Origin of the sequence: Lacticaseibacillus mingshuiensis, from assembly GCF_016861785.1 — a bacterium.
GTDB classification, from domain to species: Bacteria; Bacillota; Bacilli; order Lactobacillales; family Lactobacillaceae; genus Lacticaseibacillus; species Lacticaseibacillus mingshuiensis.
The window spans coordinates 1-57,113 of the sequence record NZ_BOLS01000008.1; the positions used below are offsets into that span (position 1 = coordinate 1).

At 53.6% G+C, this 57,113-nt stretch carries 55 protein-coding genes and 1 pseudogene (1 of these 56 running past the window's edge); 17 read left to right on the plus strand and 39 right to left on the minus strand.

The window, feature by feature from the left end; translation table 11 throughout:
* Positions 1 to 78: 78 nt before the first annotated feature.
* Positions 79 to 1,083: pseudogene (locus JUE67_RS06205) on the plus strand (IS30 family transposase); the annotation flags it as partial.
* A gap of 65 nt (positions 1,084 to 1,148) precedes the next feature.
* Here the strand turns inward: JUE67_RS06205 and JUE67_RS06210 are convergent.
* Both JUE67_RS06210 and JUE67_RS06215 read right to left on the minus strand, forming a co-directional pair.
* Positions 1,149 to 1,865: an ABC transporter ATP-binding protein gene (locus tag JUE67_RS06210; RefSeq protein WP_048603271.1), complete on the minus strand. Its 717-nt coding sequence runs from the start codon at positions 1,863 to 1,865 to the stop codon at positions 1,149 to 1,151.
* Positions 1,866 to 1,875: 10 nt separating this feature from the next.
* Positions 1,876 to 2,946, minus strand: a complete 1,071-nt coding sequence (locus JUE67_RS06215; protein WP_048603272.1) for an ABC transporter permease — start codon at positions 2,944 to 2,946, stop codon at positions 1,876 to 1,878.
* Between the two features lie 146 nt (positions 2,947 to 3,092).
* Between JUE67_RS06215 and JUE67_RS06220 the strand changes: the two genes are divergently transcribed.
* On the plus strand, positions 3,093 to 4,154 hold the full coding sequence (locus JUE67_RS06220; RefSeq protein ID WP_203628571.1) for an IS30 family transposase: 1,062 nt from the start codon (positions 3,093 to 3,095) through the stop codon (positions 4,152 to 4,154).
* 489 nt (positions 4,155 to 4,643) lie between these two features.
* Here JUE67_RS06220 and JUE67_RS06225 read toward each other — a convergent pair whose 3' ends face one another.
* From JUE67_RS06225 to JUE67_RS06250, 6 genes are all read right to left on the minus strand, one after another.
* A complete protein-coding gene (locus JUE67_RS06225; protein WP_203637064.1) occupies positions 4,644 to 5,879 on the minus strand; it encodes a tyrosine-type recombinase/integrase in 1,236 nt (411 codons plus the stop codon).
* 69 nt (positions 5,880 to 5,948) lie between these two features.
* Positions 5,949 to 6,182: a DUF3173 domain-containing protein gene (locus tag JUE67_RS06230; RefSeq protein WP_373301792.1), complete on the minus strand. Its 234-nt coding sequence runs from the start codon at positions 6,180 to 6,182 to the stop codon at positions 5,949 to 5,951.
* 32 nt (positions 6,183 to 6,214) lie between these two features.
* On the minus strand, positions 6,215 to 7,435 hold the full coding sequence (locus JUE67_RS06235; RefSeq protein ID WP_203637065.1) for a replication initiation factor domain-containing protein: 1,221 nt from the start codon (positions 7,433 to 7,435) through the stop codon (positions 6,215 to 6,217).
* 2 nt (positions 7,436 to 7,437) lie between these two features.
* A complete protein-coding gene (locus JUE67_RS06240) occupies positions 7,438 to 8,781 on the minus strand; it encodes an FtsK/SpoIIIE domain-containing protein (protein WP_203637066.1) in 1,344 nt (447 codons plus the stop codon).
* Positions 8,771 to 9,154 (minus strand): hypothetical protein, encoded by a 384-nt coding sequence (locus JUE67_RS06245; protein ID WP_203637067.1) that lies wholly within the window; start codon positions 9,152 to 9,154, stop codon positions 8,771 to 8,773. The genes JUE67_RS06240 and JUE67_RS06245 overlap by 11 nt, the downstream gene beginning before the upstream one ends.
* Positions 9,155 to 9,253: 99 nt before the next feature.
* The gene (locus JUE67_RS06250; protein ID WP_203637068.1) at positions 9,254 to 9,544 is read right to left on the minus strand and encodes a hypothetical protein; all 291 of its coding nucleotides are present in this window, start codon (positions 9,542 to 9,544) and stop codon (positions 9,254 to 9,256) included.
* A 121-nt stretch (positions 9,545 to 9,665) separates the two neighbouring features.
* Here JUE67_RS06250 and JUE67_RS06255 point away from each other — a divergent pair, with 121 nt between their 5' ends.
* Positions 9,666 to 10,478, plus strand: a complete 813-nt coding sequence (locus JUE67_RS06255) for a hypothetical protein (RefSeq protein WP_203637069.1) — start codon at positions 9,666 to 9,668, stop codon at positions 10,476 to 10,478.
* A 173-nt stretch (positions 10,479 to 10,651) separates the two neighbouring features.
* Here the strand turns inward: JUE67_RS06255 and JUE67_RS06260 are convergent, their stop codons facing one another.
* The 3 genes from JUE67_RS06260 to guaA form a co-directional block, all read right to left on the minus strand.
* Positions 10,652 to 11,941 carry a type II restriction enzyme gene (locus tag JUE67_RS06260; RefSeq protein WP_203637070.1) on the minus strand — a complete coding sequence of 430 codons (1,290 nt, stop codon included), beginning with the start codon at positions 11,939 to 11,941 and terminating at the stop codon, positions 10,652 to 10,654.
* Positions 11,942 to 11,960: 19 nt separating this feature from the next.
* The gene (locus JUE67_RS06265; protein ID WP_203637071.1) at positions 11,961 to 12,821 is read right to left on the minus strand and encodes a DNA adenine methylase; all 861 of its coding nucleotides are present in this window, start codon (positions 12,819 to 12,821) and stop codon (positions 11,961 to 11,963) included.
* A gap of 270 nt (positions 12,822 to 13,091) precedes the next feature.
* Positions 13,092 to 14,642 (minus strand): glutamine-hydrolyzing GMP synthase, encoded by a 1,551-nt coding sequence (gene guaA / locus JUE67_RS06270; protein WP_203637072.1) that lies wholly within the window; start codon positions 14,640 to 14,642, stop codon positions 13,092 to 13,094.
* A 165-nt stretch (positions 14,643 to 14,807) separates the two neighbouring features.
* Between guaA and JUE67_RS06275 the strand changes: the two genes are divergently transcribed.
* Entirely contained in the window at positions 14,808 to 14,966 is a 159-nt protein-coding gene (locus JUE67_RS06275; RefSeq protein WP_203626412.1) for a hypothetical protein, read from the plus strand.
* A 22-nt stretch (positions 14,967 to 14,988) separates the two neighbouring features.
* Here the strand turns inward: JUE67_RS06275 and coaA are convergent, their stop codons facing one another.
* The 8 genes from coaA to JUE67_RS06315 form a co-directional block, all read right to left on the minus strand.
* Positions 14,989 to 15,915, minus strand: coding sequence for a type I pantothenate kinase (coaA, locus tag JUE67_RS06280; RefSeq protein ID WP_203637073.1), 927 nt, complete (start codon positions 15,913 to 15,915; stop codon positions 14,989 to 14,991).
* A gap of 210 nt (positions 15,916 to 16,125) precedes the next feature.
* Positions 16,126 to 16,299, minus strand: coding sequence for a FeoB-associated Cys-rich membrane protein (locus JUE67_RS06285; protein WP_125695787.1), 174 nt, complete (start codon positions 16,297 to 16,299; stop codon positions 16,126 to 16,128).
* Positions 16,300 to 16,314: 15 nt separating this feature from the next.
* Complete coding sequence (gene feoB / locus JUE67_RS06290) at positions 16,315 to 18,420, minus strand: ferrous iron transport protein B (RefSeq protein WP_373301793.1); 2,106 nt, start codon at positions 18,418 to 18,420, stop codon at positions 16,315 to 16,317.
* Positions 18,413 to 18,898 carry a FeoA family protein gene (locus tag JUE67_RS06295; protein ID WP_203626410.1) on the minus strand — a complete coding sequence of 162 codons (486 nt, stop codon included), beginning with the start codon at positions 18,896 to 18,898 and terminating at the stop codon, positions 18,413 to 18,415. Before JUE67_RS06295 ends, feoB begins: the two co-directional genes overlap by 8 nt.
* A gap of 274 nt (positions 18,899 to 19,172) precedes the next feature.
* A complete protein-coding gene (locus tag JUE67_RS06300; RefSeq protein ID WP_203626409.1) occupies positions 19,173 to 21,809 on the minus strand; it encodes an Ig-like domain-containing protein in 2,637 nt (878 codons plus the stop codon).
* Positions 21,810 to 22,080: 271 nt separating this feature from the next.
* Positions 22,081 to 22,560, minus strand: coding sequence for an acyl-CoA thioesterase (locus JUE67_RS06305; RefSeq protein ID WP_225877882.1), 480 nt, complete (start codon positions 22,558 to 22,560; stop codon positions 22,081 to 22,083).
* A 5-nt stretch (positions 22,561 to 22,565) separates the two neighbouring features.
* A complete protein-coding gene (helD, locus tag JUE67_RS06310; RefSeq protein WP_203626407.1) occupies positions 22,566 to 24,881 on the minus strand; it encodes an RNA polymerase recycling motor HelD in 2,316 nt (771 codons plus the stop codon).
* A gap of 72 nt (positions 24,882 to 24,953) precedes the next feature.
* Positions 24,954 to 25,121, minus strand: coding sequence for a Tat pathway signal protein (locus JUE67_RS06315; RefSeq protein ID WP_203626406.1), 168 nt, complete (start codon positions 25,119 to 25,121; stop codon positions 24,954 to 24,956).
* Positions 25,122 to 25,212: 91 nt separating this feature from the next.
* Here JUE67_RS06315 and JUE67_RS06320 point away from each other — a divergent pair, with 91 nt between their 5' ends.
* Positions 25,213 to 27,039 carry a monovalent cation:proton antiporter family protein gene (locus tag JUE67_RS06320; protein WP_203626405.1) on the plus strand — a complete coding sequence of 609 codons (1,827 nt, stop codon included), beginning with the start codon at positions 25,213 to 25,215 and terminating at the stop codon, positions 27,037 to 27,039.
* Positions 27,040 to 27,407: 368 nt separating this feature from the next.
* Here the strand turns inward: JUE67_RS06320 and JUE67_RS06325 are convergent, their stop codons facing one another.
* From JUE67_RS06325 to JUE67_RS06340, 4 genes are all read right to left on the minus strand, one after another.
* A complete protein-coding gene (locus JUE67_RS06325; RefSeq protein WP_203626404.1) occupies positions 27,408 to 27,908 on the minus strand; it encodes a QueT transporter family protein in 501 nt (166 codons plus the stop codon).
* A gap of 87 nt (positions 27,909 to 27,995) precedes the next feature.
* Positions 27,996 to 28,733 (minus strand): 3-oxoacyl-ACP reductase, encoded by a 738-nt coding sequence (locus tag JUE67_RS06330; RefSeq protein WP_203626434.1) that lies wholly within the window; start codon positions 28,731 to 28,733, stop codon positions 27,996 to 27,998.
* Positions 28,670 to 28,948 (minus strand): DUF2829 domain-containing protein, encoded by a 279-nt coding sequence (locus JUE67_RS06335; RefSeq protein WP_203626403.1) that lies wholly within the window; start codon positions 28,946 to 28,948, stop codon positions 28,670 to 28,672. The genes JUE67_RS06330 and JUE67_RS06335 overlap by 64 nt, the downstream gene beginning before the upstream one ends.
* A 167-nt stretch (positions 28,949 to 29,115) precedes the next feature.
* The gene (locus JUE67_RS06340; RefSeq protein WP_203626402.1) at positions 29,116 to 31,146 is read right to left on the minus strand and encodes a TPM domain-containing protein; all 2,031 of its coding nucleotides are present in this window, start codon (positions 31,144 to 31,146) and stop codon (positions 29,116 to 29,118) included.
* 158 nt (positions 31,147 to 31,304) lie between these two features.
* On the opposite strand from JUE67_RS06340, the gene JUE67_RS06345 reads away from it, so the two are divergent.
* The 3 genes from JUE67_RS06345 (at position 31,305) to JUE67_RS06355 (ending at position 33,896) form a co-directional block, all read left to right on the plus strand.
* Positions 31,305 to 32,210, plus strand: a complete 906-nt coding sequence (locus tag JUE67_RS06345) for a proline-specific peptidase family protein (RefSeq protein ID WP_203626401.1) — start codon at positions 31,305 to 31,307, stop codon at positions 32,208 to 32,210.
* A 130-nt stretch (positions 32,211 to 32,340) separates the two neighbouring features.
* Positions 32,341 to 33,171, plus strand: a complete 831-nt coding sequence (locus JUE67_RS06350) for a hypothetical protein (protein WP_203626400.1) — start codon at positions 32,341 to 32,343, stop codon at positions 33,169 to 33,171.
* Positions 33,172 to 33,218: 47 nt separating this feature from the next.
* Positions 33,219 to 33,896, plus strand: a complete 678-nt coding sequence (locus JUE67_RS06355) for a histidine phosphatase family protein (RefSeq protein ID WP_203626399.1) — start codon at positions 33,219 to 33,221, stop codon at positions 33,894 to 33,896.
* Positions 33,897 to 34,049: 153 nt separating this feature from the next.
* On the opposite strand, the gene JUE67_RS06360 is transcribed toward JUE67_RS06355, so the two are convergent.
* Entirely contained in the window at positions 34,050 to 34,496 is a 447-nt protein-coding gene (locus tag JUE67_RS06360; protein ID WP_203637074.1) for a MarR family winged helix-turn-helix transcriptional regulator, read from the minus strand.
* Between the two features lie 166 nt (positions 34,497 to 34,662).
* On the opposite strand from JUE67_RS06360, the gene JUE67_RS06365 reads away from it, so the two are divergent.
* The 3 genes from JUE67_RS06365 to JUE67_RS06375 are packed head-to-tail and all read left to right on the plus strand — an operon-like array spanning position 34,663 to position 36,542.
* Positions 34,663 to 34,944, plus strand: coding sequence for an OB-fold protein (locus JUE67_RS06365; protein WP_203626397.1), 282 nt, complete (start codon positions 34,663 to 34,665; stop codon positions 34,942 to 34,944).
* A gap of 30 nt (positions 34,945 to 34,974) precedes the next feature.
* Complete coding sequence (locus JUE67_RS06370) at positions 34,975 to 36,399, plus strand: MDR family MFS transporter (protein WP_203626396.1); 1,425 nt, start codon at positions 34,975 to 34,977, stop codon at positions 36,397 to 36,399.
* The gene (locus JUE67_RS06375) at positions 36,396 to 36,542 is read left to right on the plus strand and encodes a hypothetical protein (protein ID WP_203626395.1); all 147 of its coding nucleotides are present in this window, start codon (positions 36,396 to 36,398) and stop codon (positions 36,540 to 36,542) included. Before JUE67_RS06370 ends, JUE67_RS06375 begins: the two co-directional genes overlap by 4 nt.
* Before the next feature lie 167 nt (positions 36,543 to 36,709).
* Here the strand turns inward: JUE67_RS06375 and JUE67_RS06380 are convergent, their stop codons facing one another.
* Both JUE67_RS06380 and JUE67_RS06385 read right to left on the minus strand, forming a co-directional pair.
* On the minus strand, positions 36,710 to 38,527 hold the full coding sequence (locus JUE67_RS06380) for an FtsX-like permease family protein (RefSeq protein WP_203626394.1): 1,818 nt from the start codon (positions 38,525 to 38,527) through the stop codon (positions 36,710 to 36,712).
* A gap of 13 nt (positions 38,528 to 38,540) precedes the next feature.
* A complete protein-coding gene (locus JUE67_RS06385; protein WP_203626433.1) occupies positions 38,541 to 39,299 on the minus strand; it encodes an ABC transporter ATP-binding protein in 759 nt (252 codons plus the stop codon).
* Positions 39,300 to 39,610: 311 nt separating this feature from the next.
* Here JUE67_RS06385 and JUE67_RS06390 point away from each other — a divergent pair, with 311 nt between their 5' ends.
* Both JUE67_RS06390 and JUE67_RS06395 read left to right on the plus strand, forming a co-directional pair.
* Positions 39,611 to 41,212: an APC family permease gene (locus JUE67_RS06390; protein WP_236002629.1), complete on the plus strand. Its 1,602-nt coding sequence runs from the start codon at positions 39,611 to 39,613 to the stop codon at positions 41,210 to 41,212.
* Between the two features lie 79 nt (positions 41,213 to 41,291).
* Positions 41,292 to 42,173, plus strand: a complete 882-nt coding sequence (locus JUE67_RS06395) for a diacylglycerol/lipid kinase family protein (protein WP_203626392.1) — start codon at positions 41,292 to 41,294, stop codon at positions 42,171 to 42,173.
* 39 nt (positions 42,174 to 42,212) lie between these two features.
* Here the strand turns inward: JUE67_RS06395 and JUE67_RS06400 are convergent, their stop codons facing one another.
* A complete protein-coding gene (locus JUE67_RS06400; protein WP_203626391.1) occupies positions 42,213 to 42,365 on the minus strand; it encodes a hypothetical protein in 153 nt (50 codons plus the stop codon).
* Between JUE67_RS06400 and JUE67_RS06405 the strand changes: the two genes are divergently transcribed.
* Positions 42,365 to 43,099 carry a hypothetical protein gene (locus tag JUE67_RS06405; protein ID WP_203626390.1) on the plus strand — a complete coding sequence of 245 codons (735 nt, stop codon included), beginning with the start codon at positions 42,365 to 42,367 and terminating at the stop codon, positions 43,097 to 43,099. The genes JUE67_RS06400 and JUE67_RS06405 overlap by 1 nt on opposite strands.
* A 42-nt stretch (positions 43,100 to 43,141) precedes the next feature.
* On the opposite strand, the gene JUE67_RS06410 is transcribed toward JUE67_RS06405, so the two are convergent.
* On the minus strand, positions 43,142 to 44,080 hold the full coding sequence (locus tag JUE67_RS06410) for a 2-dehydropantoate 2-reductase (protein WP_203626389.1): 939 nt from the start codon (positions 44,078 to 44,080) through the stop codon (positions 43,142 to 43,144).
* 465 nt (positions 44,081 to 44,545) lie between these two features.
* Here JUE67_RS06410 and hflX point away from each other — a divergent pair, with 465 nt between their 5' ends.
* Positions 44,546 to 45,820, plus strand: a complete 1,275-nt coding sequence (gene hflX, locus JUE67_RS06415; RefSeq protein ID WP_203626388.1) for a GTPase HflX — start codon at positions 44,546 to 44,548, stop codon at positions 45,818 to 45,820.
* Positions 45,821 to 45,886: 66 nt separating this feature from the next.
* On the opposite strand, the gene JUE67_RS06420 is transcribed toward hflX, so the two are convergent.
* The gene (locus JUE67_RS06420) at positions 45,887 to 46,423 is read right to left on the minus strand and encodes a TetR/AcrR family transcriptional regulator (RefSeq protein WP_203626387.1); all 537 of its coding nucleotides are present in this window, start codon (positions 46,421 to 46,423) and stop codon (positions 45,887 to 45,889) included.
* 115 nt (positions 46,424 to 46,538) lie between these two features.
* Here JUE67_RS06420 and JUE67_RS06425 point away from each other — a divergent pair, with 115 nt between their 5' ends.
* Complete coding sequence (locus JUE67_RS06425) at positions 46,539 to 47,426, plus strand: SDR family oxidoreductase (RefSeq protein WP_203626386.1); 888 nt, start codon at positions 46,539 to 46,541, stop codon at positions 47,424 to 47,426.
* Between the two features lie 80 nt (positions 47,427 to 47,506).
* Here the strand turns inward: JUE67_RS06425 and JUE67_RS06430 are convergent, their stop codons facing one another.
* Positions 47,507 to 48,025 (minus strand): cysteine hydrolase family protein, encoded by a 519-nt coding sequence (locus JUE67_RS06430; RefSeq protein ID WP_203626385.1) that lies wholly within the window; start codon positions 48,023 to 48,025, stop codon positions 47,507 to 47,509.
* A 181-nt stretch (positions 48,026 to 48,206) separates the two neighbouring features.
* Positions 48,207 to 48,791 carry a TetR/AcrR family transcriptional regulator gene (locus JUE67_RS06435; protein WP_203626384.1) on the minus strand — a complete coding sequence of 195 codons (585 nt, stop codon included), beginning with the start codon at positions 48,789 to 48,791 and terminating at the stop codon, positions 48,207 to 48,209.
* 142 nt (positions 48,792 to 48,933) lie between these two features.
* Here JUE67_RS06435 and JUE67_RS06440 point away from each other — a divergent pair, with 142 nt between their 5' ends.
* A complete protein-coding gene (locus tag JUE67_RS06440; RefSeq protein ID WP_203637076.1) occupies positions 48,934 to 51,360 on the plus strand; it encodes a YhgE/Pip domain-containing protein in 2,427 nt (808 codons plus the stop codon).
* A 169-nt stretch (positions 51,361 to 51,529) separates the two neighbouring features.
* Here the strand turns inward: JUE67_RS06440 and JUE67_RS06445 are convergent, their stop codons facing one another.
* From JUE67_RS06445 to JUE67_RS06480, 8 genes are all read right to left on the minus strand, one after another.
* A complete protein-coding gene (locus JUE67_RS06445; protein ID WP_203626382.1) occupies positions 51,530 to 52,195 on the minus strand; it encodes an amino acid ABC transporter permease in 666 nt (221 codons plus the stop codon).
* 15 nt (positions 52,196 to 52,210) lie between these two features.
* Positions 52,211 to 52,855, minus strand: coding sequence for an amino acid ABC transporter permease (locus JUE67_RS06450; RefSeq protein WP_203626381.1), 645 nt, complete (start codon positions 52,853 to 52,855; stop codon positions 52,211 to 52,213).
* Complete coding sequence (locus JUE67_RS06455) at positions 52,855 to 53,676, minus strand: glutamate ABC transporter substrate-binding protein (RefSeq protein ID WP_203626380.1); 822 nt, start codon at positions 53,674 to 53,676, stop codon at positions 52,855 to 52,857. Before JUE67_RS06455 ends, JUE67_RS06450 begins: the two co-directional genes overlap by 1 nt.
* Before the next feature lie 12 nt (positions 53,677 to 53,688).
* Positions 53,689 to 54,426 (minus strand): amino acid ABC transporter ATP-binding protein, encoded by a 738-nt coding sequence (locus tag JUE67_RS06460; protein WP_125695813.1) that lies wholly within the window; start codon positions 54,424 to 54,426, stop codon positions 53,689 to 53,691.
* A gap of 161 nt (positions 54,427 to 54,587) precedes the next feature.
* Positions 54,588 to 55,403, minus strand: a complete 816-nt coding sequence (locus JUE67_RS06465) for a DUF6681 family protein (RefSeq protein ID WP_203626379.1) — start codon at positions 55,401 to 55,403, stop codon at positions 54,588 to 54,590.
* A gap of 18 nt (positions 55,404 to 55,421) precedes the next feature.
* Positions 55,422 to 55,892: a hypothetical protein gene (locus JUE67_RS06470; RefSeq protein WP_203626378.1), complete on the minus strand. Its 471-nt coding sequence runs from the start codon at positions 55,890 to 55,892 to the stop codon at positions 55,422 to 55,424.
* Positions 55,893 to 55,999: 107 nt separating this feature from the next.
* Positions 56,000 to 56,440, minus strand: coding sequence for a Fur family transcriptional regulator (locus tag JUE67_RS06475; RefSeq protein ID WP_203626377.1), 441 nt, complete (start codon positions 56,438 to 56,440; stop codon positions 56,000 to 56,002).
* A 127-nt stretch (positions 56,441 to 56,567) separates the two neighbouring features.
* Positions 56,568 to 57,113: the 3' portion of a guanylate kinase gene (locus JUE67_RS06480; protein ID WP_225877881.1), read on the minus strand. It continues 36 nt past the right edge of the window; only the last 546 of its 582 coding nucleotides appear in the window; the start codon falls outside the window, past its right edge; it ends in the stop codon at positions 56,568 to 56,570.

Consider the following 57,113-nt stretch of genomic DNA (forward strand, 5'->3'; position numbering starts at 1 on the left):
ACAGGATATCTGTTCTTGATGTTTTTTATTGTCCAAAAAATTTTGAGACAGTGGCTAACTTGATTCTAAAATGCGCGTCAGACTAACACCCACAAGCATTACCAACAACTCAGTTTTAGCGACTGTGCTACAATTCAGGCCCTTCGGGCTGCTGGTGACACCGCGACCGTGATTGCACAGAAGCTTCATCGCAGTAAAGCGACAATCTCACGAGAAATCACGCGTGGATCTGTAACTCAGCTCGACTCGAAGCGTCACTCGCATCAAGTCTATCTTGCGGAAACTGCCCAAGCCATGCACGACCGTAAACGCGATAGAACCGGTCACTACGCCTTTCTTAAGACCGGCCGTGCGTTCTTCAAGGCTCTCGCCAGGGAGCTTACTCGTAAGCCGCGCGTACACAGCGTTGATAGCTTCGTACACTTCTATCGCGACCAGGGCAAGGCTTGCCCTTCAACGACAACTGTGTATCGCTACATCGACGCCGGGCTGCTTGAGCTAGACAACATGACACTTCCCAAGAAGCTCCGACGCCGCATCAAAGGCTATAAGAGCGCCCACAAGCGCAAGAATAAGAAGATATACGGCGACTCAATCGAGTTGCGTCCTGCGGCCGTGAATGACCGCACAGGCGTGGGACATTGGGAAGGCGACTTGGTTAAAGGTATTCGCTTATCTGATGAGCCAGCATTAATGACGCTCACAGAACGGTACAGCCGGACTGAGATCATCGTCAAGATTCCTGACTATCATGCGGGCACCTGCCTTAAAGCCTTGCAGGCCACGATCGACGACTACGGGGCCAAGGAGTTTGAGAGTATCACTTTTGACAATGGTTCCGAGTTTGCCAAGTTATCAGAGATTGTTGGAACCCAGATTTACTTCGCGCATCCGTACTCGCCTTGGGAGCGTGGCACAAACGAGAACACCAATGGACTGCTTAGGGAATTCTTCCCGAAAGGGAAGTCTCTCAGAGCAGTTATCCTGGTTGAAATTCAAGCAGTCCAATCCGCACTGAACCATCGTCCAAGACGTATTCTGAACTATCTTCGCCCATGCGATTACTACCGATGCATGGCGTAACAGACTAGACCACTATCAAGGATTCGTTATCATCGTTGCACTTGACTTTAAAATTGGGGTTTTTTCTAATTTTCATTGTCTTCTTCACGGGCATATTTTTGCTTTATTTTTTCCGCATCTTTTTCAACCATCAGCCCATCTCTAATTTCAATAATCCGGTCACAGTACTGAACCAAGCGAATATCGTGTGTCACCATGATGATCGCTTTGTTTTTTTCCTTTGATTCTTTAGCCAAAATTTCTACAACTTCAAAAGCTCGTTCTGAGTCCAAGCTAGCGGTTGGTTCATCTGCCAAAATAATTGTAGGATCATTATATAACGCACGTGCAATCGCCACACGCTGACGTTCTCCGCCTGACAATTCCTCTGGATATTTTTTTACCAACTTAGAAACTCCTAGTTGATCAAATAATTTATCTTTCGATAAGTGCTGTTCCTTGCTACTAATTTTATCGACCAATTTCAGCTGATTTTCGACACTTAAAAACGGAATCAAATTTGAAGCTTGCAAGATAAAGCCAATTTTTTTAAACCTCAACTTGGCCCGCGTTTTTTCTTTTTCTTCACTAAAGTTTTCACCGTTGATTTTAACTTGACCCTCAGTAGGTGACTGTAGTCCCCCTGCAAGCGTAAGAAAGGTACTTTTTCCTGAACCAGAAGGGCCAATTATTGCGACAAATTCGCCTTTTTCAACTTTGAAATTTGTTGTTTTTAATGCTTCGATTGTTGTGTCGCCGTCTTTGAACTGTTTTTTAACATCAATGAATTCTATTGCGCTCACACTATCACTCCTAACCTATCGCCTTTAGAGGATCGATCTTTACAATCGTCCTAACTGAGAATAACGCACCTGAAACTGCGAACAATAGCATCAAAATACTAACACCTATCAAAAATAAGTAATTATTTTGATACGGAACCGCGGCTGGCAATAGAAAAGATGTCAAAATACTTGTTAAAGCACCTATTACAACACCCACAAAAGCCAATAAGAATGTTTGAACAATGACAGATTTAGCAATGTAGCCGCTCGAAATTCCTTGTGCCTTCATGACGCCAAATATTTTTTGCTTTTGCATGGTCAAGACATACACAAAAATACCAATAACAATTGCCGCAATAACAATAAGAAACCCAATCATAAAGCCAAAAGTAAGTACTTGTGCACTGTACCCTGGTAAATCATTGATGAAATTGCCCACTGAAATTTTTTCTAAATCATCAGGATATGCGGCAAGAGGTCCCCTAATCACAATGCCGTTGATTCGCGCATTCTCACTCGTATCCTCTTTTTCAAAGCGAATTTCTTGAAACGCGTTAATGCTCGTGTATAACACTGGTGAAACGCTAAATTTTGCATTTTCTGTAAAACCAACTACTGTGAGCTTTTTTTCATTCCCCGAAAGCGAAAGCTCATCACCTATTTTAATGCCGTATTGCTCCTTCACACTACTATCAGCAACCACTTCATCATTTGAAGCAAACATCTTTCCCTCAACTATTTTAGGTGCTAAGAAGCTGTCTGCCTCAATCCCAAAAAAACTAACGTCAATTTTTTCATTATCTTCTGAAGAATTGTCAACGATTACGCCAGGTGTTTGTGCAAGTAAGGCTTTATTTTTGGCATCTACATTGTCTAATTCCTTTCTGGCAATCATTGACATATTTAAATTTGAATTGGCTTCTTTACTCAATAAAATCGTATCTGCCTGCCATTTATCAATAGCTGTTCGATTGTCTTGTGCAAGTCCATAAGCAAGTCCTGTCAAGAAAAACACCAAATAGGCGATTAAGAACATTACGCCCATTACCAAGCTATATCTTAATTTAGCATGTTTTATTTCATTCCAAGCTAAAAACATATTGTCACCTCTACTAAAAAATGTTCGCGCATTTTAGAATCAAGTTAGCCACTGTCTCAAAATTTTTTGGACAATAAAAAACATCAAGAACAGATATCCTGTATCATTGAAGTTCCTACACAAACAATGGAAGAGGTATTGTCCTGATGCATGAACAGGATATCACACGTCGTCAACCAGGTCATCATTTGTCTCAAATGGAACGCGGTAGAATTGCAGAACTTTACGCCACCGGCACCTCCAAACGCGAAATTGCTGCCAAAATTGGCGTCTGCCATCAAACCATCAATAATGAGATTGACCGAGGGACTGTCAAGCAGGCTAAGCGCATTAATGGCAAACTAATCTATCATACGGAATATAGTCCTGAAGCTGCTCAGACGCGCTATGAGACCGCACGTCTGAATTGTCATAGGCCGGATAAAATCGCCGCTACAAGCCACTTCCTGGCCTGGTATGTTAATCAGGCCAAGACTGAACACTGGTCGCCTGATGCAGCCGTTGGCGCCGCACGGCGAGCCAAGCTATTCACCCCTGAGGAGATGGTGTGCACAACCACTTTATATCGCTACATCGATGATCAACGCTTAGAAATTCGGAACATCGATCTCGTGGAGAAGGCAAATCGGCGGACCAAGCAACACAAGAGCACTAAGCATAAGCGCCTAGCCGGCCGCAGTATTGAGAAGCGTCCTAAGGCTGTCGAACGCCGCAAGCAGTTCGGACATTGGGAGATGGATACCGTTGTCGGGAAACGCAATGGCCGTGAGAGCGTCATCCTTAGCCTGATTGAGCGGAAGACTCGTTGCCAACTTCTCCGACTGATCGACGGCCGAGACTCGGACTCTGTGGAGTTTGCGTTACGAGAAATCAAGCTTGAGTGGGGTGACTGTCTGCGCACGATTACCGCAGACAATGGCCCGGAGTTCTCGACTCTGAATAAGGCCTTTGAGGATACAGATACAGACATCTTCTACGCGCATTCATACACCTCATGCGATCGCGGCTCCAACAAGGCCCACAATCGCATGATTAGACGTGACTACCCAAAAGGCGAGTCGCTGGATGATGTTAGTCCCAGCCAGGTGCTGGCTACCCAAGACCGTCTTAACGGGCTTCCCCGGAGAAAGATAGACTACCGTAGCCCCCAGGAGTGTTTTGAGACCGAAGTGCGCCGGACTCGGCGTTCAGCACAACACGTAAGCTAAACAATGAACCACTCATAAGATAACAGACTGTTCTTGGGAGTGTCTCAACACCCCGGCTAACTTGTTCTTGCAATTTTGGGAATTCTTTTTTCCCCGCTTCGTTCATCAGTAAGCTCCTCTATTATGGTGCTATTTTGACGATAGACATCGTCGGTCGTGTAGTCCCTTGTCCAAGTATATCCATTATAAATTAGGAACTCAATGAACTGCCCAACATAGACTGCGCAAAAATAGACTGCCTCCAGATAGATACATGTATCGCTTTTTTCGTAGATTTGAGTTAAACAAAAAAATCCCCGCCAACTCAGCCCTCAATCGGCCCAAACTTGGCGGGGATTTTGGCGGGGAACGTAACAATTCCCCCGCCAATCATATCCTTTGCATCTCCCGAAAGCGCCGTTAAATCAACATTCCGGGTTCAATTTACATGTACCTTTTATTCCCACTCAAGAGAAAGTGCACTCATAGGAATGCCTACATATCAACGTTTCAAGCATCTTTCCGGCTTTCCGGTGGTGTGCTTGGTGGGGCACCAAGTTCACTCAAATTTTTGATTGCTTGATTGCCGTTAAACTTAACCGAACTCTGTTCAGCTGTATCTACTTTGATATTACCTTCCATCTGTTCCACGATAGCTGTATCTGCACCTACCCACATATGTGAATAGTTTTTCAAGGTAACATCCGGCCCACTGTGGCCAAGCCGCTTAGATAAGACCAAGACGGACACGTTAAACTCATTAATCAGGTATGAAGCGTGGCTATGGCGGAGTCCCTTCCCTTGGATAGGTTTCACCCCAGCCGCTGTCGCATAGCGCTGAATAACACGTGCTAGCGTGGATTTAATCATCGGCAGTCCATCATAGGTAAACACGAAGTCATCATCATGCCCTAACCCTGCTTGTTTCTGCCGTTCCCGCCACTTACGCAATACATCAACCGTTGTATCATCTAGCGCAATCGTCCGCTTACCATCGGCAGTCTTCGTATAGTCTTTTCGTGTCCAATCAGTCCGCGATTTCAGATACAACATATGGTGAACTCGTAAATGCTTGTTATCCAGGTCTATATCACTCCACCAGAGTGCCATACCTTCATTAACCCGAACCCCAGTCATGAAATAGACCCATAACATCACAAAGTACAGATTCTCCAGAAAATTACCGATGTAGATTTGTTTGATAACCGCTTTGAACTCATTCGCCGTCCAATATGGGACAATGGCTTTCGATTTAGGAATTGCTTTGATGCGTTTTGACACATTGAAATCAAGGTACTGTAAGGAAACAGCCCTATCTAATGTCTTGCGAAACATTCCGAACACCAAACTGGCATACGATTGAGAGTAACCAGCGCCACCTTCATCAGTATCAGTCAGCAAAAAGGTTCGAAAATTCTGAACATCTTCAATATTAATGTCGCGCAGTTGCTTTGACCCAAAGCGGTCACAGAACTGCACAAACGCACCTTGACGTACGGCAAACGTACTTTCTTCAACTTCAGTCTTGTACGCAGGAATATAGACTTGCTCCATATACTCACGATACGTCATCTGATAGTTTGCGTAACTGTTCACCTGATAATACTCTCGTTTTACGCGGGTCAGTTCCCTATTCGCCGCCATAGCCGTCTTAAACGGGCGGCCGGTTAAGTCTTTGCGCGCCTTCTTTCTAACCCTTCGACCCGTAATACGGTCAATGCCCAATTCTGTCTGGTAAAAATACATACCGCTTTTCAGGTCTTTGAAAACACCTGCATATTTCGTTGTTTATTGTAGCTTACTTGTCATCACTAATCACTCCACTTCTCGGTGAAGTGTTGTGCCAATGATTGACTCAACGACCTCGGTCGGGACACGTCCCAATCGGCGATTGTTGTAAAACGGGTACCCCTTTTGTACCATAATTGCTTTGGCTTGGCAAATCAGACTACGTGCAGTGTGCTCTTTGTAGCCAATTGCCATCAAGTCTTGTTTACAAATTGTATTCGTCATAATCATTCTCGTTTCTTTCATTCTTACAAGAAGCATGAGATACTAAACGAGTAGACCCATTGTCTACGCTAGGAACGGGGACTATCACCATCTGCTGTTGGAGGCGTGGTGGTAGTCTCTTTTTGTATCGCTTCTTGAGTAGTATCAATTTCGGCAAAGAGTTCAAATAGAGTTCGCTTCGCCATCTCTTTTCGATGAAGTGTAACCCATCGAACAGCATCATCAGGGGGGTGACGTCCACGAAGATAGACAGCCGCCATCCTTAGCAATAACTCAATACCAGAATTGTTCCCCCAGATTGCATCACATTTAAACATCGTAGTGAACAACCCAGAATTAAACATCAAATACTGAATTGACCTAATAAGCTCGCTATCTCGTGGACTCTCCAAACGTAACCGGCTGAAATCGTGCTCACCCGCATCAACCACGTTCAGGAGCGCAACCGTTAAGTCAGCATATTCTTCTGTCTCAACGTCCACAAAGCGGTACTTCTCCAGTAGCTTACTCGCGATGAACGCCTTCATTGACTGTTCATCGCTACCCAGCTCATCACGAATACTGTCCGTAATCTGATGCGCATACTTACCTTTGAACACCGCTTCAAGTCGCACCCAGCTTTCAACTGCCAATGCTTCTTCATAACGAAAACTGGGTTGCTCCATCTGCTCACGCCGCTTGTCGTAAACGCGCATGAACAGCCGCGTGTTGCCCTTCTTTGAGCCCACATAGAAAGTCTCAACAATCTTATTAACCTCATGCGCCGATAAGCCTGATGGGTTCTTTTTGCCATCAGCATTCTGAATAATCCATGAACCATCAGTCAAATGCCGGTATAAGTCATCAACGGTAAAATTGTAGTTCTGAAAATCAGCGGTAAAGTCGATTCGACTAAGCCGTGACTGAAAATCATCGGTCACCATCAGCAAACAGAACTGCTTAATCGTCATTGGCGATTGATGCAATCTAGCCCACTCATGGCAATAACGCGCCCAAGCATAAGCAGAGAACTTAACCACAATCCCCATCTGAACGTTTTCAGGATGATAGGCAATGGCAAAATAGAACGGGTTATCACCATACTGATAACCAATCGTATAGCCTTGAGGAATTTTACCGGTCAATGGTGTTTCTTGGCCAAACACAGTTTCAAGCTCTGTCATTTGGGAAAAACGATTAATGACATTAATGGCTACTGGTGACCAGTCACGGATATCGTCTAGTTGAGATTTATCAACCGTCAGTACCATTGTGAACTCATCAATCCCTATTAAAAGTGTTGGTTCCATTTCTAATCTCCTTTACTGGAGCGGGGGTTATTACATAACCCCCGCTTAGCACGAAAAGCGGCGTTAATATCAAAGTTTAGGTAACTAAATGCACACAGCTTAGGCGTGTTAGCAACTCCAGGAAAAGTGTACACACCTTCACCCTTGCGAAAGTCACGACTAGGAATTTCAACACCAGTACCAAACGCAGTGACATAGGTTTGTTGTTCAGCATTACCCAAAACAATTTTCAGTGGTAAGTTATCGCGAATCATCGTTGGCAATGACGTACTATCACTCTTCTGCATAACAACAAACAGGAAGAAGCCCAACTGGCGCCCTTGAAGCACAATTTGCGAAATCAGCTTATTGACCTCATCGCGGTGCTTCTTATCCATAGCCTGCACAACACTTTGGAATGACGCGTATTCATCAAAGATAAAAACATACGGGCTGAATCCAAAGTCCGAATATGACGCCTCAAGCTTAGTGGCCAACTTAGCTTTCAAATCAGCCTTGCGTTTATTCATTGCATCATTGAACTCACGCAGGAGAGCTACAATATCATCAACATCCTCAGCAGTACAGTCAGGCGCAATCATGTCGCCGAGAATCGAAAGGCTGGAGCCTTTCGGATCGGCTAGATATAGGTGATACTGCACCGGCTTGCTAAGCATCTGCAACAGTAAAGAATACACACCGTAAGTCTTACCAGAACCCGTCTGCCCAACAATTAGCGTGTGGTGCAGAGGAATCACTGTGAACTTATCAATAAACAACTCCGAAACGCCGATATGCACACCGTAACTTAGCAATTCATCAACAGAACGGAACTCTAACCGCCGTTCAAGCCGACTATCAAACAATTCAAAACAGTAGTAGTTCTCATCATCGCTAAGATACGAGCGTTCAACTACATATCGCCTTAACGCACTAGATAACTGGGCAGTGTCCAAACGCTGGGCATACTTCACACGATTTTCGACCAACAGCAATCCACGCTGATAATTGTCTACGAAGGTAAGCTTAACTTTAGGTAACTGGGCCACGGCAGTTCCGAAGAACTGCCGCGGTACATAATACGCGGCATCAAGTAAGGAACGGCGAACTGACAGGCACAACCTGTAATGGCGAAGTGCATAACTCAAACCTTTACTAAGGTGATTGCGCATTGACCAGATTACAAATGAGCAAATAACACCGACCACAATCACAATGATGCATACAATTAGAACTACATCAGGAATCAGTATTTGAAGGTATCGCGTGGTAAGGAAAATCCCTACTACCATCAACAGTAATAGGGATTCAATGACAACTAAGGCCTGCCCACGAAGATACCGTGAGGTTTTAGCCTTACTTTGCACGCTTAATCACCTGCACATCCTTATAGCGAAGAATCAGGTCAAAACCGATGATAAAGGTCTTTTCAACAATCATCTCACCAAGCCGAATGATGTCACCCTTTTGTGCGTCCAGACGTTGAGCGCCGTTCAAGACCGTGACATCAAAGGTGTTCAGGACGTTGTTATCGCGCTTCAAACCGGTTTTCTTGTCAATACCATAATCACCAGTGTCTTTAACCACTTGGAGGGTTACTGATACCCCAATATCCTGTGGGTTCTTCTTGCTGGCGTATGGACGTTGAGAAACCAAGACGAACTGGTTATTCGTGTTGGCCTTAAACTTCGGGTCGTCAAAAACGGTATGCGTAAGCAACCATGTGTTCTGTAATGGCATGTGAGCCACCTTCGACTACAAGATGTAGTCGCCTTTCAAAGTATTGTCCAGCTTTTAATGACATCGTGACTTTGGTCATCAAGGTTAATCAGATAGAAATTATTCGCGTCCGTTTTCGGAGTTCCATCTTCTAGTAGAAATGACCGCAATTAAGTCCCATTTACAGCTTTGATAATCAGAGATACTTTCAAGCGTGACGCTCATTGACCCCAGATGGAAAACCAAAGTTGGAGGGTAACAAATTGACTGTTCATCATAAAATGAAACCAGATATTCCAACGTTGCCGCAGCATCTTGAATTTGCATATCTGATGCCCCAACCTCCGTCAAAACTGAATTGTTCATGAGTGCATGAGTGTATCTGCCTTGAATAGCTAACGTCTCAGACATCGCCGACACCTCCTTGTCTTTTGTATAGTTCTAGTATATGCTCAATTAGTAGGAGTTAAATATGGCTTTTTACCCTCCGCTTCACCATGTTTTGTCCCACATTTAAAAAGGAGCCAGAATTATGTTTGAAAAATCCACAGAATACGTATTTACCACAATTAGTTTAGCCATTAAGCAACGAAAGAAAGAGCTTGGTCTAAAGCGGTCGGACATCTTACCTGATGAATCGCTAGTTAGTAATATCATCAACAATAGACGAAATGACAAATATCCAAACTTGATGAGCGACTTCAATGCACAAGATATCAAAAAGTCCCTGAAATTCGACAGTATTGAGCAGATGCTCTGGGGGAATCTCAAGTGGGATGTTCTACTTAGAGAGGCTATTGATGACATTTATTCATACAAAAACACAGACAAAATGGGCAGTCTGCGTGAACTTCTTTTTGAGGTCCTAACTGCTAATGTGGACTTTGCTCATATGCGTGCAGGCATCAGTTATGATATATATCCCGTCATAGACAGTCGCAAGAAAAATGAAGACGTCGATACTATCAAGGACGAAGCACTGCTTGAGCTTTTCCAACGTGCAAAGATGTTAAATTCAGAACCTCTTGAAGCCAACTTGGCTCGTCAATTTCAAGATGAATTTTATGGAAAGCCATTCCAAAAATTCTCCGTCAGATTTCCCAAATTCTTGCTGACAACTCTCACAGCCATTCTTACACCGCTCAAACCAGCTCCAAATGATACTGGTACACTGGCGTATCATTTATCTTTAAATGTCTATGAGGCTTTTGAAGAAGAAAGCCGTGCGTGGTATCAAGATGATAAACAGAGACGCAATGAATTCTCAAACGTGTCCGCTGAACTTGATAAGGCAATTCAAGCCATGCAAAATGTACACAGATATGAAGTGTCATTATTTTATTGAAAAATAAACTAATATATATTAAAAGCGACTGTCCAACTGGACAGTCGCTTTTTTATAGAGCGCAATTTATTAACTTTCAACCTTTAGATTCAGTATATTCACTGCACGAAAGGACGGAAATAATTGCGTTTGTCACACAACATTTGCTAAAACACTAAGCTATTGCCGGTGCATTATACGATTACAGAGAAAATCCAGTTAATCCACTGCTTAACCGTGCTCACTCGTCTAGGTATTGTGCTCCCTGAAATGTTTGGAACATATTTACCCAAAACTTGCTCAATGTACGCATCATCGGCCTCCCCAAAATTTCTGATATACGAATCAAAGGCTTTCTTAAACGTGATATGACTCAGTATCTGCTTAATTATTAACTGATTCCTTGCATTAGAATTAGGGAGTGCATTTACTTGCCGTCCCAATTCGTTTAGTTGATACTTACCATGCTCTTTGGTAGCGAGCCCCAAAAAGCGCACAGAATTTGCATAGTAATCACTCTGTCGAGAATTAAAGCTGAACTGCTCCGCCAATTCATACTTATCTCTAGGCTGATCAAGATATTTTATCGTATCCAACACCATTGGAAAAGTATTAGCCTGCGGATATGGAAAGTCGTTCGATTCAGGAAGCATCGGTGACTTGGCAGAAATTTCTTTAACCACATCAATATTTAAATTCAGCGTCTTATCAACAATAAAGCTGAATTGCCGCACCGATTGAATAGAAGAATAGTTATTGTAATCCTTAAACTCATACTGATAAAAATTGTAAACTTCATCGGCATAAGTGAAATAAAAAGGAAGAATTGGCTTATCTATCCCCAAATCGTAGTAAACTCGGTAAGGATGATACAGTTGGCGAATCATAAAATCGTCTGGAATATGACTTTTAGCCTCAATCACTGCCATGCTATCTATATTTTCAAAACCTGCATCAATTTCAACCTGTGCCTTTTTAACCGTGAAATTATAAATGGAATTGTCACGCATAGCTATATTGTAATTAAAATCACCCGAGCCAATTCTCCCCGTTATAGTGTCAACCGCTGGAAATTCTTCAGGACTATTCATAATTACATCAATCATCCCAGTGGCTTTTGCAACATTTAACGCTACTGCTTCGGAGGTGATGTCAAATTTATCAAAAGTCTGTATCCAGTCTGGAAGTGGCATTGGCGTAGGTTTCATAATTTTCACGTCAAGCTTTTTATACGCTTTAAAAGGTGCAATTGAATATGTTCCCCGATTGGTTGGCAAAATTGCTAAATGATTCGATTTTAACAATTTAGGTAGACTAGTAGACCAGTCAAATTTTGTGATTAAGCGTGGTTCATAAAATGGCTTAATTTGGTCAGCGGTTATACTAAAAACACCCTCATTCTGAATATGCTGGAGGATGTCATACTTATCAAAAATTTGCTGCCACGCCACGTTAGCCTTGGTTTCAGCTTTCTGTTTTGCCATAAATGGCCCCTATACTTTTCTATTCGTTGAGATAATTGTAATTCATCACCAGAACTTCGTCCACTTTACCACGGCCAGCACCATTAGAATTAATATTCCGTGTTGCAGGAACAATCTGGGTAGTAGCTTGATAAGCTGAATAAATGCTCTTAATGTAAGGAACCGCGGAATTGCTGACCATGACCTTAACACCCTTATCTGTCAATTTATCAACCAGGTCACGCAACCGCTCCTGTTCATCCGAGCCAAACCCATTAAGCGTGTAACCAACAAAGCTCTGCTTATCATCAACCATTGGTGCATACGGCGGGTCAAAATATACAAAATCTCCTCTTTTAGCACCTTTAACAGCGTTTTCGAAATCACCGTTCAAAATCTTAACAGTAGGTTTGTTCAAGAACTTGCTGACTTGGGTTAAAACTTCAGCGTTAACAATTGCAGGATTCTTATAACGACCATATGGCGTATTTATTTGGTTCTGACTATTAACCCGAAATAAACCATTAAACCCCGTTTTGTTCAAAAAAATGAACCTAGCCGCACGTTCAACGTCCGATTTCTGGTCAATCAATCCATTTCTATCCCAATCTCGAACTTCGTAATAGTAGTCACTTGTATTATTGACCTCATGAATCTTCAGAACGGTTAACAAATCGTCAAGATTATCTCGTATAGACTTGTACGCCAGAATTAGCTCCGTATTAAAATCATTGATTGTTGATTTTGGATACTGCAAATTAAAAAAAACGGCACCGCCACCTACAAATGGTTCATAGTACCTTCCAAAGTGCTTTGGCATATACTTGGTTATCTGTGGCATTAACTGCCGTTTACCACCAGCCCACTTCACAAACGGCTTAACAAGTGGATTTTTTGCCATTTCAGTGCCCCTTTCACAAAACGGATGTTCGCCTTTTAATGATATCATACGCAAGCACATTTTAAAAGAAAATACGGCCATGTCCCCCGGCTTAGAAATGAATTTAGTGGCTCATTGTAGCCAAAAAAAGCCGCCGTTACCTAAGCAACAACGGCTATCTTTGGTGGTGATTTTGGTGGGGCATCTTTGTTATGACCCACTATTTATCCCGTTTTATGACAACCGAAATGCCGTTAAATCAACATTCTGGCCTCAACTTCACTTACTTCATTATTCCCATTCCACAGTTGCCGGCGGCTTGCTCGTGATGTCGTACACGACGCGGTTGACGTGCGCCACTTCGTTGACAATGCGGGCCGAAATCTTCTGCAAGACGTTCCAGTCGATGCGGGCGAAATCGGCAGTCATGCCATCGATCGAGGTGATCGCACGGACGGCAATGGTGTAATCGTAGGTCCGGCCATCGCCCATGACGCCGACCGAGCGGAAGCCTGGCAAAACGGTGAAGTACTGCCAAATCTCTTCCTGAAGGCCGGCTTTGGCGATCTCATCGCGCAGGACCCAATCGGAGTCGCGGACGATCTCCAATTTTTCACGGGTCACTTCGCCGAGGACACGGATGCCAAGGCCGGGGCCAGGGAACGGCTGACGCCAAACGAGGTCATGCGGCAGGCCCAGGCGTTCGCCGAGCTCACGTGCTTCATCCTTGAAGAGCTTGTTGAGCGGCTCGATAAGCTTGAACTGGAGGTCTTTTGGCAGGCCGCCGACGTTATGATGGGACTTGATCGTCTGGGCGGTGTCGGTGCCGGATTCCACGACGTCGGTGTACAGCGTGCCTTGGGCGAGATAGTCGATGCCGTGCAGCTTGCGGGCTTCGTCGTTGAAGACTTCGATGAAGTCGCGGCCGATGATCTTGCGCTTTTGCTCAGGATCCGTGACGCCGGCGAAATCGCCGAGGAAGCGGTCCGCGGCGTCGACTTTGATGATCTTCACGCCGAGGCGACCATTGAGGCTCTCCATGACCTGGTCCGCTTCGTTTTTGCGCAGCAGGCCGTGATCCACGAAGATGCAGGTCAGCTGGTCGCCGATCGCCTTGTTGAGCAGCGCCGCAACAACGGAGCTGTCCACGCCGCCGGAAAGGCCAAGCAGGACTTGCTTGTCGCCGACTTCTTCGCGAATGGATGCGATCTGGTCGTCGATGAAGTCACCCATGTTCCAGTTTGCGGTCGCGCCGCAAACGTCGAAGGCAAAATGGTGCAGGATCTCGTGACCATACTGGGTGTTTTGGACCTCAGCGTGGAACTGGATGCCGTAGAATTTGCGTTCGTCGTCGTCCATCGCGGAGATCGGGCAATTTTTCGAGGTCGCGGTGACGCGGAAGCCGGCTGGCGCCTTTTGCACGAGGTCGCCGTGGCTCATCCAAACGGTCTGGGTGGCTGGCAGGTCCTTGAAAACAGCGGCGGTCGGATCCGTCACCGTGATCTCGGTCTTGCCGTATTCACGGTTGCTGGCGGGCTCAACATCCCCGCCGAGGCGCTGGGCCATCAGCTGCATGCCATAGCACACACCCAAGATCGGAATGCCGAGTTCGAAGAGCTCATCGTCAACGCCGAGCGCGCCTTTGTCATACACCGAATTGGGACCACCAGAGAAGATGATGCCCTTTGGCGCGATCTTGCGCACTTCATCTGCCGTGATCGTGTGCGGCTTGAGCTCGGAATAAATGCCGAACTCGCGAATGCGCCGCGTGATCAATTGATTGTACTGACTGCCATAATCGAGGACGATGATCTTATCGTAATCCTGGGTCTGGTTTGCCACGTTTGCCCACACTCCCTTATTTAAGTTGCTCCTACTATACGGAAAATTCGCCGGCCGGTCAATTCAAGATGAGAAAAAACTCATTCATTGGATTTTCCCCAAGCTTCCCGCCGCACCAAGACATCAGCCCCTGTTTCTGGGAAAATACGCCCAGGAGGAATCACCATGACGATGATCTTTTTTACCATGAGTTTGGCCGTCCTGCTGCTGGCGGCTTTTACATGGGGGCGCGGCCAACACCGACAAGCGGCGATGCTTTGCGGCTTCGGCGTCTTACTTGCGATCGCCCCGCTGGTTATTTTCTTTTTCCTGACTGGCTGTTAATTGACCATTTCCTGGCTGGCTGCTAGTTGAACTTGCGCAGCGCTACTTCATCGATCAAATGGTCGTGCGTCTTATGTAAGATGACGTCGGCCCGATTTTTCGTCGGCAGGATGAATTCGTTGAGGTTCTTCAAGTTCACATCCCGCCACACGTCCTTGGCCATCTGGAACGCTTCGTTACGGTCGCCGATCGCGTATTGGTAATAATAGTTGGTCGGGTCGGTGAAGGCCGTGTCCAGCAACATGCCGAACCGCTCGAGGTACCACTGCTCGATCAGCGCAGGATCGGCGTCGACATAAATGGAAAAATCAAAATAATCGCTGATGTAGATCGGCTGTTTGCTCGGCAGCTGCAGGACGTTGATGCCTTCGACGATCAGGATGTCGGGGTGATCGAGCACCTCTTCCTCATCGGGCACGATGTCATAGATCTGATGCGAATATTTCGGCGCGCGAATGACGCCGGAATTATTTTTCACATTATTCAGAAAATGAATCAGCAGATCCATGTTGTAGCTTTCGGGGAAGCCTTTACGGTCCAGAATGCCGCGGCGTTCAAGTTCGGCGTTGGAATACAAAAAGCCGTCCGTGGTGATCATTTGCACCGAGCGGTCGGGATACGCCCGCGACAGCAGCAGCTGCAGTAGGCGCGCGGTGGTGCTTTTCCCGACGGCCACACTGCCGGCAATGCCGATGATGAATGGGTGCGGGTGGTGCGGCACGCCAATGAATTGGCTGAGCGTGTATTCGTCCTGCTGATAGTCGCGGTACCGAATATGAATCAGGTGGCGCAGCGGTGAGTAGATCTTCTTCACGTCGTCCATCGAGATCATATCGTTCAAGGAGCGCAGCTGGGTCAGCTCAGCATCTGAGACCGAGGCAAAATTGTGGGCATGAAACGTCGCCCATTCGTCGCGGCTGAATTTGTAGTAGTTCATTTCCGATCGCATAATATCCTCAACATGTTAGTGGGTGTGGCGACTGGGACAAAACAGGGCTTGGCCCAGTTCCTAGATAGCATATGTCTGTTATCGCAGTGACGTGGGCCAACTGTCCGGGCCCGAGCAGCTAAGGCCTCCAACAACGGGTTCCAAAAACGGACCTGTTGTTGCAGGAACTTACCTGTCGGACCCAAGTCCGCCAGTTGTCCCGCTTCTTCTTCACGCTTTTTTTTGACTGTTTTGCTTCATCATTTGGGCTTGGTCGAACAAGGGGCAGCCGGCGTCGGCACATTTGCTGCAGCCGGCCGCTTTTTTCTTCTTATTAAAAAATTGATTGTACCCCACGACGCCGATCAATGCGATCAACAATGCTGCAATAATGAACGTTGCCATCATTGGCCTCCCCGTTCACGCAAGGGCCGCGTCTGCTTGCGGCTGCTTGATGAACAATCCAAAAATAATGATTCCAGCAAAGACTGCGGCGAGCCCGGCCCCTGCCAGCGTGGCGGTGCCGGCAACGAGTTGGCCGCTTTGGAACACGATGGTCGCGACCATGTAGGCCACGGCGGTTTGGTAGCCGACCGCGCGCCACGTCCAGCGCGCCTCACCGAATTCTTTATACATGGTGCCGATCGCCGCAAAGCACGGCGCGCACAGTAAGTTGAAAACTAAAAACGCGTAACCGGCCATGGGCACATAGGCGCCGCGAAGCAGGTCCCCGAAGTTGCCGGGGCCAAACGCAATGCGCAGGGTCCCCACACAATTTTCCTTGGCGATCAGACCGGCCAAGGTGGCAACGGTCGCGCGCCAGTCGCCAAAGCCCAGCGGCGCAAACAGCGGGGCGAGCACGAGGCCGATGTCGCGCAGCAGGCTCTGATTTTGCGAGACCATTTGCAGGCGCCAGTTGAAGTTCGCGAGGAACCACAGCGCGACACATGACAGGAAAATGATGGTGCCGGCTTTATGAACGAAGCCAGCCGCCCGCTGCCAGACACTTTGGGCAAGGTTTTGCAGCTTCGGCAAGTGATACGCCGGCAGTTCCATCACGAAGGGCGCCGGTGGTCCGGCAAACAGCACCGTTTTTTTCAAAAAGACACCGGAGCCGATGACGGCCAGGATCGAGATGAAATACGCGCTCGGGGCAACCCAGGACTGCGCCGGGAAAAAGGTGCCGGCGACCATCGCGATGATGGTCAGCTTGGCGGAACAGGGCATGAATGTTGTCAGCATGATGCTCATCCGCCGATCCTTGTCGCTTTCGATGGTGCGGGTCGCCATGATGCCGGGCACGCCGCAACCCGTCGCGATCAGCATCGGAATGAACGATTTGCCGGAGAGATTGAAGCGGTGGAAAATGCGGTCCATCACAAACGCGATGCGCGCCATGTAGCCGCAATCTTCCAGGATGCCCAAACACAGGAACAGCATCATGATCTGGGGCAAAAACCCGAGCACAGCGCCCATGCCGGCGATGATGCCATCGACCAGCAGGCTCTGCAGCCACGGCGCGACTTGCCAGCTCGTCAAAAGGTGCGTCGCGGCGCCTGGCAGCCACTGGCCGAAGACAGTATCGTTGAGCCAATCGGAGCCGAGCGTACCGACTGTTTGAATCGAGAGATAATAGACGGCCCACATGACCGCCGCAAAGATCGGCAGTGCGAGCCAGCGGTTGGTGACGATGCGGTCGATCTTGTCGGACACGGATTCGACGAAATCCTGCTCATCGACCACGGCCATCGCGATGATGCGCGCGATGAAGTCGTAACGGGCGTTGACGATGATGCTGGCGCTATCGTCCCCGAACAGTTTTTCCACCGTGGCGATCGTCGCGGCGATCTCTTGGTGCTGGGCCGGCGTGAGCGTCGTGGCCGCAACCACGGCCTCGTCCTTGGCGAAAAGCCTGATTGCGAGCCATCGCCGCTGGTCAGCTGGGGTCTCCGGCAGTTGGTCGGCGATCATGCTGAGGGCGGACTCGAGGCGCGGATCGTATTCGGGATACGGATAGTGGCCGCTGGTCGGGGTCTGGCACGAGGCGATCAGGTCGTCGAGGTGGTCACGTTTCAGCGCCGAGATCGGCACCACGGGCACCTGAAGCGCATAACTCAACTTCTTCACATTGATCTGGCGGCCGCTTTTCGCCAGCACGTCCATCATGTTCAAGGCCACCACAAGCGGGCGCCCCGCCTCCATCACCTGAAGCGTCAGGTAGAGGTTTCGCTCGAGGTTCGTGGCATCCACCACGTTGATCACACGCTCAGGCTTTTCGTCGAGCAAAAAATCGCGGGTGATGATCTCCTCGCTACTATACGGCGACAGCGAATAGGTGCCGGGGAGGTCCTGAACGATCGTGGCGTCGGCATTTTTCAAGCGGCCGGCCTTGCGCGTCACCGTGACGCCGGGCCAGTTGCCCACTTTCTGGCGCGCGCCGGTCAGGGCGTTGAACAGCGTGGTTTTGCCCGAGTTGGGGTTGCCGACCAGCGCATAGGTAGTGGCGGTCATCGTCATGTCAGTCATGCGCGTCCACCTCCGCCACCAGCACCGAGGCCGCGTCGGCTTTGCGCAAGCTGAGTTTGTACCCGCGCACGATCAGCTCGAGTGGATCGCCGAGCGGGGCCACCTGGTGCACCGTGACCATCGTGCCGCGCGTCAGGCCCATGTCCATCAGCCGTTGCCGCAGCGCCGGCGTGCCGGTGAGCTTGGCCACGATCGCCGAACGGTGCACGGGAACACCAGCCAGCGGCACCGCATCATCGAGCTGCGCGGCGGTCAACGGCGCGACTTGAATGTTGGCTGCAATATCGTTTGAAATCGCCAATCGCTGCCCTTGGAAAAACACGAGCATACCGGTTGGGCCATCTGCGGTCTGGATCACGGTGATGCGTTTGCCCACCAATAGTCCCATTTCCGCAAGATGCCGCACCAGCGCCGGTCGCCCGGTCACGCCCAAAATGATGAAGGCACCTGGCCGCGGCACATCTGTCAGTGTTTGCATGAGGCGCCTCCTTTCGTGTGTTTCTTCTCAAATCATTGTAGCGTTTTCTTTCTATCTTGTGGGGCCTTTCGCGAAAATTGTCACAAATAACCAGCGAAATAAATACAGCCGAGTGCTACATTGCAAAAACTAGTCAGAAGCGTTTTCGGCCTGGCCGTGGTGTGCGTTGATGACACAGATTGGGTCTTGTGATTCAGCGGATTGAAGGCAGAAAAAACCACCTACGTTTGTGTGCGCAGGTGGCTAAAAGTGTGAGTTATGGTTTGCTGGTGGTTCAGTTTTCGCGTTTGCGCCGACCGACATACACCCCGCCGAGCAGCAACATGCCCAAGATCGCGACGAAGCCATCGTTGGTGTCGCCTGTTTGTGGCAATGAGGCCTCTCCGGTGGCAGAAGCGGCCGTCGATTTTTCGCTGGTCGGATCAGTCGTCTCGCTGGTCTTGGTCGTTGGCGCTTGGGTGCGGCTGGCGAGCGGTGTCGACACTGGCGCACCTGTCCCAGTGTCGCTCACGATTGGCCCAGGTTCAGGCTGCGCAGGCGTGGTTGGATCAGTTGGGTCTGTTGGATTCGTTGGGTCTGTTGGCGTGGTTGGATCAGTGGGTGTCGTCGGATCGGTTGGATCTGTTGAGTCTGTTGGATTAGTCGGCCCCGTTGGATCTGTTGGATCGGTCGAATCGGTTGGTGTGGTGGGTGCCACCAACGTCACGACAAACCCCTGCACCGTCGCCGGATCGTAATCATAGGTGCCCCCATCCGCGGTGCCATCAAACAAAACGGCATATGCAGGCGCATTTTCAGATAAGAAGGCCGCGGTCGAAAAGACGATCGGGTCCCCTGCGATACCGGTCAGCGTCTGGGAAAACGCCTCGCGCCCGTCGATCACATAGGAAACGCGCGCTGTCTGCGTGGTACCGAGATTGTTGTAGTAATCATCCGGCGACACGCTGACCGGATCAGGTGTCGCGGATCGTTCCTGCGCCAGGATGACCAGCTGCCCGTTTTCGATGGTGATGAGGTAATTCGGCGTGTCGCCTTGAACGACGCCGGAAAGCTCGTACGTCCCAGCTAGCTCGCCCGCTTCACGGGTCATGTTGATCACAAGCGTGGCCGAGGCCGTTGCGGCTGGGTCAGAGGCGGCGCCTGGTTCACTCACCGTCAGATCGCCGGTATCGTTGCCCAGCAGGCCAGCGATCGTGAAGTTGATCGTCGGGTCAGCTTCCCCGACCAATTTTTCGGCGGAGCCAAACGCAACCGTGATCTGGCGCGGCAAAACAGTCAGAGTTGCGGTGCCAAATGAGGCGTCGGTCAATGTGGCGTCGGCTGCCATCCGCGCCGCCTTGTATGCGTCTGAAAAGCCAACTGTGTAAGTGCCGGCCTGCAGGTAGCCGCCGTTTGAGTACACCGCGTTTTCGATGACAAGGTCTTGGTTGGCCAGCGTCAACGCCTGGCCGTTGTCATACACCGCGATGTTATAACTATTTTTTTGCGTCTGGGTGTATTGGCCGTAGATCACTGTTTTGTCTAGAATCGCCAGCCGCTTGGTCAACGTGATGCCGAGGCTCGGCGAAACAGAGGGGCTGGTGCCTTCCGCGGTCGTCTGCGAGACGAACAGTTTCAAGGCCGAGGTCGCCCCGGTGATTGTCGCGCTGTAGGTGCCGTCGTCTGCCACAAGCGCCGTCGCGAGCGTGGTGCCTGCGTCATCGCGAATGGCCACCGTTGCCCCGGCCAGGCCCGTCCCGGACACGACCATGACGCCGCTATTGATCGCCGCGGTCGTGGTCGGCGCGGCGACTGGAGAAGCAAGCGACACCGCCACGCTTTGGCCCATGGCGCCGTTGACCGTTTGGAAAATAAAATAGGTACTGCCGGCAGCGGCCTGCGTTGTCGTCAGGGTGAAACTGCCAGTGGCGTCTGCGAGGACATGGGTGACGGTCCCATCGCTGGCATACGCGCTCACGATGGCGTTTGGCGAAGCGACCCCGGTGAGGGTCCCCACCCCGTCGATCACGGTCGCACTCGTCACGGCCACGTTCGGCACATTTTTCAGCGGAATCGTGACGGGAACCTTGTTGCTTTCGGCCAGCGTGCCACTCTGCTGGGTCAAATAGATCTGCGTGCCCGGGGTGTAAGCCGCCGCGTCGACGGTCACAGCCCATTTACCACTCGCATCGACGGTGGTGCTTGTGATCACCTCGCCTGCCGCATTATAAAAGCGAATGATCGCGCCCGCCGTGCCAGTTCCGGACAACGAAACGGTGCCCGTGGTCAACGAGGTCAGATCGATCGTCGACTTGGATTGTTGCGGCACCTGAGTGGTCCACTGGCCGGCGCTGGTTTGCGTCCCATTGACGTTGGTCCCCAGCAAGGCGCCGGTCAGCGCGTCAGTCTTCACCGGGGCCTGCGCAGAGGTCATCGTGACGACTGGGGTGGCCGTGGCTTGAAGGGTCGCAGCTGCCTCGGCTTGGGTCGCCGAGGCCGCTGTTGGCGTCGCTTCGGTCGAGGCATCGTCGGTTGACGCTTGGGCTGCTTCGCTAGCCTCCGAAGTGGTCGTCGTCGTTGTTTCTGTTGCGTTTTCGGTCCCTGCCTCGGTCGAAGTTTCGGTCCCAGTCTCGGTTGCTGTCGGAGTTTCGGTCGGAGTTCCATTTGCAGTTTCTGTCGGAGTTCCAGTCGACGTCTCGGTCGAAGCTTCGGTCGCAGTCTCAGCCGCCGCTTCCTCACTCGTCTCACTGCTTGGCATGGCTTCTGCCGTCTCGGCAACGGCCGGGGTCTCGGCGGCCTGGACCTGTGTGCCTGACCCGATGGCAATGCCGCCAAGGGTCAACGCGGTGACAAGCACCGCGACCCAGCCTTTTCCACGTTTATACAGACGATAATGTTCTTTGCGCGTGATCTGATGCTTATTTTTTGCCATCTTGGTCAAACCTCCATATGATCGATTTTGTGAGGCGCCGGCCACAAACCGGATGTTTCTTGTCTACAATTCAATTATACGGGGGCTTTCTGGCCGCGGATGCCAGTTTTAACTAAAATACTTTTTCAAAATGAATTCATCGATGGCTATGTATGGGGTTTCAATTTAGTTTACCTATTTAACGTGAATATATTTTTCCGTTTTATCTCTGCCAGTCACCTAGAATCAAAAAACCGCAAAGCCAACAAAGAGCTTTGCGGAAAAAATATTCTCAGAGCATTGATATGTCATCGCGCGTGATCGGCGCGGCATCGCGCAGGGCCTTGTTGCGGGCGCGGCGCTCAGCATAGCCGGCGTTGAGGCGCTGGCCGAATGCGGAGTCAAATTCCAGCGTCGGCAGTGCGTCCGGGGTGCGCGTCACGAAGGTCATGAAGCTCCAGCCGGCCAAGTAGCGCTCGCCCGAGTCCATCTGTTCGCCGACAAGTTTGGTGAACACCTCAAGCGACCGCGTCCCCACGCCGGACACGACGCTTTGATAGATCACCGCATCCCCGATCGCAACGGGAGTCACATATTCCATGTGATCAACTGACGCGGTGACGAGGCCGCGCCGTGCGAGACGATGCGCTGCGATGCTGGCATTTTCATCCAGCCAGGCAACGGTCTGGCCGCCAAACAGCGAGTCGTGTTCATTCATTTGGCCTTCAAAGACGCGGTGCGTCGTGGTGGCCAAGGTCTCAGAAAAATGCATCGCACTCACTTCTTTTCATAACGGGACGCCGGCACGCCGGCCAGGAGCGGCGACAGGTCCGGGCTGGCCAAAATGGTCAGGCGGTGCATCGCACGGCTGGCGATCGTGTACAGCAATTCGCGTTCGTCTTCCTCGTGGAAATTGGCGGCGTTGACCTGCCACAAGATGACCGCATCAAACTCCAAACCTTTTGCCAGATAAGATGGGACGACAATGTTGCCTGGCACCAGTCGCTGATTTTCAGATTGAATCAGGGTCGCTGGCACGCCGGCCGCCTTGAGTTCTTCGTAGACGGTCTGCGCCTCTTCCAACGTCTTCGCGATGATGGCGCTGGTCTGCTTGGCGTTATCGTCGACTTTGAGCTGATCGATCAGCGCCGTCACCAACTGATTTTCCGTGTCGCGCACGGCGATGGTCGGCAATGGACCCTGGCGATCGAAGGCGTCGATGCGCTGGCCGGAGCGCAAGATGGCCTTGGTGAACTCGGTCACCTGCGCCGTCGAACGATACGACTGGGTCAATTGCACAACGCGGGTCTTCTCGGGATCAAACAGGCGCGAGACGTCCTGGATCAACGTGTGCGAGTCGTCCTTCGTGAAGATCGCCTGGTTGAGGTCGCCCAGCAAGGTGAACTTCGCGCGCGGGAAACTCCCCTTCAGATAAGCCAGCTGATAAGGGGTGTAATCCTGAATCTCGTCGATGAACACATAGCGCATGTCGCGCTCGCCGTGGCGGCCGGTCATCAGATCGTACAGGTGTAAGTATGGCGTGGCATCGACCATCGTCAGGCGGCGATCCTTGAAGGCAGCGATAAACCCAGCGACCTCTTCGTCCCAGGCTTTTTGCGTGAGACCGAAGCTCGCCAGATCCACGAAGTTGCCCGCGTCCTTGAGATACTGCACGTACTGGCCGCGAACGTTGAGAAAATGGTTCCGCGTGATGGCGGTCTGAATCGTCTTGAAGGCGTCGACCACGATCTTGCGCGCGAAGAACTTGTACTCTTCATCAGAATTCTCGAACTCGGTCTTGCCCTCGGATTGCAGCATCCGAATCTGCTCATCCGACAGGTCCTCGACCGCCTGCTGGACCCACTTGGCCTTCATTTCGCTTTCGACACGCCGGTTGAGCATGTTCAAAAGGCGTTCTTTGGTCGCGCTGAGGCGATTGCCGAGATGATAATTCGCGTTATAACTATAGAAGATGTCCGCGATCCGCTTTTTTGAGAAAAAGACGGTATCATTGAATTTTATATCGCGGAACCGCATGCCGCCTTTTTCAAGACTGGCCGCATAGTCTTCCGTCGCCTTGAAAAACGCGAGGCTGCCCTTGAGCTTGGCCACCTTTTTCTGCGCCGGCGAAAGCACCGCCTCAAACTGCGAAAACAGATCCTGCACATCGATGTTCGGTACGCGCCGGGACACATACTGATAGAACGTGAACTGGACCATGTTCTGTTCGCCCAACTCCGGCAACACGTTGCCAATATAATCCGAGAACAGCTGGTTGGGGGAAAACATGATCACCTGGCTCGAATTAAGGTTGCCCCGATAGCGATACAGCAAATAGGCCACGCGCTGTAAGACCGCCGATGTTTTGCCGGAGCCCGCCGCCCCTTGCACGAACAACAAGTCGGCGGTGGTGTCACGAATGATCTGATTTTGCTCGCGCTGAATGGTCGTGACGATGCTCTTCATCTGCGTGTCGGATTTTTCGCCGAGCACTTCCAGCAACATTTGGTCGCCGATCGTTTCGGTGGTATCAAACATCGTGGTGATCTGCCCATTTTCAACGACGAACTGCCGCTTGAGCGAAACATCGACGACTTGCGGGCCGTCCGGCGTTTGGTAGGTCACATGGCCGAGGCCCCCGTCGTAATAGATCGAGCTGATCGGCGCACGCCAGTCGTAGATCAGGAATTTGCCGGCCTTATTGGTGAACGAGCCGAGCCCGATGTAGATGGTCTCCGGTTTTTCCTTGCCTTCCGTGAAGTCGATGCGGGCAAAAAACGGCGAGACCTGCAGGCGCTTGACTGTTTTCAGCTGCTGGGTGGACTGTTGCCAGGCATTGCTGCGCTCATCGAGCATCTGCTGCTGCTGTTGAATGGATGCCGCGGTCTCGATCGATTCAGCATCGTTACTGAAATTGAGGGACATGTCGCTGAAGAAATTCTTGTTCAGCGACTGTTCCTCATTTTTGGTCCGAGCGATCTCGGCGGTCAGCCGTTTGTCGGCCGCCTGCAGCTCGTCCATGATGCCATCAAGGTGTTGTTGTTCGCGCACTTGTTCTTTGGTCAAAACATGGCCCCCTTCAAACGAGAACATGAAAATAATCGTTTTAATATGATACCACGTTTTCAGGGGAAACAACACACTTTGCGCGTTATTTGTCGCGGACTATTTTTGCTTAAAAAGCGGCGTCCAGGCCTCAACCATGTAGCCCACGGCCAAGCCGATCGCCACGCCGAGCAACAGGTGCTTCGTCAAAAGCCCAACCACCAAGCCAATCAAGGTGGTGGTGCCGACGATCACCGAGCGCCGGCTGAAAAATCCTGTTTCCTTCATTAAGCAGACCTCCAATTTACGAGATGTGATGGGCGCAAGATTTAATTTTCGGTATTCTGAGCATAGCATATTAAAAAAGCGGGTGTCAGTCATGTCCAGTTTATCGCTTCTCATCGTTTTGTTTGCGGCGCTGCTCATCCCCATCGTGATGGCGCGCCTGAATATCACCTCGACCCCCACCGCCGTCGCCGAGATCGTGGTCGGCTTGGTGCTGGGCAAAAGTCTGCTCGGGGTGGTCACGGCCAACGCGGTGCTCGATGAGCTCAAAAGCCTCGGTGTGATCGTGTTGATCTTTTTGTCCGGCATGGAGATCGATTTTTCCCTGTTCAAGCCGCAGCCCGCAAGCAAAACTAAACAGCTCGGCCCGGCCAAGATCGCATTGCTGGGTTACGGCGCCGTCATAGTCGCGGCGCTGGGGTTTGCGTGGGTGCTGGACCTGATTGGCCTGTACCACCACATCATTTTCGCCGCCATCGTGTTTTCGACCGTCGCGCTGGGCGTCGTGATCGCGGCGTTGAAGGAAAAAGAGCTGCTCAGCCAGCCCTTTGGCCAAACGATGCTGCTACTTGCGGCGCTGGGGGAAGTCGTGCCGTTGCTGGCGCTGACAGTTTACGCGGAGCTCAACGGCCACGCGAGTCGCTCGGTGTGGCTCCTGTTATTGATCTTCGTCGCCGCGATCGTGCTCTTGCTCCGGTTTCGCAGGCCGTATCAGTGGTTCGCCAAGGTGGATAAAAGCACGACACAGCTGGACATTCGCCTCGCCTTTTTCCTGATCATCACGCTGGTCACCGTGGCCGAAAGTGTCGGCGCGGAAAATATTCTCGGCGCCTTTTTGGCCGGGATGGTGATGAAGCTGCTCCACCCGCGCGAGGAAACGCAGGACAAGCTGACCAGCCTCGGCTACGGCTTTTTCATTCCGATCTTCTTCATCATGACCGGCGCGGCGATCGATCTGAAAACACTGCTGAAGGATCCAACCAGCCTCGCGCTGATTCCGGTGTTGCTGATCGGCTTTTTCGTGGCCAAGGTCGTGCTGGTGCCAGTGCTCCGTTTGCGGTTCAAGCCGCAAAACGCGCTGGCCGGCAGCCTGTTGATCACGACCACGATCACCCTGGTCATTCCGGCCTTGACGGTGGGCAAAACGCTGGGCATCATCACCACCCAGCAAAGCGGCGCCTTCACGCTGGCCGCGGTGATTGCCTGCATTTTGTGCCCGATCTTGTTCAACCGGCTGTTTGTCGCCGAACCGGAAAGCTTCAAGAAGACGGTGGTGCATTTTATCGGCGCCAATCTCCTGACGGTGCCGATCGCCCAACAGCTCGCCAAGGGTCTCTACGACATCACGCTTTTCACCGACGACCCGGCGAAGTACAAGACTTACAATTCCGAAGCCAACGTGAAGCTTCTGCCGAGTTTTTCCCAAGGCGCGCTGCATGAAGCTGGCGCCTATGATGCGGACATTGTGATGCTGGGCTACTTCGACCATGATAAAAATTATGAGCTGGCGCAATGGGCGCTGGCCAACAAAGTCCCGCGGATCATCGCCCGCTTTGAGACAAAAGACGCGACCAGCGACCGGTACGACACACTCAGCAACGCCGGCGTCGAGATCTACAACACATACGAGGCCAACATCGCGGTGCTTCGCAGTCTGATCGAAACGCCGTCGACCCTGCAGATGCTGACGGACACAGAAGCCGGGCTGTACGAGATCACCGTCCGCAACCGCCGCTTCACGGGTCTCGAGCTCAAGAGCCTGCCGTTCATCGACGCGATCACCGTCAGCGCCATCAGACGCGATGGCGAGTTCCTATCGCCGCATGGGGACACCCAGATTCACTTGGGCGATCACCTGTTGTTTACGGGTGGGAAAACCACCATTGCCGAGATTCGCAGCACGTTTGAGAAGGAGAATTAGGAGATGGAAAGGCCCCGTCGCTGTGAATGCGACGGGGCCTTTTTGGTGTGGCGCAACCGTTCGTATATGGGCAGGCTCTCGCTTTTGCATTGAGACATCCCGCGGGCCTTCGCACCCTATCCAGTCGGGCTCCGCGTGGCAGGTCCGAGGCATCTAGTCGTCCTGGTCGCTCGGTGGCAAGGTGCGCCCCCAAGCGTCCAGGCCGCACTAGCTGCTCGGACCTAAACGCCGCGCCACGCACCCTATCTAGTTGGGCTCCGCGTGGCAGGTCCGAGGCATCTAGTCGTCCTGGTCACTCGGTGGCAAGGTACGCCCCCAAGCGCCCAGCCCGCACTAGCTGCTCAGACCTAAACGCCGCGCTACGCACCCTATCGATCTAAGTGCACCGTCCTGGCAATCACTGGCATCACGAACGCGCCGATGGTCATTGAGATCGCTTCGCCGGCCATGATCACGGGGTAGCTTGCCCAAAACGGCATGTGGTACACGATCGCGAGTTGGGCCGCCACGGTGAACATCGAGACGGTGAACAACACGCCCATCACCAGGTATTTTTGCCACCATTTACTGCAATAACCCGCCAGCCACCGGCTCAATAACAGGAAGATCAGGGTGCCGATGGTTCCGACCGGCACGTCGATCACCGCAGTCGGGCTGAAAAAGTTGGCAATAAAAACACCCAGCGTGACTGCGACCACATACCGCTTGTTGTAAAGCGCGGTGTAGTTCAGCATCTCCGAAGCGCGGATCTGCCCGGCACCAAACGAGAACGGCGTGAGCAGGACGGTCACCGCCACGTACAAACTGGCGACGATGGCGACTTGAGTGAGATGCAGCAGTGAGCTGCGTGTTGAGACAGAGTTTTGCATATGAGCTCCTTTGTGGCCGCTTGGGCCATTGAACAACTGCGGTCAAAGGAAAATAAGTCCCGCAGCGGGCCGAGGCCCAGTGACAAATTATTTGGCAAGCCAGCCACCGTCGATTGGCAGCACCGCCCCATGAATATAATCCGCGGCGTCGCTGGCTAAAAACAGGGTCAAGGCGGCCACTTCTTCCGGCTTCGCCCAGCGCTTGGCCGGCGTTTGGTCGGCGACCCAGGCCGCCATCTTGCCGTCCCCGGCGAAATCCGCAGCGTTCATCGGCGTATCGATCGCACCCGGCGCCAAGGCGTTGGCGCGAATGCCCTGGGCCGCATAGTCGAGGTCCAGCTGCTTGGTCAGCCCGATCACCGCGTGCTTGGCCGCTGTGTACGCGACCCCGCCACCGCCTGCGACCAAGCCGGCGATGGAGGCCATGTTAACGAAAACGCCGTGGCCGCGCGCCAGCATGCCTGGCAAGACTGCCTGGCAGATCAGAAACTGACTGGTCAAATCGACTTGGAGAAAATGTTGCCAGTCCGCCAAGCTCGTTTCAAGAAGCGGGCGATAGCCGTCCAGCTGACCGGCCGTGTTGCAGACGATGGTCGGCTGCCACGCCGCGATCGCCGAAGCCGTGGCCGGATCCGCGACATCGCCCTGCAGCGGCTCGACGCCGGCCAACGACACCGGCGCCTGATCAACGGCCAGCACTGCTGCCCCGGCCCGCAAAAACGCCGCAGCCTGCGCCGCCCCGATGCCAGACGCTGCCCCAGTCACAGCGACCCGCTGACCCGTGAAGTCCCACCGAATCTGCGCGTGCGCCTCGCTGGCCGGCATACCAGTGTCCAATCCATGGCCAGCGCATCACAGCCGGTGGGTTCCCAAACGGAATAGCCTTCGCCTTGTACCTTGATCAGAAAATACGGTGTGACCGCGATTGATTCATAGCTTTGCCCGCTGACCAGCGTGATGTATTCCTCACCGCCGCCCCAGCCGCCGCGAACCGCGCGCTGCCCCGCCTTGAGCTTTGGCAACACTTCTTCAAATGTCATGGTATCCCTTCCTTCTGCGCAGTTGCGCTGGCCATAGCGTACCAGAAATCAGAGGATGCGAAAAGAGCGCGGGAAAAATTTTCCTGCGCCCCTTTGACTGAAATAGTTGACCACGTTTGTCATCGGAGAAACGCGACAGAGCCGCGATTCTCAACCCATTTTTTCCATCACCAACTGCCACCGAAGCCGCCTGACGATCCGCCGCCGAAGCTGCCACCAGACGAATCACTGGAACTGCTGCTTGGCGGCGTCTCCGCCCGCGTGTAATCCCGCATCCAAAGCGGAAAGTCGTTATAGCCGGATTGCGCCTTCGTTGGATCATCCAAATGGGCGGCGATGGCGGTAAAGATGTCCGCCGCCTGCGCGTCCAGGCTCATATCGTCGCCCACGCCGCCCAGAAACGCCTGCCAGACCGGGGTCAGCGTATCGCCATCCGTGGCCGGATCATAGGCATTGCCCCACGCGATGAAGGCCGGCTCGTAATGCGCGGCGGTTTCAGTCCGGCGCGAGGCCGCTGCTTGTCCCGCTAGTTCCGCTAATGCATCCAGCGACGTCAGTTGAAGCAGCGCACTGTTGGTCCAGTTGATCAACAGCTGGGAAAAATCATACAGGTAAAAATACGGCAGTGGCGTCTGCATTTTCACTTCAGCCAGCCAACCGGCGCCATGTTCCCGCACATACTCGCCCAACGCGATCTCGACCTGCTTGGCCGGCGACTGGCGCGAAAACATGGGCACGCTGGCTTGGGTCGGGTCGATGTCGATGCCCGCCTTTTGCGCCGCAGCCAACAAAGGCGTGCGTTCAACCAAGTGCGGCGCGGTCAACGCCGCCTGGCCCCGCGTGTGGCCGAAACGCAAGATGGCATGAAGAATCCAGATGACGATCGTGGCCGCCACGACGCCCGGCCAAACATGCGGATCCGCGCCTTCCTGCCGACTGAAATACCAGCTGGCCGGATAGAACATCAAGAGCCACAGGCCGAAGCGCACGACAAAATACAATTGCAGGGGCAGCCATTTGCGCAGTGGCAATTGCACCAGCACGATCAGGCCGCTCAGCAGGAGCCCGATGCCCAGCACCGGCCAATCGCCTGTTCCGACAAGGGTCATGATCACGCCGGCCGCCAGCATCATCACCCGCCAGACCCAGCGATATTTGAAGAAGAAGCCGGCTTGATAGACGAAGAAGGCCACGATCGCCCACACGGCCATCAGCCCGATAAACAGCGGCAGTTTGTACGGATTAAATGCCACCGCGCCGGCCGTGCGAATCAAACTTTTATTTTCAGTCATCACCTTGCCCGTGTTCGAAGCAAACAGCGCAAGGGCCTGATCATCCTTGTTTTTCTTCAACAATTGCGTGAATTGCGGTGTCGCGATGGTGGCGCGGAACGTGTCGTTGATGACACCGGTAACGCCGATGCCAGCCTGAAGCCACCATTTGTGATCCTCAAGCGCGATCACCAAAATAATGCCATTTTTATATTTCGATTGTTGCGCCGGCATTTTGGCCAGTTCGCGCTTCGCCATTTTGTTCAGCGTCTTGTCGCCGCTCGGAGCATAATCCGTCACGATCAGCCGGAATTGCGGCTTGCCCGGAAGCGCCGGCAGGGTCTTCGTGTTCAGCGTGTACAGGGCCGCGCGCGTCTTGAACCCAACGGCGCCTTCGTCATCGGAAAAATAGTTGGCGGTTTCTTGCCATTGGGCCATGGTCAGGCCACTGTCCGGGCCATCCGACGTGATCACGACTTTGTGGTCGTCCGTCACGCTGCCAACGATCGCCTCATTGACCCGGGCGGCCGGCGCCCCGGTGTCCGCAGTGCCGGCCTCAAACACATCGTCGGCGTTGCGCGGCAGATCCGTGCTCATCCACAATTTGCCGGTTTGTGGATTCACGGCATACAGCATCCCCATCGAGGAAAAATGGGGCCACTTATTCGCCGTCATGACCGCATACGCCGAGGCCGCGTCCGTGATCTTGGTGCTGCCGACCACCGCCGCGCCGAGTTCCCCGCCATCTTGCAGGGTCCGCGTGTTATAACTCGTGATCGCCGCTTTCGTTTTTGCCGTGAGCCATGAGGTATCGCCGCGCCACCAGACCATCTTGTCGACCGCCTGAACCGGCCGCGCCGAGGTCACGCCGGCGCCAACGATCAACGCCAGTATCAGAAGCAGCCCCGCCCACCATTTTTTTCGCATCCCAGACCTCCCGTGAAAATACAATAACATCAGTTTAGCATCTGGTGGGTCGCGCGTCTGTCAATTTTCACCCAAACGCGCTTCAGAAAATGGCCAAGGCGCCGCGGCCGGGGAAAAGTGATAAAATGAAGACATTCTAAGGAAATGCGGTGAATGTGATGAAGCAAGGAACGACCATCTTAACGCTCGATAACGGCTATCACTTGTGGACCAACACGCAGGGGCAAGGCGATATCCATCTGCTTTGCTTGCACGGCGGCCCTGGCGGCAACCATGAATACTGGGAGAATTTTGGCGAAGAGCTCGCTGACCTCGGCGTGCAGGTCCACATGTACGACCAGCTCGGCAGTTTTTATTCCGACCAACCGGATTATTCCGATCCGGAAACGGCGGCCAAGTATCTGACGACGGATTATTTCCTGGGTGAAGTTGAAGAAGTTCGGCAAAAGCTTGGGCTGGATCATTTTTACCTGATCGGCCAAAGCTGGGGCGGTGCGCTGACGCAACTGTACGCCCTGAAGTATGGCGAGCATCTCAAGGGCGCGATCATCTCGAGCATGATCGACAACATCGACGAATATGTCGTCCACATCAACCAGGTGCGTGAAGACGCCTTGCCGCCTTCAGCCGTGGCCTACATGAAGCAGATCGAGGCAAGTGGCGACTGGAAGGATCCGCAGTACCAAGCGTATGTCGACGTGCTGAACAAGGGCTATGTCGATCGCAAGCAGCCGCCTGCGATCAGCCATTTGATCGACACCACTGGCACCGCGGTCTACAACGCGTTCCAAGGCGATAACGAATTCGTTGTCACCGGTAAGCTCAAGGACTGGGATATCCGCGACCAGATTCACAACATCACCGTGCCGACGCTTCTGACATTTGGCGAGCACGAAACGATGCCGGTTGCCTCTGCTCAGCGCATGGCCGAAGTGATTCCGCATGCGCGCCTGGTCACCACCCCAAATGGCGGGCACCATCACATGATCGACAACGCCCCTGTTTATTTCGACCATCTCAAGCAATTCATCACCGATGTCGAAAACGGCACCTTCAACGATTGATTCAAAAAGCCGAGCAGCGATGCTCGACTTTTTTTCTGCTGAGGGCATCGACACGCAGATCCGGCTCCTGCACTGAGACGGATTGTTCTATAATGGAAGCAACACGACTTCTTACAAGGGGGCCATCTAAATGAAAAAAGCGCTCATTGCGCTGCCATTGGCGCTGCTTCTGGTCAGTGCCGCCGGTTGCTCGACCAGCAGCAAAGACACGACCAGTCGCGCGAAGAGCTCTACCAGCGCGGTCAAAAAAGCGAAAGCAAGCAGCTCGAGCGAGGCGTCAAGCAGCGACGCAAGCAAAACGTCCAGCACCAAAAAGGCGGAAGAAGCCAGCAGCCAACCCGCCACGCCGGCCGAACAGTTCAGCAGTTTGAACACTAATATTGGCGCGGTCCTGCCGGGGTCACTGCTGCCGACCGATTTTGCCTTCACCGCCAAGCAATGGGTCAATGCGACGACCACCGGCACCATTCGCAACTACACGATCAGCTACAGCGAAGGCAAGCAGGCGCTGGCCCTGAACGACGCGAGCCTGCAATCTGCCAAGGCAGTGCTCAAGCTGACGAAAAAGACGTACACCAGCGTCAATGCCGCGCAGGATGACATCAATTATCATCCCGTTCAAAGCGGCCTGCCGACTGTCGCACTGGGCGATGGCATCACAGGCGTTCGCGAAGGGGCGGCCGGCACAAGTTACGTGACCTGGGCAGAGGGCAACTGGTCGATCACCGTCAGTGCCTCCAACGTTGCGAAGCAAGATCCCCTGCCGCTGGCGAAAAAGGCGGTCGCGTATTTTGCCGATCACGCACTGCCCGTTCCGGATGGGCCGGCTTCCGTTCAGCTGGTGGCCGCCGATTCGGATGATCTCAGCAATGTGATTCAGTGGCGCAAAGGTGCGGTGGGCTACACCGCAAGCGGGACGGATGCGATGAAACTGTTGCAGGCAGCCGTGTCGATCCAGTAGGCCGATTTTTCGATTCAATGACCCGTTCGTTTCAATGGAGGAAACAAATGAAAACAGTGACGGTATACCTCGTGCGCCATGGCAAGACGTGGTTCAACACGTTCAATCGGATGCAGGGTTGGAGCGACTCGCCTCTGACCGAAGACGGCATCGCAGACGCAAAGCGCGCGGGTCAGGTCCTGCGCAACATCACATTCACCCATGCGTATTCCAGCGATACGATGCGTGCACAAAACACGGCCAAGACCATTCTTGAGGCCAATTTGAACTCCGCCGTGCCGCTGACCGTCACGCCATTTTTCCGCGAGCAATTCTATGGCTATTACGAAGGCCAGGATTCGGCTGAAAGTTGGTACGCAGTTGGCGCGCCGCATGGGGCCCCGAGCCTGAAAGCCATCATCGATCAATACGGCGTGGATGCCAGCAAGGACTTCATGCACGACGCCGATCCATTCGGCGCCGCGGAAGATGCGATCACGTACTGGACGCGCCTGCAAAAAGGATTCAAGCTACTGCGGGCAGACAACCAAAATGGCGACAATGTGTTGCTGGTCACACACGGCACGACGATTCGCAGTATCGTCGATAAATTCGGCAAGGCGGACGGCTTCAAGGTCACCGACTCGCCGAAAAACGGATCGATCTCACGCATCGCGTTGACCGATGAAGGCATCAAGGTGCTCAGCTTCAACCAACTGAAACTGGAGCCGGGACTGCTGAAGTAAAACGGAATGAAAAAAAGACATGTCCGCGCGCATCGTTTTGATGAGTGGGGCATGTCATTTTTTTATGTTGATCTTTGATCCTGTACGGAAAAATGCGGGCTGACGTTAGCGACCAAGTTAGCCGCTCAGACCTGAACGCCCCGCTCCGCACCCTTATTCTTCCAGTGCCGCTTTGATTCGGTCGAGGTTGCGCGCCAGTGCCTTGCGTTCATCTGCTGGGACGGCGGCGCGGACTTTGTCTTCTAAGTCGCTGAAGATGGTGGTGATCTGGTCGATCAGCTTTTGGCCGGCCGGGGCGATGTACAACTGCTTCACGCGCTCATTTTCCGCTGGTACTTCGCGTCTGAGGTAGCCGGCCTGAACCAGGCTCTTCAACATATTCGTCACCGTCGCGTCTTGGCGACCCAGATAATGGGCCGCCTCTTTTTGTAGACAGCCGGGGTGTGCCGCAACAAATTGCAACAAGCGCGCCTGCTGGACGTTCAGGTGCAGTGCCTTGAGCTGCTCATGAATCAAGCTTGCCTCTGCGACCACGGTCTCATGCAGGCGGTCGGATAAATTCTGTGGATCGTTCGTCTTCATCATCTCATCACTTTCCATCGATTTCTACTAACAGTATAGCCATTAAAGAGTTGTCATTCAAAGTAAACCTGGCTAGAAAGATACTTGTGTTTTTAATTTTTAGCATTGACAACAATCGCATTGAAAACTAAACTAGGTCTCGTTAACTGTTGTATTAACAAGCTTATAAATTGGAGTGATCGTGATGTTGAACCTTGAAGAAACAGCGCTTTACGACAGTTTTTCCGCTGGAGAGAGTCCCTACAACGACGCCATTGTGACCGTCACCGGCACCGTCTCGTATGTTGGCCCAGATTCATATGGGCTCCCCTGCGTCGAATTTGGCGACGTCGCAACCGGCACCGCGCGGGTCGCCTGCGTGATCGGCGACACCGGCCTAGCGATTGGCGAGCGCGCGGCGATCATTGGCCATGTCGAGGGCTTCACGCAAGGCATGGTCGTCCTGAAGCACTGTCAACTTGGCTAAGGCAACAGCAATGAGAAAGGAGCTGATCAGATGACACGATCTGTCGATAATGCGGGCCGACCATTCAATCGGACGCTGTTTACCATCGTGGTCCTGATCGGGATGTTCGCGAGCAACATCAACCAGACGATCTTAGCTGTTGCCCAGCCGACCTTGATGCAGGCGTTTCACATTCCTGCCTCTTCGGCGCAGTGGCTGTCGACGAGTTATTCCCTCATCATCGGGGTCATGACGCCGGTGACCGCCTGGTTGGCCGACAATAAGAGTTCAAAGACGCTTTTTGAATGGGCGATGGGCTTTTTCCTGCTCGGCACCACGCTTTGTTATTTCGCCAATAGTTTTGCGGCGCTGCTCGGCGGCCGGATGATTCAGGCGGTCGGCGGCGCGCTTTTGGCCGGCATCGGCACCACCATGCTTTACTCGGTCTACCCACTTGGCCAGCGTGGCACCGTTTCGGCACTGATGGGGCTGGTGTTCGGTCTTGCCCCGGCGATCGGCCCCACTTTTTCCGGCTGGGTGATCGACCGGTTTGAATGGCATGATATCTTTGGCATCCTGTTGCCACTGCTGGCGGTGGCGTTTGTGCTTGGGCTGTATGGCCTGCGCAGCGTGGTCATGGTCAATCGGGCAAAATTGGACTGGCCGTCTGTTTTTCTGTCAGCGTTGGGCTTCGGTAGCCTGCTGTATGGCTTTGCGGTGGTCGGCACGCGCGGCTGGCTCGACTGGCAGGTGCTCGGCGGCATTTTCTGCGGCGCGGTGCTGGTCGCCTGGTTCGTTTGGCGGCAATTACATATCGCAACGCCGATCCTAAAAATGACGATCTTCAAGGCGCCCACGTATCGCATCGCCGTCGTGATCACGGCACTTTCGCAAATTGCCTTTGCGGGCTTTGAATTCGTCCTGCCCCTGTACCTTCAGACTGTTCGCGGCCTGTCCGCAATGAACTCCGGCATGTGCTTGATCTTAGGCGCGCTGGTCAACGCCGCGATGAGTCCCGTGACGGGGTACGTCTTCGATCATTACAACGCCCCGCGCATGATCAAGGCCGGGCTGCTCATCATGTTGCTGGGAACGATTCCGTTTGCGTTTGTCACCGCGCAAACGCCTGTCGTCACGGTCGTCTTGCTTTACGCGATTCGCAGTCTGGGCTTTTCGGCGGTGCAAATGCCGATCACCACGCTGGGCATCAACGTGTTGCCACCGGAACTGATTTCACATGGCAGCTCAGGCAACAACATGATGCGCTACACGGCCAGCGCGATCGGCACTGCGATCTTGATCTCCGTGCAGCAAAATGTCGCCAACACCCAAGCTGGGCATGTCGCGACGCTGGCCGATCCACAAGCGCTGCTGGGCGGCTATCATGTCGCCTTCGCCTTGGTCGCAGTTTTGCTGATCATCGCGTTGGTCACGGCGCTTCGCCTGTCGACCAAAGACAAGGAGGCGCGCGCATGATCTGGGCACTGACGATCTGTATCCTGGTCTTCTTCTTTTCCACCCTGTTTAGCCAGACCCCTGCCCCACGCTGGCAACGCGTTGTGGCGCTTGCTTCAGGGTGTCTGTGCGCCATCCTCAGCTTGGCGCTTTGCTTTAGCTGACTATACCGCCACGTCAAAAAGAAACTAGAGACCGCATCAAGCATTGCGGCTTCTAGTTCCTTTTTTGAATCCTGGCGCTATGTCTCGGCGCTATGTGTTTCCTATTTTGGGGCAGAGGCGCGATCTGGCGTGCTGCTGGTGCCTATTTTTCGATGACAACAGCCCGTTTACCGGCGCCCGCCCAGATCCTTGGTGATGACGATGCTTTGATACAGCCAGGTCGTCAAGGCGTAATACAGGCCGTATAACACGAGGAAGATCGTGAATGGCAGCCACAACCCGTCGTATGGATCGGCGAGCAGTGCCTTGAACAGCTGAAGGCCAAACAGCACGTGGATCACGCCGAGCAGCCCCGGGAAAAGAAACAGCGCGCCGATCTCTTCGGCGATCGACTTGCGCAACAGCGCCGGCCGGACGCCGATCTTTTGCAGCATCAGGTACCGCTGCTTGTCGTAATTGGCGCCGGAAAGAATCTTGAACATCAACGTCGAGGCCAGCATGGCCAAAAACGCGATGCCAAGGAAGAAGCCCATGAACGCCAGACCGCCATACATGCTGGTGATCAAGGCGTATGTGCCAAACTTTTGGCCATTGGTCATGCTATCCGGCTTGAAGCCCAGCCGCTTGTCCTGGGTTTTGACCAAGGCCTCAATGCGATCGTAATTCGCGCTGAAATCGGCGACTTGATAGGTGATCACCTGATACGGCTGGCCGGCCAGTGCGGCAAAGCGCGCGTCCGACACGACTGTGAAGCTCTTGCCACTATCGACCGGCCGCATAAATTCAGTCATGTTGCTGGCCCGATCTGCGACCTTCGTCTTAAAATTCGTCGCGGTGACCTTTTCGATCGAGGACTGGCCCAAGGAGCGGAAGACTGGAAATTCCAAGGGATGCGCGTTAAGCTCGGAGGCCTTGAAGTAGATGTTGGTGCCATCTGCTTTTTGCGTATAAACGACCTTGGCCTTGAGCCCGGATAGTTTGTTGGCATCGGCTTTTTCCTTGGCCGTCGGAGCGACCTGCACCAGATCATAGGCATCCTGGGCCTTGGCGATCTGCGGAATCGCCCGCTGGAAGCCAAGGCCGACGGTGATGGCCCCAAGCGCCAAGGCGAAAAGAATCGAGACCACCGCCAGAATTTTCGTGTAATCGCGAATGCGAAAACTCAACTGACTCAAGGTGAAGGTGTGCAATTGGCGGGAAGCGAAGCGTTTGTTTTTCTTCAGCAGGCCCACCAAGAACACCAACGTCGCGTTGAACATGAAGTAACTGCCCAAGACGATCGTCACCAGCGCCAGGCCGATGCCAGAAAGTCCGAGTTTGTTGACGGCCGCCATCGCCCAGTAGCCGATTGCAAGCAGGCCAACGCCAAGCAGGGCCTGAATCAGAAGCAAAACCGGCTTGGTGCGCAGGCGATTTGGCGTTTGCGCCGCGTGAAGTAAGGTCAAGATCTTCGTTTTGATCAGGCTGCGCGCGTTGAACAGCGCCGCCAGGATGAACAGGACAACGAAGAAGACAAAGGTCCACAGCACCGCCGGCCACCATAGCGGCGAAAAGCCAGGCGCGCTGGAATGCAACATCCCCAGCAGCACATGGCCGGCCGCGGTGGTCAGGCCGATGCCCAGCAAGGTCCCGACTGCCGTGGCCAACACGCCCACGGTGACGGTCTCAACGAAGATGAGTTGGGCGATCTTGCTGGATTTTGCCCCGAGCATCATGAACATCGCGTAGTCGCGCTGGCGCATGCTCATCAGAAACGAGTTGGCATAAACGATGTAGACCAAGGTGATGATCGCCAGCAGGACCTCGCCGAACATGAAGATGAACGTGGTCATCGACAGCGGTGAGTTGCTGGTCAAAAACGTCTTGTTCGTCGCAAGCGCCAGGAACATGTAGAACACGGCGCTGGCAATGACCAGGCCGGAAAATAGGACGGTGTAGTCGCGCAGGCGTGAGCGAATGCCGCCTAATGCTAATTTGCGTAACAAAGCGCGTCCTCCTTTACTGCTGGAATGTGCCGACGGTCGTCAAGATGCGATGGTAAAAATCTTCCTGCGATTCCTCGCCGCGCACCAGTTCCTGCCCGATCTGGCCATCCTTGATGAATAAAATACGCTTGGCGTAACTGGCAGAAAACGCGTCATGGGTCACCAACAGAATCGACACATGCTGGTCGCGATTCAGGCCGGCCATGGTGTCCAGTAACTCCCGCGCGGACTGGCTGTCCAGCGCCCCGGTCGGCTCATCGCCAAACAAAATGGCGGGTTGTTGCACCAAGGCACGTGCCGCGGCCACCCGCTGTTTTTGCCCGCCAGACAGCTCCGTTGGGTAATGATCCAGCACCGCGGCGATGCCCAACGTTTGGGCGATCGCATCGACGGCCTGTTGCTGCTTTTTGTGCGGCGCGTTTTGGAGCGCCAGCGGCAAGGCGATATTTTCCCGCGCGGTCAGATTTTCCAGCAAGTTGAAGTCTTGGAAAATAAAGCCGACTTGCTTGGCGCGAAAATCGGCCAGGGCATCCCCTTTTAAGCTGGTGACGTCTTCGCCATTGATATGCACATCGCCGGTGGTCGCCTGATCAAGCGTACTTAAAATGTTGAGCAGGGTCGTTTTGCCTGAGCCACTGGCCCCCATGATCCCGACAAACTCGCCTGGGGTGACGTCAAAGGTCACCCCGCGCAGTGCCTGGGTCTGCTTTTCATTGTTCTTGCCATACGTCTTCGTCACGTTTTTCACGCTGACAACTGGTTGTGCCATGATGTTCCTCCATTCATTTATCACTGAGGCTATCGTACCGCACTTGGCCGCCCCGTGCCGTATCGCTTCGGTCACCCGTCTTACATCCGCGTAAGAATGACCGTTTGGTTTAAGAAAATCTTTAATCTCCTGCCCATTTTCGGTACAATAGGGCGACTGTTTTATTGCACATTTCAGTAAGGGAGGTATTCACCATGCGCCGAAACAAAGCGCCGGGCAGCCAACGTGTTGACTGACACAATGGCACGCGGAGGAAACACATAGTGGAAGATAATAAACAAAAACAATATATTCCTTGGGTGATCGTCGGCTTAATGGATTTCGTCACGGTCATCGGTTTCGATGATATCATTTATAATTTTCAAAATCAGGGGCTCGTTGCCGTCACCAGTTGGGTGCTGATGACATTTTTCTACGTGATTCCCTATAACTTGATCGTCGCGCACATGGGCTCGACTTTTTCCGAGCTCGGCGGCGGTATCACATCCTGGATGCGCCAGACAAACGGCGATACAGTCGGCTATTTTGCCGCGTGGTTCTACTGGATCACTGGCCTACCGTATGTCGTCGATGTCGCCAATTCCGTCGTGATCTCCCTGGGGTGGATCTTGAACGGCAACGGCGACATTCAAAGCCACATGGGCAACGCGTGGTTTGGCATCACCACCGCCGTGATCTTCGTGGTCTTCATCTGGATCCAGCATCTGTTCAAGAACAAGTCGCTGGAAGTGATGTCGACCATCGGCGGCGGCGCGATGTTCATCATGACCGTCCTGTTTGTCATCATGACCATCATCGGCCTGTCGTCTGGCAATCCGATCAAAACGCAACCATTTGACTTCAAGGCCTTTTTGCCAAAACACGTGGATCTGGCCTTTCTTTCCACCTTTGGGCTGTTCGTCTTTGCGATGAATGGGTCTGAACTCGCGGCACCTTATACCGCCGACATGAAACACCCGAGTCGCGATTTTCCAAAAGCCTTGAAGATGATCGCCATCATGACGATGTTCCTGACGCTGTTTGGGACGTTCAGTTTGGGTGTGTACTTCAACGCCCATCATCTGCCAAACGACTTGAAGATGAACGGCTCGTACTACGCGTTTCAGGCGATCGGCAAGCAGTTCGGCGTTGGCAACGGCCTGATGTACCTGTTCGCCGCAGTGCAAGGCATCTACATGCTGGCTCAGCTCGCCGTGATTTTGGATGCCTCGACCCGTGTCTTCTTGTCTGATGTGGCCAAGCGCTTCATGCCACGCCAGCTCACGAAGAAAAATGCGGATGGCCTGCCGATCAATGGCTATTGGCTCACGACCATTCTGTGCGCGCTGATCATGGCGCTGGGTGGGATGTTGCCGCGCATCAATGACATTTTCAACTGGCTGCTCAACTTGAACGGCATTGTCTCACCATTTTCGACCTGCTTCTTGTTCTGGTCCTTCCTCATGGTGCGGCTGCACTCCGACCGTTTTCCAAAGCCGGACTATACCTTCATCAAGTCCGATAAGCTGGGCGTGATCGTTGGTGCCTGGATGCTTGGGGTAACGTTCCTGCTGGCCGTGCTGGGCTTCTTCCCGACCGATGCGGATCAGTCAACGTTTGCGATGATGCTGACGCTGAATATCGTGGTGCCGATCGGGATGGTGGTCCTGGGCTTCATGATGCCGTGGATCGCCAAGCGCCAAGCAAACGGCAACGGCCTGGCCTTCGGGAAAACAGCCTGGTGGGTCTTCACCTTGGTCATGGGCATCGGTCTGATCGGCCTTGTCTCATACGGGATGTCGACCTCGATCGTGGCGCACGCGGCGCCTTGGCTCAAGTGGGGCTCGATCATTGTCGTCGATCTGATCTTGCTCGGCTTGACTAACTTATTCACCCGCAATGGCCGCCACGGCATCGCGGATACAGCTGATATTTAAAGGATGCGAAGCCCGCACCGGATAATTTCTGGTGCGGGCTTTTTGCATGCTAGAATGAACATGAAAGGAAGTGGCGGCCATGACAATCTATCGCGTGATCTACAACCCTCAGTCGGGCAAACAAGGCGCGACCCGCATCGCCAAGTGGTTCGCGGCTGCGGCCGAAAAACGCGGCCATGTCGTGCGCCTCGCGCCGACCGAACGCGCGACAGACGCACGCGATTTTGCCTTCACCGCGATGAGTGACGTCGTGGTGGCAGTCGGCGGCGATGGGACGATCAACCAAGTTGCGGCGGGCCTGGTCGCAAGGCGGCACCCACCCCTGCTCGGCATTCTCCCGGCTGGCACCGTCAATAATCTCGCGAAGGTGCTGCACATCCCGCTGCTTATCCCACTGGCGATCGCCGGGCTGCTGGACGGCACCCCGCAGCCGCTGGATATCGGACTGGTCAATGGTCAGGCGATGATCTCGACCTTGACCCTTGGCGTGTTGGCCAATGCGGCGCTGTCCGTCACCCAGCAAGATAAGCAGCGGTTCGGCCCACTCATCTATCTGACCCGCGGCCTGAAAGTCCTGTTGCAACACCAACATTGGCAGCTGACACTGACGGCGCCGCAACAGACGTGGCAACAGGACACCTCGTTCGTGTTGGTCACGATGACAAATTCCGTTGGCGGGTTCACCAACTTTGCCCCGCAAGCCAAACCTGGGGATGGGCTGTTCCATGTTTTCGTCGCGCCCAAGACCGGCCGCTGGCATAGTCTGATGGCGCTGCCGTATTTTCTCTCTGGCAACTTCGCCAAGCTCCCAGGCATGACCTACTTCACCGCTAGCCAATTGGAGGTGTCGGCGGGCAAGAGCCTACGCTCGCGCATCGATGGCGACCCGAGCACGAGCCTGCCGCTGAGGATGCAGGTGGTGTCGGGCAAGGTGCAAGTGCTGACACCGGGGAAAAACTGAGTCGCGTTGAATTTTGGACCTGTCCGTGGCTGGGCAGGTCTATTTGTTTGCGTCGCTTTTTGTGTCGAAGATCAGATCGAAGCGGCTTCGGTTGTCCGACGAAAGGTGATGTTCGATCTCGACTACCGCATTCGGCAGGCCAAGAATTAGCTGAACAAGCGCATCCCCCGCCGCATCATCTAGTCCAGACAATGCCTCATCGACAGCAAGTATCGGCCGTCGCAAAAGAAGCACGCGCGCTAAGGCCAGTCGCCCGCGCCGCGCTGGAAAAACTCGATCAGTGGGCAGACTGGCCCCTTAACGAAGCCGAACGAGATAGCCTGTGGCGACTTGCGATGTCGGAGTCGATACTGACTCATGCACAGTGGCGTACAGCAACGCGCCTTCTCGGTCGGGTTGAAAATACATTTACGCTCGCCGCACGACTGTGGCGCAAACTAAGGCCATATCGAAATAGCGCCTCGTATCCCGAGGACGTGGCCATGCTATGTATTCCCGTGATCTATCAAGCCTTGTTCCAGCACAAAAAGGCCGAAGCGCAAACATATCTCTCACGGCTTGGAAATGTGCGAATCGTCAATTTAACCGACAACATCCAACAACAATTTCTCACTCATATGATTCAAAGTCTGCCGGACGCCGACACCGTCTACCAAGCAACCACGCCAATGATCGAAGGCTTACGACTCTTGGAACGGAATGGGTTCGCAGATGCACTGGTCGACAATCGGCGTCACATTTTACAGGTCTACGGTAGGCACAGCGTCTGGCTCCCCGCTGAGCTCGGAGCGTTGGCTCGAACACATGCGCTGAGGCCTGCCGCAATCCGTCCTTCTGAAGACGAGCGGGCCTGGATGGCTGAGATTCCGGGTCTCGCCGCCGCCTTGCACGACCAGCCACTGGCCAGTTTTCAGAATCAATTTTAACCGAAAAAAAGCGCCACCCACAGAGGCAGCGCTTCGCACATCCTATTTGGCTTTGACCAAGGCTTCTTTCATCTGAATCAGTTGGGTCAAAAGCTGGCAATCCGGTGTTGGCACGCCGTATTGCTCGCCCTTACGCCAAACGGTCCCATTGATAAAGTCGATCTCGGTCTTGCGATGATTGATCACAAGGTCTTGATACATCGAGGGATAATGATCCGCGATGTCCGAGGTAAAGGTCGCCGCGACGTGTTGATAGATCTCAGCCTGGTCCAGCTGCAGTCCCTCATGTGCACCAACTGCGGCAAACTCCGCAATGATCGCCTTGAGGAGGCCTTCGATTCCATGCGTTTTGCCCAGCTCGCCGATATTGCAGGCCAGTAGCGCGCACAGACTATTCAGCGTCCCATTCACGCACGCCTTGCGCCAGATTGCGTATTTGACGTTGTCGCTATAGGTCGCGTTGAGCCCAGCATCATCGAAGACTTGCACGACCTGCTGGGCAAAATTCTTTCCTGCTGGCGCAAAGTTTTGCAGCTCGACATTCCCGTTGCCGACAAGCGTCACGTGCCCAGGGCCGGTCATTCCGGCGGTCCACATGGTGATGCCGAGCAACAGATGATCCTTCGCGACGTATTTTTCCAACACATCCTCGTGCCCGATGCCGTTTAGCAGGCAAAGCACATAGGTCTCGGCATTGATGATCGGGCGTACCGCGTCGAACATCGTGGTCAGCTGATTGGACTTGGTGAAAACAATGATCAGATCTGCCTGGTCGCCGATGCGGTCGATCTCTGCCGGCGAATAGATCGGCAGTTTCGCCGTCACCCGCTCGCCATTGAAGTCCGCCTGCAGCCCATCTTTTCTGATCGCGTCAATATTGGCCTGCCAGCCATCGACCAACGTGACCTCATTTCCTGCCCGATGCAACATCAGCGCAAACCGGCTGCCCATGCCGCCAGCACCTAAGACCGTGATCTTCATTCGTGTCATCCCTTTCAATGTTTAGGATAGCAGGCGCACATTAAACGAAGATGAAAGTTGGGGCATGGGGTAAAAATCTGCGGGCTAGTTCGTTCAAAAGCCAAGGGCGCCATCAACCGCATGAGCCAAGTTAGCTGCCCCGCCATCCCACGGCCCTGTACGCCCGGCTCCGCACCCTGTTTCTGGTTAATCTTTTCCAAATCTGGTACACTTGCCGTATAGAAACGAAGGGAGGCAGTCGTCATGCGCATTCGCCGTGATCAGTTGAAGTGAAAAATCACCGCTTTTTGCGGCAGCGCTGCGCGTCTCGCCAGTGGCCTGTTTAGGTCGCCATCGAAGCCGGGCTCGGCTTCTTTTTTTGTGCAATTGGATAAGTGATCTAGTCGCCGTAGAGATACGAGCAAACACGCTCCTGAGCGCCGTTTTCGCCCGCGCGCCCCTCGCTGCCGCCTCATGGAGGAAAATATGGACGTTTTACAACCTAACGAAAAAGTGATCGTCAGCGGGATCTCCCGCATGCAAGAAAATTTTGACTACAGTATGACCGAATTGAAAAATCTCGCGGCCGCAAACAATTACGATGTGGTTGGCGAGATTCGCCAGAACCTGGACCGCTCGCTTGCTGGCACTTATTTTGGCGCCGGCAAGTTGGACGAGATCAAGGAACTCGCCTTGGCCAATGATGCAACCCGGCTGATCGTCAATGATGAGTTGTCGCCGTCACAGCTGCGAAACATCGAGAAAGGCGTGGGCGTGAAGGTCTCCGATCGCACGCAGCTGATTCTGGATATTTTTGCCACCCGGGCTCGCAGCAAGACCGCGATCACCCAAGTCGAGATCGCCCAGCTGCAATACGCCTTGCCGCGCCTGCATCCCAGCGCCAACAAACTGGATCAGCAAGGTGGCGGGGGCGGTCTGGCCAACCGTGGGGCCGGTGAAACGAAGCTCGAAATGGATCGGCGCGTGCTGAATAAGCGCATCGCCAAACTGCGCCGCGACCTCAAGGAGGCAGACGTGGGCGCTGAGGTGCGCCGCGCCAAACGCGAGGAGAACCGCATCCCCGTCGTTGCGCTCGTCGGCTATACCAACGCCGGCAAATCCACCACGATGAACGGCCTGCTTGAGCGTTACGCCGATCATCCGGAGACCAAAACTGTTTTCGAAAAGGATATGTTGTTCGCGACCTTGGATACCAGTGTCCGCCAACTCACCCTGCCGGACAATCGGAAGTTCCTGTTGTCTGACACGGTTGGCTTCGTCTCCAAGTTGCCGCATCAGTTGGTGGATTCCTTCAAGGCCACGCTGGCGGAAGCGGCGAATGCCGACCTCTTGATTCAAGTCGTCGATTACGCCGATCCGCATTACCCGGAAATGATGGCGATCACGGAAAAAACGCTCAAGGACATCGGCATCGAGAACATTCCGATGATCATGGCCTACAACAAGGCTGACCTGCGCGATGCCACCTTATTCCCGCAAGTTGACGGCGACAACATCGTCTACTCGGCGCGCGATGACAAGTCGCTGGCCGCGTTGATCGAGCTGATCACCAAGCACATTTACGCGGATCATGAGACCCACACGTACCTGGTGCCGTTTGATCAGGGCCAGATCGTGGATTATATGCAGCGCGAAACGGCCGTCGCCAGCACCGATTACGTCGAGGCCGGCACCAAGCTCGTCGCGACCGTCGACCCAATTCAGGCCGGCAAGCTGAAGAAGTATCAAGTCGAAGATTAAGGTAAAAATAGTGGGTGGCCCCGCATCCTCATCGATGCAGGACCACCCGCTTTTTGGTGTCGTCTATTACTTGGCCACCGCCGCCCAGATCATGGCGTGCACCTGCGCAAACTCAGGCCGCGGCTTGAGTTGTGCCCAGTGTCTGATCACGTTGAAGATCACGGTCAGATGGAGTTCCGGTGGTAGATCACGCAGCAGACCCGCCTTGATCCCAGCCGTGACCAATGGCGCCGCAAAAAGCGCTTCAGGATGTTCAGCCGGTGTCCCCGGCAGTTGCTTGATCTGATCGATCACCGTCAACGCCCCCGGTTCAGCCACGGCAAAACCTGCCAGCAGATCAATATATTGATGCAGCTGAGCGACTAGCGGGGCAAGCGAATCGAAGTGGCCATCAAAATAAGCCTGCACGCGCGCCTGTTGCGTCGTCAGTGTCTGAAGGAGGAGATCATCTTTATTTTCAAAATAGAGGTAGATATTCGATTGGGCAATGCCCACTTTTTTTGCGACCTGCGTTGTCGAAACGGCCGCGGCCCCTTGTGCGAGAATCAGGGCCGTTGTGGCGTCGATAATGCGCGCATATTTGTCATCGTCTTTGGTTTTCATAATCTCAAGTGTAGAAGGCCCTCGGTAAAAATACAATATTGAAAAAGATAAACGTATCTTTTATAATGACGTTGCGTTTAAAAGATAAGCTTATCTTTGAAAGGAAGCCAGCAGAATGAAACTCACATTAGTCGGGTCATTAGGCCACATCAATTCCTTCACCATCCCTGCCTTGGTCGCACAGGGCCATGACGTGACGGTGATCACCTCCAGCGAGGCGCGCGTGCCGGAAATCGAGCAGCTCGGCGCACACGCTCAGGTCGGCTCGATCGAAGACACCGCATTTTTGACAGACGCGTTCACCGGCGCGGATGCCGTCTACATCATGTTGACCGGACGGCCGGCCATGGGACAGGACATTGTTGAGGCGGGCAGGGCCTTGGCCGAGCGCTACCGAATTGCGATCGTGGCAGCCGATGTGCACCGCGTGGTTGATCTATCCAGCGTTGGCGCAGACCAAGGGCCGGAAGTTGGCTCCCTTTATACCTATCACATCATGGAAAATATTTTACGTGCCGCACCCGATGTGACGTATACGTTCGTCCGTCCTGTTGGCTTTTTTGCCAACCTCGCCGGAGACATGGCGACGATCAAACACGACCACAAGCTCTATCGGAATTTTCCCGCCACGATTTGCACTGGCTGGGTCGCCCCGCAGGATATTGCCAAGGTGGTCGTTGAGGCACTGAACACGACACCCACTCAAAATGACGTGCGCTATGCCATCAGTCAGTGGCTCACCGGCTACGACCTGGTTGCAGAACTTGCGGCCGGCCTTGGCATCCCAGACTTGACTTGGCAGACTGTGACGGACGACGAGCGCTTAGCCCAGCTCAAAAAGGTCCTGCCACCCGCCTTTGCGCTCAGCATGATGAAAAGCGCCCAAGGCCAGCGGAAACCGGATTTCTATGCGGATCTGCAGGCCCATCGCCCTCAGCTTGGGATGCAGCGTCTGAAAGATGTCATGCCACAGTTAAAAGCTGCGTTTGATCAGGTTCAGTAGTCGTGCCGCGGGCCACTCACTTTTCGCGCTAATACTGCTGATTTTCCATTCTGAGGCGGCCCAGAGCTGGAAAAAAATAATTACAACAAGGCGAGCACCTCATCGGTTGTGCTGACTCGCGGAAATTGCGCAAAGCTGCGCGCCCGGCCCTTGGCATTGCGCGCGATCGTTGCATCGCGGATCACCGTCACCGAAAACCCCAATGCAACGGCATCTTTCACAGTGTTCAGCACCCCGTCTTCGGCGACAAACCCGCACACAAACAAGTCTGTAATGCCACGTGATCGCAGCCGTGCCGCCAAGTCAGTATGGGCAAATGCGCTGGGCGTTGGCTTTTGCAGGCGCAAAAGGTCAGTTCCTTCTTCACCCTCGAGCAATGAGCGGCCAAACCACCCGTTCTGCCGGAGAAATGGCGGGACATCGGTCACGATCACTGCCAGTTGGCCGCTTTGCGAAAAGGCCGACACGAGCGCCTGATGCGTCGCGACCATACCGCGATATTGTGTTTTTGTCGTCTGTGGCAATAAGTTTGCCAGCAGCCGCGAGCCCTGCTGCACATCGATACTGAGCAGCGCGCCATTTGAGAGTTGATGCGCCATCTTGATCTTCCTTCACGATTTAGTTTTTCCAAGCATAATGCTGTAAGAACGCGCAGAAAAGCTGCAAACGAAGGCGTGTCACATCAAAACCGCCTGCACGCTGAAAAGCCCGGCCGGAAAAATAGCGGGTGGCCCCGCATCCTCATCGATGCAGGGCCACCCGCTTTTTGGTGTCGCCAGTTTAGTTTTCCGCTGGCTTCAACACGTCGAAGCCGCTCAGCCCGCTGACATTCAATTTGGTGATCGCGGCGCGGATCTCCATTTTTGGAAAATGCGTATACCCATTCACCTGCATCCGCAACATCGCCATCATATTGGTCACAATAAACGTCGCAAACAGGACCGAATAATCATGGTCGATCCGCCGATTGTCGCGAATGCCACCGGCGATCTCCTCGATCAGGCGTTCCTGCACCTTCTGATCCGTGTGACCATATGTCTCATGCGTCATCACATAATTATAGAAATCGTGATTCGTCTCGAGGAAGTCGACGAAAACAGACAACAGGAGGCCGCGATGCGAGGCGTACTCATCGTAGGAGTGCTCGCTGAGCCGCGCGGTGAGTTCATCGGAGATCGAATCGGCATAGGACCACATCAGGTCATCGATGGTGTCGTAATGCAGGTAAAAAGTCTTGCGATTGATGCCGGCACACTCGGTCAGCTCCGAAACCTTGATCGGGGCGACCCCTTTTTCGATCACCAACGCTTCATAGGCAGCCCGAATCGCCTGTTCCGTGCGCACACTTCGTCGATCCTCTGTCATGACCTGCAACCCCTTTCTTTGACCCCAGTTTACCCCATAGTGTGGCATAAGCCCCACGATGCGTCAAATTGGGTTGCACGCGCCTGAAAAATCAGTATATTCAATAACGATTTTGCAGCGCGAAACAGAAAGGAACTTGCAGATGCTCAAAGCAGAATGGCAACACCTCCTCAAAAATAAATTCATGCTCATCGTCTGTTTCGCGATCGCCCTGATTCCCGCGATCTATGGCGTGACGTTCCTCAGTTCGATGTGGGACCCGTACGGCAAACTCGATGAGCTGCCGGTTGCAATCGTCAACGAAGATCAGGCAGCCACGATGAATGGGGCCACCCTGTCTGTTGGCAAGGACCTGAGCGCCAACCTGCGCAAGAGCAAGCCGCTTGATTTCAAACAAGCGACGGCCAAGGAAGCCGCAGCCGGCCTGAAGTCGGGGAAATATTACGCCGTTTATACGATTCCGACCGATTTTTCCAAGAACGCGACGACGCTCTTGAGCAAGACGCCCAAGACGATGACCTTGAAGCTTGCGACCAGTTCGGGTCACAGCTTCATTGCCGGGAAAATGGCGAGCAGCGCCGCAACCACAATGCAAAAGACCCTGAATGGCCAGATCGCCGCACAATACGCTAAGACCCTCGTCGCAGCCGTCACCCAGCTTGAAGGCGGCCTCAAACAAGCCAGCACGGGTAGCAAGACCCTCGCATCTGGGAGCACAACGGCGGCGAGCGGATCAAAACAGCTGGCGAGTGCCTTGAAGAAACTCGCAAACGGCACACTGACCCTCGATCAAGGAAGTCAAACGCTGAAAACAGGTATCGGCGCCTATGTGCAGGCGGTCGCCACTGCGGAAAGCGGCAGTGAGAAAATCAGCGCCGGCCTGACCACCACTTCCGCCGAACTACCTGCATTGACCAGCGGCATGACAAAACTCACGACCGGTGCGGCCACTATCAGCAGCGGCTTGGCCCAGCTCCAACCAGCACTCGCTAAGCTGCAAGGCGGTGCGGCGGACCTCAATTCAAATATTCAGACGCTGAAGACCAGCACGACCAGTATTGCCCAAAATAGTCAGGCGCTGGCCACCAACCTGGCGACTTTCAGCACTGTCCTTCAGTCGGCGACGGCGAAGAGCAACGCTGCCCAGACGCAGCTTGCGGGCCTCAGCAAGCTCACCGCAGCCGTCCAGACCGCGCTCAAAGGCCTTGACAGTGACACGGCAAGTACGGCCGTCAGCGAGGCCTTGGCCAAAGAAGCCAGCAGCCTTGATCTGACCGCTGCCCAGACCCAGGCCATGCAAGACGCCGCAAGTCAGACAGTCAGCGCAGCGCAAGCACAACAGCTCAAGGCGCTGAGCCCGCTTTTGACTCAGCTTCAGACTGCACTCACCCAGCTCGGCGCCGCGACAGCAACGGATACGACGACCACCCAGACCGCGCTGGCTCAACTGACCACCGGCGCCACCCGCCTTGCCCAAGCCAACCAGGCCGTTGCGCAAGGCACGACCAAACTCGCGGCGGGCAGTCAGCAGTTGAGCGCTGGGCTGGCCAAAACAGTGACGGCAAATGCCCAGCTTGAAACTAGCGCCGAGCAGCTGAGCAGTGGCCTGCAGGCAGCCACGCCAAAGATCGAGTCAATGACCAGCGGGGTTTCGCAACTAGCCAGTGGTGCGACCCAACTGACCAGCGGCCTTGAGACGCTCACCTCTCAAGGCCAGCGCCTCAACAGCGGGGCAACGACCCTCACGACCGGGTTGACCACTGCTTCCGCGGGGAGCCAAACAGCCGCCAGCAGCACCGCAACGCTTGCGACCGGCTCACAGAAACTGGCGACTGGCGCCACGACGCTTTCGGCCAAGCTCGCCACGGCGACCCGCACGCTTCCGACCCTCCACTATTCTCACAACCAATCGACTGCATTTGCATCCCCCGTCAGTCTTAAGCAGACCGAAGAAGATACGGTCGCCAATAACGGCACCGGGATGGCCCCTTACATGCTCGGCGTTTCCTTGTTTGTCTGTGCCTTGGCGATGAATTTGATGTTTGATACGGACACGCCGTATGCCAAGCCAAAACACGGCGTCGCCTGGTGGGGTAGCAAGGTCGTCTTCCTGGACGGCGTGGCGGTCCTCGCTGCGACGATCCTGCTAGCCAGCATGGTCGGCTTCGTCGGGTTGGCGCCGGTCCATCTTTTCCAGACTTGGCTGGTCCTGGCGCTCACCGCGGTCACCTTCATGAGCCTGGTCACCTGGCTAAACTTGGCACTGGGCAAATCCGGGTCCTTCCTCGCCATGATCATCCTCGTCCTCCAGCTGGGCGGCTCGGCTGGCACCTATCCGATCCAGCTGTCGGGCGGCTTCTTTGAAGCAATTCACCCATTCCTGCCGCTCACCTATGTCGTCGATGCGCTGCGCCACACCCTCATGATCGGCACATTCCCTGGCACCGATCTGCTCGTACTTTTCTGCATCTTCACCGGTTTCTCCTTGCTCGGCCTGATCCATTATGTGCGCAAGGCTCATCGCTTCACGGATATTGAGTGGCCAGCAGAACCGGCACCGGCAAAATAAACACAGGCACCACGCAAAAATAGTTCGGGCGCGCAACAATCGTCGTTGCGCGTCCGAACTATTTTTTCTTTCTGCTTTAGCTAGTTCGGGCCGTTCGATCCGTGGCTCATTTCGCTGCGCTGGCCTGGGCCAAATGTCGGTTTTGGGTCCGCCATTTAGCCCACTGCCGTTATGCCCGCGTCCGACTCATACGCCGGTCGATGACCCGTGAGATCAAAGACAGCGCGTAGTTGAACACAAAGTACAGCACAGCCAGCGCCACGAACATCGGAATCGTGTAGTTGACGTCTTGCCCGTAAATGATCTGCGCATGATAGGTCAATTCCGGCAACAAAATGATCGTCGCCAAACTTGTATCCTTGACCAGCGAAATGAACTGGCTGACGAGAGCCGGAATCATCGCCTTGAATGCTTGTGGCAAGATCACCACCGTCATGGCCTGCACATAAGTCAGGCCATTGCTGCGGGCGGCCTCCATTTGGCCGACCGGCACCGCGTTGATCCCACTGCGGATGATCTCCGCGAGCATCGCGGATTCAAACACCGTCATCGCCACGATCGACGCCGGAATCACCGCCAGCCGCACGCCGATGTTCGGAAGCGCGAAGTAGGTGAAAAAGAGAATCAGCAGAAGCGGCAGATTGCGAATCAAGTCGATAATAAAACCGATGATCGCACTGAAGTATTTGATATTGACATATCGCGCCACGCCCATCAGCGTGCCGATGATAAAACTGAAGAAGATCGAGACTACAGAGACCTCTGTTGTGATCCACAACCCCTCGAACAAATAGCGGAGGTTGATCGCAGAATACGCATCAATAAAGTTTTGCATTATGCACCCCTCCTATTAGGCTGTCTTCCATTTTTTCTCGAGAAACCGCATCAAGTACGAAAGCGGCATGGTGACGATCAGGTACAAGAGTCCGACCGCCAGATAAGTATCGAAGGTGTTGAAGGTCGAATTGGCAATGATCTTCCCCTGGTACATCAAGTCAAAGCCGGCCACGAACGCCAAGATCGAACTATTTTTCACCAGGTTGATGAACTGGTTGCCCAGCGGTGGAATGACGATCTTGATCGCCTGGGGAAAAATAATGTGGAACATCGCCTGATAATAGGTCAACCCAACTGAGCGCGCGCCTTCCATCTGGCCAGAGGAAACGGATTGAATCCCCGATCGAATGGTCTCGGCGATAAACGCGCTGGTGTAGATCGTCAGGCCGATCGTGCCCGCGGTGAACCCGTCGACCTGGACGATAAACATCGGCACGATCACGTAAAAGCCCATCGTGATGACCAACAGCGGAATGTTGCGGACGACCTCGACATAGGCGCGGCCGATCACGCGCACCCATTTATGCTGCCCGATCTCCATCAGGGCAAACAAGGTGCCGAGCACAAGGCTGCCGATCAGCGCGATGAGACTGGCGCCGAGCGTGTACCCGAGGCCGGAAAACAGTTCTGAGGCGTGATCAAAAAGAATCGTGAACATCATTCCACCTCCTTGATATCAAAGCCCGGAATATCACCAAACCACTTGTTGACGAGTTTTTCGTAGGTCCCGTTGGCGCGCAGGGTCTTCAGCGCCTTGTTCAGCGCCTGCTGCAGCGCAGTCTGGCCTTTGTTGAGCGCAATGCCATAAGGTTCCTTGGTGAACATGCCGCCGACAACAACATAATTGCTATCCTGCTGGCTCATCCCGTAAAGAATCCCGTTATCAGTCGTCAGGGCATCCCCTTGATGCGACTTGAGCGCGGTGAAGGCCTGCGCGTAATCCGACAGCTGCAAAACAGTCGTCTGCGGCGCGGCTTTTTTGATGTTGTCGACCGAATTTGAGCCTTGGACCCCGATCACCTTGGTGTCGGCGGTCAGGTCTTTGACGCTTTTGATCTTGCTGCCTTTAGCGACCAGCAGCGACTGGCCGGCGTTGAAATACGAATCGGTGAAATCGAGCACCTTTTCCCGCTCCGGAGTGATCGTCATGGTGGCGATCACGGCGTCCACGTTGCCGCCTTTGAGCATCGGCACCCGGGTATCAGAGGTGACTTGAACGAGCTGCGCCTTCCCCTTTTTGCCTAAGACTTGCTTGGTCAGGGCCTTGGCCATATCGATGTCAAAGCCTTCGATCTTACCGGTTTTGATATTCATCAGCCCAAACAAGCGGGTGTCGGCTTTCACGCCCCAAACGAGCGTGTCTGTTTGCTTCGCATGCGCCAACGCATCCCGGCTCGCTGCGTTTTGGCCGCAGCCGCTGAGCGCAAGCGCCACGAGCATGGTGGCAGCTAAGGCAAGCCACTTTTTCCATTTCTGCATGGCACTGCCCCCTTAATGATTGAGAATCTTGCTGATGAACTCCTGGGCCCGCGGTTCCTTCGGGTGATCGAAGAACCCGTTGACATCGCTGGCGTCCTCAAGAATTTGGCCGTCTGCCATAAAGACGATGCGGTCGCCCACGCGTCGGGCAAAGCCCATTTCGTGAGTGACGACGACCATCGTCATGCCTTCCTTGGCAATCGTCTGCATGACATCCAGCACATCCCCGATCATTTCGGGATCCAGCGCAGAGGTCGGTTCGTCGAACAAAATGGCGGCCGGCTTCATCGCCAGACTGCGCGCGATCGCCACACGCTGTTTTTGCCCACCAGACAGCATCGCCGGATACTTTTTCGCCTGATCCTTGAGCCCGACCATGTCGAGCAAGTCGTAGGCCTCTTTTTCGACCTCGGCCTTGTCGCGCTTCAGGACCATCAATGGGCCGAGCGTGATGTTGTCCAAGATCGTTTTGTTGGCATAGAGATTAAAGTGCTGGAAGACCATCCCCACATTTTTCCGAATCTTATTCATGTTGGTCTTTTTGTCGGCCAAGTCAAAATTGTTTACGATCAACTGGCCGGACGAGATCCGCTCGAGGCCGTTGATGGTCCGCAGCAGGGTACTTTTCCCTGAGCCTGACGGGCCAATGATCGTCACCACTTCACCGCGCTCAATGGTCAAATTGATATCCTTAAGCGCATGAAACTTCCCGTAATACTTCTCGACGTCATGAAACTCGATCATCGACATCCTGATCCCTCCTTGTTTGGTCAGTGTCATTCCTGATGAATACAAAAAGCCGCCACCAGCTGAACGTGGTGGCAGCTTTTCGCATCTCCACTAGAAAACACAGTGATTAGTTCTATTTAACCAGAAAACCACCCACAAATGCAAACGATCGCGTCGCAAGGTCACTCATTCTTCGCCGTATACGCCAGCTGGACGACTAGTTTATAGGGTAAACGCTTTGTGATAAGACCGCGCCTGCCAAGCTGTTTTTCCTCGCCGCCGGTCAAGAAAACATGTGCCAGCGCCAGTGAAAAATCTTTTTGCGCCGCCGCGACTGGCATCAGGCCGACCCGCTCGACTGTGGCCAATTCGCTGACCTGAAGCGCATTGAGCCCGCCAAGCACCACGAGCGTCGAGTCACGCGCCTGCAGGTCGAAAAATGGGAGTTCAAAGCCGCTGCCAAGTGCCTGGACCGGCTGTTTTGTCTCTTGGGCCACGCGCAGAATCATCGCGTCGTCCAGTCCCTGATAATTGAGGCTGAGGGAGCCCTGTTGCACCAAGGTATCGACCAGCGCGGTCAGATTTTCGCGTTGCGCGGGACTGATGCTGACAGTTGCCGGCAAGAGCTTGTCACTGGCAAACAGGCCATTTGACGCGCCAAGCGGAGCCTGATGCTTGAGCTGATTCTCCGTTTCCTTGAGGTGGGCCTTGTCGCCGCCGAGGAGCTTCTCGACCTTGCGCGAGATGTCCCACGGCACCTGTTTATCAGTGAAATAATAAATGAAGTTGATGACGATGAAATAAAATAGCACCAGAAAGCTGATCAAAAAGACGATGCCGTAAATGCGGTAATTCGCATATCGCAAATTCATGATCGCGACGACCAGCAAATAAAAGTTGGCCGCAAACGCCACGATGGTGAAGGCACGGCCTTTCGCTTTATCTTGAATATTAAAATAGCCCAACAAGCGATTAAGCAGATCCAATAATGTTAGCACTGGCCACGCCTCCCTTCGTTACTCGCCATCTGTGGTCGCCTCATCCGTGCTGCCGGTAGCGCTCGAGTCACTGCCACTGCTCGTTGCAGCACTACTGCTCTCGCTGCTGGCGTCCTCGTCACGGCTACTCGAGCTTGCGTCCTTCTCCTTCGCCGATGAGCTGCTACTGGCCTTCTCCGCACTTGAACTGCTGGTGCTGGTAGTATCGCGACTGCTAGATGTCGAATTTGTACTGTCGCTGGACGCACTGCTCGACTCGCTGCTACTTGAAGATGAGCTGTCATCCGTTGGCGGTTTTGGCTTGCTGCTCGTGCTACTGGAAAGGCTCTCGCTGGCTTTTTGCCGCGAGATCGAAAGACTTTGCGACTCGGCCGACTTGGGCTGACTCGACGGGTTGACCGAGACGTTGATGATGTTATACCCAGATATCAGAATAATGATAGAAACGATCGCAGCCGGTGATATCAACGGCGGTGTCCGATAAGCCATCTCCAGGCCTCCTTTGGCAAACTTTATTTCTAGTGTACCTTAATTCGCACCAGTTGCTGGTTAAGAAACAAAAAAGGCGCGCAACTCTGCGCGCAGAATACATCTATTCATTTTGTGGCCGCCATTTTCGCTGCGCAATCCGCGCAGATACCATAAAGCTCGAAATTGTGACTCGAGATCTTGGCGCCAGGCACCTGATCCTCAAAGTAATCCAGCGGGCACATCTGAAGCTCCTGCACGCGATGGCAATTCGTACAGATGAAGTGGTGATGATGCGGGTGGTTGAAGTCACACTGCAACTTGATGATCGCCTGCTCATTTTCCACATCGGATTCGAGGATTCCAAGCTTCTGGAACTCTTTCACATTGCGATAGATCGTGTCATGCGAGAGGCCTGGATACCGGCTACGCATGTACTGATCCACACTGGTCACCTTGACGTAACTTTCTTCGTGCTTGGCCAAATAAGCCACCATGTCACGACGCTGCTTGGTCACCCGCAGCCCATTGTCCTTCATCCGCGCGATCGCGATCGTTGCCTGATCCATCATGTGCCTCCTTGCCGAAAAATCATCATTACGATTAACAGCTACAGCTTAGCACACAAAATTGGCGTGTTCAAGGCGTTTCTTTCAGCCATTACGATTTAGGCGACACCGGGCTGGACGTCGCAACTCAGTCCCGCAACCCCACCGCACGCAGGGCACAATCCTTGATATAGGCGTCGATGTGGCGCTTAGCCGTCTCCCAATCGTCATTGACGATCACCGTCGACAGGTCACTCAACTCAGCCGGCAGCGTCAGGTCGCGCGTGTACTCCGGACTGGCAAGCCGTTTTTCGACCATCTCGGGGTCATCGCCGCGATTAAGCAGGCGCGCCTTTAAGATCGATGGATCCTTGATCGTCAGATAGAGAATCGAGATCTTGTCGCCAAGCTCCTTCGCATATGTGATCGCGCCTTTGGTGTCCAGCACGATGCTGCAAAAGTTTGCCTTCGCCCATGCCTTGTTCAGCGACTCATATGACGACCCGTATTCATACCCGGCATACGTCACATGCTCGATGAAATGCTTGGTCGCAAAGCTCTCCGGCGTCTCAAAATAATAATCCACCCCATTTTGTTCGCCGGGACGCGGCGGCCGGGTGGTGTGCGTCATCACCCGACGAATGCGATACTGCTCTGTTAAATAGCTGCTGACCGTGGTCTTGCCCGTCCCAGT

Excerpts from the sequence above, each read along its gene's own strand:
- hflX (WP_203626388.1), top strand. The coding sequence starts at position 44,546 with ATGGACGTTTTACAACCTAACGAAAAAGTGATCGTCAGCGGGATCTCC.
- JUE67_RS06350 (WP_203626400.1), top strand. The coding sequence starts at position 32,341 with ATGAAAAAAGCGCTCATTGCGCTGCCATTGGCGCTGCTTCTGGTCAGT.
- JUE67_RS06470 (WP_203626378.1), bottom strand. The coding sequence starts at position 55,892 with ATGGCTTATCGGACACCGCCGTTGATATCACCGGCTGCGATCGTTTCT.
- JUE67_RS06420 (WP_203626387.1), bottom strand. The coding sequence starts at position 46,423 with ATGAAAACCAAAGACGATGACAAATATGCGCGCATTATCGACGCCACA.
- JUE67_RS06275 (WP_203626412.1), top strand. The coding sequence starts at position 14,808 with ATGACGATGATCTTTTTTACCATGAGTTTGGCCGTCCTGCTGCTGGCG.
- JUE67_RS06330 (WP_203626434.1), bottom strand. The coding sequence starts at position 28,733 with ATGCCGGCCAGCGAGGCGCACGCGCAGATTCGGTGGGACTTCACGGGT.
- JUE67_RS06255 (WP_203637069.1), top strand. The coding sequence starts at position 9,666 with ATGTTTGAAAAATCCACAGAATACGTATTTACCACAATTAGTTTAGCC.
- JUE67_RS06455 (WP_203626380.1), bottom strand. The coding sequence starts at position 53,676 with ATGCAGAAATGGAAAAAGTGGCTTGCCTTAGCTGCCACCATGCTCGTG.
- JUE67_RS06450 (WP_203626381.1), bottom strand. The coding sequence starts at position 52,855 with ATGTTCACGATTCTTTTTGATCACGCCTCAGAACTGTTTTCCGGCCTC.
- JUE67_RS06395 (WP_203626392.1), top strand. The coding sequence starts at position 41,292 with ATGACAATCTATCGCGTGATCTACAACCCTCAGTCGGGCAAACAAGGC.
- JUE67_RS06440 (WP_203637076.1), top strand. The coding sequence starts at position 48,934 with ATGCTCAAAGCAGAATGGCAACACCTCCTCAAAAATAAATTCATGCTC.
- JUE67_RS06295 (WP_203626410.1), bottom strand. The coding sequence starts at position 18,898 with ATGCAAACACTGACAGATGTGCCGCGGCCAGGTGCCTTCATCATTTTG.
- feoB (WP_373301793.1), bottom strand. The coding sequence starts at position 18,420 with ATGACTGACATGACGATGACCGCCACTACCTATGCGCTGGTCGGCAAC.
- JUE67_RS06250 (WP_203637068.1), bottom strand. The coding sequence starts at position 9,544 with ATGTCTGAGACGTTAGCTATTCAAGGCAGATACACTCATGCACTCATG.
- JUE67_RS06390 (WP_236002629.1), top strand. The coding sequence starts at position 39,611 with ATGGATTTCGTCACGGTCATCGGTTTCGATGATATCATTTATAATTTT.
- JUE67_RS06355 (WP_203626399.1), top strand. The coding sequence starts at position 33,219 with ATGAAAACAGTGACGGTATACCTCGTGCGCCATGGCAAGACGTGGTTC.
- JUE67_RS06345 (WP_203626401.1), top strand. The coding sequence starts at position 31,305 with ATGAAGCAAGGAACGACCATCTTAACGCTCGATAACGGCTATCACTTG.
- helD (WP_203626407.1), bottom strand. The coding sequence starts at position 24,881 with ATGTTCTCGTTTGAAGGGGGCCATGTTTTGACCAAAGAACAAGTGCGC.
- JUE67_RS06315 (WP_203626406.1), bottom strand. The coding sequence starts at position 25,121 with ATGAAGGAAACAGGATTTTTCAGCCGGCGCTCGGTGATCGTCGGCACC.
- JUE67_RS06265 (WP_203637071.1), bottom strand. The coding sequence starts at position 12,821 with ATGGCAAAAAATCCACTTGTTAAGCCGTTTGTGAAGTGGGCTGGTGGT.
- JUE67_RS06375 (WP_203626395.1), top strand. The coding sequence starts at position 36,396 with ATGATCTGGGCACTGACGATCTGTATCCTGGTCTTCTTCTTTTCCACC.
- JUE67_RS06285 (WP_125695787.1), bottom strand. The coding sequence starts at position 16,299 with ATGGCAACGTTCATTATTGCAGCATTGTTGATCGCATTGATCGGCGTC.
- JUE67_RS06365 (WP_203626397.1), top strand. The coding sequence starts at position 34,663 with ATGTTGAACCTTGAAGAAACAGCGCTTTACGACAGTTTTTCCGCTGGA.
- JUE67_RS06405 (WP_203626390.1), top strand. The coding sequence starts at position 42,365 with ATGCCTCATCGACAGCAAGTATCGGCCGTCGCAAAAGAAGCACGCGCG.
- JUE67_RS06445 (WP_203626382.1), bottom strand. The coding sequence starts at position 52,195 with ATGCAAAACTTTATTGATGCGTATTCTGCGATCAACCTCCGCTATTTG.
- JUE67_RS06460 (WP_125695813.1), bottom strand. The coding sequence starts at position 54,426 with ATGTCGATGATCGAGTTTCATGACGTCGAGAAGTATTACGGGAAGTTT.
- JUE67_RS06235 (WP_203637065.1), bottom strand. The coding sequence starts at position 7,435 with ATGGAACCAACACTTTTAATAGGGATTGATGAGTTCACAATGGTACTG.
- JUE67_RS06215 (WP_048603272.1), bottom strand. The coding sequence starts at position 2,946 with ATGTTTTTAGCTTGGAATGAAATAAAACATGCTAAATTAAGATATAGC.
- JUE67_RS06225 (WP_203637064.1), bottom strand. The coding sequence starts at position 5,879 with ATGTATTTTTACCAGACAGAATTGGGCATTGACCGTATTACGGGTCGA.
- JUE67_RS06435 (WP_203626384.1), bottom strand. The coding sequence starts at position 48,791 with ATGACAGAGGATCGACGAAGTGTGCGCACGGAACAGGCGATTCGGGCT.
- JUE67_RS06370 (WP_203626396.1), top strand. The coding sequence starts at position 34,975 with ATGACACGATCTGTCGATAATGCGGGCCGACCATTCAATCGGACGCTG.
- JUE67_RS06410 (WP_203626389.1), bottom strand. The coding sequence starts at position 44,080 with ATGAAGATCACGGTCTTAGGTGCTGGCGGCATGGGCAGCCGGTTTGCG.
- JUE67_RS06340 (WP_203626402.1), bottom strand. The coding sequence starts at position 31,146 with ATGCGAAAAAAATGGTGGGCGGGGCTGCTTCTGATACTGGCGTTGATC.
- JUE67_RS06300 (WP_203626409.1), bottom strand. The coding sequence starts at position 21,809 with ATGGCAAAAAATAAGCATCAGATCACGCGCAAAGAACATTATCGTCTG.
- JUE67_RS06305 (WP_225877882.1), bottom strand. The coding sequence starts at position 22,560 with ATGCATTTTTCTGAGACCTTGGCCACCACGACGCACCGCGTCTTTGAA.
- JUE67_RS06260 (WP_203637070.1), bottom strand. The coding sequence starts at position 11,941 with ATGGCAAAACAGAAAGCTGAAACCAAGGCTAACGTGGCGTGGCAGCAA.
- JUE67_RS06475 (WP_203626377.1), bottom strand. The coding sequence starts at position 56,440 with ATGGATCAGGCAACGATCGCGATCGCGCGGATGAAGGACAATGGGCTG.
- JUE67_RS06320 (WP_203626405.1), top strand. The coding sequence starts at position 25,213 with ATGTCCAGTTTATCGCTTCTCATCGTTTTGTTTGCGGCGCTGCTCATC.
- JUE67_RS06335 (WP_203626403.1), bottom strand. The coding sequence starts at position 28,948 with ATGACATTTGAAGAAGTGTTGCCAAAGCTCAAGGCGGGGCAGCGCGCG.
- JUE67_RS06245 (WP_203637067.1), bottom strand. The coding sequence starts at position 9,154 with ATGCCATTACAGAACACATGGTTGCTTACGCATACCGTTTTTGACGAC.
- coaA (WP_203637073.1), bottom strand. The coding sequence starts at position 15,915 with ATGCGATCGGAAATGAACTACTACAAATTCAGCCGCGACGAATGGGCG.
- JUE67_RS06430 (WP_203626385.1), bottom strand. The coding sequence starts at position 48,025 with ATGGCGCATCAACTCTCAAATGGCGCGCTGCTCAGTATCGATGTGCAG.
- JUE67_RS06425 (WP_203626386.1), top strand. The coding sequence starts at position 46,539 with ATGAAACTCACATTAGTCGGGTCATTAGGCCACATCAATTCCTTCACC.
- JUE67_RS06325 (WP_203626404.1), bottom strand. The coding sequence starts at position 27,908 with ATGCAAAACTCTGTCTCAACACGCAGCTCACTGCTGCATCTCACTCAA.
- JUE67_RS06230 (WP_373301792.1), bottom strand. The coding sequence starts at position 6,182 with ATGCTTCTTGTAAGAATGAAAGAAACGAGAATGATTATGACGAATACA.
- JUE67_RS06220 (WP_203628571.1), top strand. The coding sequence starts at position 3,093 with ATGCATGAACAGGATATCACACGTCGTCAACCAGGTCATCATTTGTCT.
- JUE67_RS06360 (WP_203637074.1), bottom strand. The coding sequence starts at position 34,496 with ATGGAAAGTGATGAGATGATGAAGACGAACGATCCACAGAATTTATCC.